The sequence below is a fragment of the Streptomyces sp. NPDC054770 genome (genome assembly GCF_053611985.1).
In genome coordinates, this window is the sequence record NZ_JBSHBL010000068.1 from 1 (window position 1) to 55,204 (window position 55,204).

At 72.6% G+C, this 55,204-nt stretch carries 44 protein-coding genes and 1 pseudogene; 30 read left to right on the forward strand and 15 right to left on the reverse strand.

The genetic code is table 11. The annotated features are described in order from the left end of the window. Together ACWGKQ_RS39630 and ACWGKQ_RS39635 are read right to left on the reverse strand one after the other, a co-directional pair. Positions 1–2,148, reverse strand: a 2,148-nt coding sequence (locus ACWGKQ_RS39630) for a M4 family metallopeptidase (RefSeq protein WP_453296904.1), incomplete at its 3' end; no start/stop codon positions are given. 262 nt (positions 2,149–2,410) lie between these two features. Further along, positions 2,411–2,899 carry an N-acetyltransferase family protein gene (locus tag ACWGKQ_RS39635; protein ID WP_453296905.1) on the reverse strand — a complete coding sequence of 163 codons (489 nt, stop codon included), beginning with the start codon at positions 2,897–2,899 and terminating at the stop codon, positions 2,411–2,413. 306 nt (positions 2,900–3,205) lie between these two features. Here ACWGKQ_RS39635 and ACWGKQ_RS39640 point away from each other — a divergent pair, with 306 nt between their 5' ends. Next, positions 3,206–3,856: an NADPH-dependent F420 reductase gene (locus ACWGKQ_RS39640; protein WP_453296906.1), complete on the forward strand. Its 651-nt coding sequence runs from the start codon at positions 3,206–3,208 to the stop codon at positions 3,854–3,856. Positions 3,857–3,959: 103 nt separating this feature from the next. After that, positions 3,960–4,958, forward strand: a complete 999-nt coding sequence (locus ACWGKQ_RS39645; RefSeq protein WP_453296907.1) for an MHYT domain-containing protein — start codon at positions 3,960–3,962, stop codon at positions 4,956–4,958. A 187-nt stretch (positions 4,959–5,145) separates the two neighbouring features. Here ACWGKQ_RS39645 and ACWGKQ_RS39650 read toward each other — a convergent pair whose 3' ends face one another. From ACWGKQ_RS39650 to ACWGKQ_RS39660, 3 genes are all read right to left on the reverse strand, one after another. Next, positions 5,146–6,786: a glycosyl hydrolase family 28 protein gene (locus ACWGKQ_RS39650; RefSeq protein ID WP_453296908.1), complete on the reverse strand. Its 1,641-nt coding sequence runs from the start codon at positions 6,784–6,786 to the stop codon at positions 5,146–5,148. A 53-nt stretch (positions 6,787–6,839) separates the two neighbouring features. Further along, entirely contained in the window at positions 6,840–9,467 is a 2,628-nt protein-coding gene (locus ACWGKQ_RS39655; RefSeq protein WP_453296909.1) for a glycoside hydrolase family 97 catalytic domain-containing protein, read from the reverse strand. Positions 9,468–9,645: 178 nt separating this feature from the next. Further along, complete coding sequence (locus ACWGKQ_RS39660; RefSeq protein ID WP_453296910.1) at positions 9,646–12,417, reverse strand: ricin-type beta-trefoil lectin domain protein; 2,772 nt, start codon at positions 12,415–12,417, stop codon at positions 9,646–9,648. 339 nt (positions 12,418–12,756) lie between these two features. Here ACWGKQ_RS39660 and ACWGKQ_RS39665 point away from each other — a divergent pair, with 339 nt between their 5' ends. After that, positions 12,757–13,962: a beta-1,3-glucanase family protein gene (locus ACWGKQ_RS39665; protein ID WP_453296911.1), complete on the forward strand. Its 1,206-nt coding sequence runs from the start codon at positions 12,757–12,759 to the stop codon at positions 13,960–13,962. A 467-nt stretch (positions 13,963–14,429) separates the two neighbouring features. Here ACWGKQ_RS39665 and ACWGKQ_RS39670 read toward each other — a convergent pair whose 3' ends face one another. Further along, complete coding sequence (locus tag ACWGKQ_RS39670) at positions 14,430–15,080, reverse strand: SDR family NAD(P)-dependent oxidoreductase (protein ID WP_453296912.1); 651 nt, start codon at positions 15,078–15,080, stop codon at positions 14,430–14,432. A 431-nt stretch (positions 15,081–15,511) separates the two neighbouring features. On the opposite strand from ACWGKQ_RS39670, the gene ACWGKQ_RS39675 reads away from it, so the two are divergent. The 11 genes from ACWGKQ_RS39675 (at position 15,512) to solA (ending at position 28,053) form a co-directional block, all read left to right on the forward strand. Then, positions 15,512–17,194: an ABC transporter substrate-binding protein gene (locus tag ACWGKQ_RS39675; RefSeq protein WP_453296913.1), complete on the forward strand. Its 1,683-nt coding sequence runs from the start codon at positions 15,512–15,514 to the stop codon at positions 17,192–17,194. Beyond that, positions 17,187–18,119, forward strand: a complete 933-nt coding sequence (locus ACWGKQ_RS39680) for an ABC transporter permease (protein ID WP_453296914.1) — start codon at positions 17,187–17,189, stop codon at positions 18,117–18,119. Before ACWGKQ_RS39675 ends, ACWGKQ_RS39680 begins: the two co-directional genes overlap by 8 nt. Next, on the forward strand, positions 18,116–19,192 hold the full coding sequence (locus ACWGKQ_RS39685; protein WP_453296915.1) for an ABC transporter permease: 1,077 nt from the start codon (positions 18,116–18,118) through the stop codon (positions 19,190–19,192). The genes ACWGKQ_RS39680 and ACWGKQ_RS39685 overlap by 4 nt, the downstream gene beginning before the upstream one ends. 5 nt (positions 19,193–19,197) lie before the next feature. After that, a complete protein-coding gene (locus tag ACWGKQ_RS39690) occupies positions 19,198–19,887 on the forward strand; it encodes an alpha/beta hydrolase (protein ID WP_453296916.1) in 690 nt (229 codons plus the stop codon). A gap of 68 nt (positions 19,888–19,955) precedes the next feature. Beyond that, positions 19,956–21,008 (forward strand): ABC transporter ATP-binding protein, encoded by a 1,053-nt coding sequence (locus ACWGKQ_RS39695; protein WP_453296917.1) that lies wholly within the window; start codon positions 19,956–19,958, stop codon positions 21,006–21,008. Beyond that, entirely contained in the window at positions 21,005–21,985 is a 981-nt protein-coding gene (locus ACWGKQ_RS39700; protein ID WP_453296918.1) for an ABC transporter ATP-binding protein, read from the forward strand. The genes ACWGKQ_RS39695 and ACWGKQ_RS39700 overlap by 4 nt, the downstream gene beginning before the upstream one ends. Further along, positions 21,982–22,746 carry an amidohydrolase family protein gene (locus ACWGKQ_RS39705; protein ID WP_453296919.1) on the forward strand — a complete coding sequence of 255 codons (765 nt, stop codon included), beginning with the start codon at positions 21,982–21,984 and terminating at the stop codon, positions 22,744–22,746. Before ACWGKQ_RS39700 ends, ACWGKQ_RS39705 begins: the two co-directional genes overlap by 4 nt. Continuing rightward, a complete protein-coding gene (locus ACWGKQ_RS39710; RefSeq protein WP_453296920.1) occupies positions 22,743–23,192 on the forward strand; it encodes a cytidine deaminase in 450 nt (149 codons plus the stop codon). Before ACWGKQ_RS39705 ends, ACWGKQ_RS39710 begins: the two co-directional genes overlap by 4 nt. Before the next feature lie 40 nt (positions 23,193–23,232). Next, complete coding sequence (locus tag ACWGKQ_RS39715; RefSeq protein WP_453296921.1) at positions 23,233–24,081, forward strand: creatininase family protein; 849 nt, start codon at positions 23,233–23,235, stop codon at positions 24,079–24,081. Between the two features lie 70 nt (positions 24,082–24,151). Beyond that, on the forward strand, positions 24,152–25,609 hold the full coding sequence (locus ACWGKQ_RS39720; protein ID WP_453296922.1) for an aldehyde dehydrogenase family protein: 1,458 nt from the start codon (positions 24,152–24,154) through the stop codon (positions 25,607–25,609). Further along, entirely contained in the window at positions 25,606–28,053 is a 2,448-nt protein-coding gene (gene solA, locus ACWGKQ_RS39725) for an N-methyl-L-tryptophan oxidase (RefSeq protein ID WP_453296923.1), read from the forward strand. The genes ACWGKQ_RS39720 and solA overlap by 4 nt, the downstream gene beginning before the upstream one ends. 29 nt (positions 28,054–28,082) lie before the next feature. On the opposite strand, the gene ACWGKQ_RS39730 is transcribed toward solA, so the two are convergent. Beyond that, complete coding sequence (locus tag ACWGKQ_RS39730) at positions 28,083–28,772, reverse strand: GntR family transcriptional regulator (RefSeq protein WP_453296924.1); 690 nt, start codon at positions 28,770–28,772, stop codon at positions 28,083–28,085. A gap of 134 nt (positions 28,773–28,906) precedes the next feature. Here ACWGKQ_RS39730 and ACWGKQ_RS39735 point away from each other — a divergent pair, with 134 nt between their 5' ends. The 9 genes and pseudogenes from ACWGKQ_RS39735 to ACWGKQ_RS39775 all read left to right on the forward strand — a co-directional run. Further along, positions 28,907–29,560, forward strand: coding sequence for a cyclase family protein (locus ACWGKQ_RS39735; RefSeq protein ID WP_453296925.1), 654 nt, complete (start codon positions 28,907–28,909; stop codon positions 29,558–29,560). Continuing rightward, the gene (locus tag ACWGKQ_RS39740) at positions 29,557–31,182 is read left to right on the forward strand and encodes a gamma-glutamyltransferase (RefSeq protein WP_453296926.1); all 1,626 of its coding nucleotides are present in this window, start codon (positions 29,557–29,559) and stop codon (positions 31,180–31,182) included. The genes ACWGKQ_RS39735 and ACWGKQ_RS39740 overlap by 4 nt, the downstream gene beginning before the upstream one ends. Further along, a complete protein-coding gene (locus ACWGKQ_RS39745; RefSeq protein WP_453296927.1) occupies positions 31,179–33,137 on the forward strand; it encodes a primary-amine oxidase in 1,959 nt (652 codons plus the stop codon). Before ACWGKQ_RS39740 ends, ACWGKQ_RS39745 begins: the two co-directional genes overlap by 4 nt. A gap of 870 nt (positions 33,138–34,007) precedes the next feature. Beyond that, a complete protein-coding gene (locus ACWGKQ_RS39750; protein WP_453296928.1) occupies positions 34,008–35,360 on the forward strand; it encodes a Rieske 2Fe-2S domain-containing protein in 1,353 nt (450 codons plus the stop codon). Positions 35,361–35,365: 5 nt separating this feature from the next. After that, complete coding sequence (locus ACWGKQ_RS39755; protein WP_453296929.1) at positions 35,366–36,811, forward strand: glutamine synthetase family protein; 1,446 nt, start codon at positions 35,366–35,368, stop codon at positions 36,809–36,811. Next, positions 36,801–37,772: a PDR/VanB family oxidoreductase gene (locus ACWGKQ_RS39760; protein WP_453296930.1), complete on the forward strand. Its 972-nt coding sequence runs from the start codon at positions 36,801–36,803 to the stop codon at positions 37,770–37,772. Before ACWGKQ_RS39755 ends, ACWGKQ_RS39760 begins: the two co-directional genes overlap by 11 nt. 23 nt (positions 37,773–37,795) lie before the next feature. Next, on the forward strand, positions 37,796–38,599 hold the full coding sequence (locus ACWGKQ_RS39765; RefSeq protein WP_453296931.1) for an N-acyl homoserine lactonase family protein: 804 nt from the start codon (positions 37,796–37,798) through the stop codon (positions 38,597–38,599). A gap of 477 nt (positions 38,600–39,076) precedes the next feature. Beyond that, entirely contained in the window at positions 39,077–39,748 is a 672-nt protein-coding gene (locus tag ACWGKQ_RS39770; protein WP_453296932.1) for a hypothetical protein, read from the forward strand. Positions 39,749–39,886: 138 nt separating this feature from the next. Continuing rightward, positions 39,887–40,194: pseudogene (locus ACWGKQ_RS39775) on the forward strand (MFS transporter); the annotation flags it as partial. Here ACWGKQ_RS39775 and ACWGKQ_RS39780 read toward each other — a convergent pair. Next, positions 40,113–40,949: a phosphorothioated DNA-binding restriction endonuclease gene (locus ACWGKQ_RS39780; RefSeq protein ID WP_453296933.1), complete on the reverse strand. Its 837-nt coding sequence runs from the start codon at positions 40,947–40,949 to the stop codon at positions 40,113–40,115. The pseudogene ACWGKQ_RS39775 and the gene ACWGKQ_RS39780 sit on opposite strands and share 82 nt — an antisense overlap. Positions 40,950–41,020: 71 nt before the next feature. Between ACWGKQ_RS39780 and ACWGKQ_RS39785 the strand changes: the two genes are divergently transcribed. Both ACWGKQ_RS39785 and ACWGKQ_RS39790 read left to right on the forward strand, forming a co-directional pair. Continuing rightward, positions 41,021–42,523, forward strand: a complete 1,503-nt coding sequence (locus ACWGKQ_RS39785) for a metallophosphoesterase family protein (protein WP_453296934.1) — start codon at positions 41,021–41,023, stop codon at positions 42,521–42,523. A 77-nt stretch (positions 42,524–42,600) separates the two neighbouring features. Beyond that, the gene (locus ACWGKQ_RS39790; protein ID WP_453296935.1) at positions 42,601–43,635 is read left to right on the forward strand and encodes an LLM class flavin-dependent oxidoreductase; all 1,035 of its coding nucleotides are present in this window, start codon (positions 42,601–42,603) and stop codon (positions 43,633–43,635) included. A gap of 1 nt (position 43,636) precedes the next feature. Here the strand turns inward: ACWGKQ_RS39790 and ACWGKQ_RS39795 are convergent, their stop codons facing one another. Further along, entirely contained in the window at positions 43,637–44,611 is a 975-nt protein-coding gene (locus tag ACWGKQ_RS39795; protein WP_453296936.1) for a TauD/TfdA dioxygenase family protein, read from the reverse strand. A 148-nt stretch (positions 44,612–44,759) separates the two neighbouring features. Here ACWGKQ_RS39795 and ACWGKQ_RS39800 point away from each other — a divergent pair, with 148 nt between their 5' ends. Next, entirely contained in the window at positions 44,760–45,590 is an 831-nt protein-coding gene (locus tag ACWGKQ_RS39800; protein ID WP_453296937.1) for an aldo/keto reductase, read from the forward strand. Positions 45,591–45,700: 110 nt separating this feature from the next. Further along, positions 45,701–46,135, forward strand: coding sequence for a cupin domain-containing protein (locus ACWGKQ_RS39805; RefSeq protein ID WP_453296938.1), 435 nt, complete (start codon positions 45,701–45,703; stop codon positions 46,133–46,135). 14 nt (positions 46,136–46,149) lie between these two features. Here the strand turns inward: ACWGKQ_RS39805 and ACWGKQ_RS39810 are convergent, their stop codons facing one another. The 6 genes from ACWGKQ_RS39810 to ACWGKQ_RS39835 all read right to left on the reverse strand — a co-directional run bounded on the left by ACWGKQ_RS39810 (position 46,150) and on the right by ACWGKQ_RS39835 (position 52,389). Then, complete coding sequence (locus ACWGKQ_RS39810; protein WP_453296939.1) at positions 46,150–48,510, reverse strand: SpoIIE family protein phosphatase; 2,361 nt, start codon at positions 48,508–48,510, stop codon at positions 46,150–46,152. 57 nt (positions 48,511–48,567) lie between these two features. Continuing rightward, complete coding sequence (locus ACWGKQ_RS39815) at positions 48,568–49,035, reverse strand: peroxiredoxin (protein WP_453296940.1); 468 nt, start codon at positions 49,033–49,035, stop codon at positions 48,568–48,570. Further along, positions 49,036–49,413, reverse strand: coding sequence for a DoxX family protein (locus ACWGKQ_RS39820; RefSeq protein ID WP_453296941.1), 378 nt, complete (start codon positions 49,411–49,413; stop codon positions 49,036–49,038). A gap of 131 nt (positions 49,414–49,544) precedes the next feature. After that, positions 49,545–50,081, reverse strand: a complete 537-nt coding sequence (locus ACWGKQ_RS39825; protein WP_453296942.1) for a MarR family winged helix-turn-helix transcriptional regulator — start codon at positions 50,079–50,081, stop codon at positions 49,545–49,547. A gap of 86 nt (positions 50,082–50,167) precedes the next feature. Continuing rightward, entirely contained in the window at positions 50,168–50,896 is a 729-nt protein-coding gene (locus tag ACWGKQ_RS39830) for a polysaccharide deacetylase family protein (RefSeq protein ID WP_453296943.1), read from the reverse strand. Next, on the reverse strand, positions 50,893–52,389 hold the full coding sequence (locus ACWGKQ_RS39835; protein ID WP_453296944.1) for a glycosyltransferase: 1,497 nt from the start codon (positions 52,387–52,389) through the stop codon (positions 50,893–50,895). The genes ACWGKQ_RS39830 and ACWGKQ_RS39835 overlap by 4 nt, the downstream gene beginning before the upstream one ends. 193 nt (positions 52,390–52,582) lie before the next feature. Here ACWGKQ_RS39835 and ACWGKQ_RS39840 point away from each other — a divergent pair, with 193 nt between their 5' ends. The 3 genes from ACWGKQ_RS39840 to ACWGKQ_RS39850 all read left to right on the forward strand — a co-directional run bounded on the left by ACWGKQ_RS39840 (position 52,583) and on the right by ACWGKQ_RS39850 (position 55,085). Then, positions 52,583–52,996 (forward strand): BlaI/MecI/CopY family transcriptional regulator, encoded by a 414-nt coding sequence (locus tag ACWGKQ_RS39840; protein ID WP_453296945.1) that lies wholly within the window; start codon positions 52,583–52,585, stop codon positions 52,994–52,996. Positions 52,997–53,000: 4 nt separating this feature from the next. Next, positions 53,001–54,011, forward strand: a complete 1,011-nt coding sequence (locus tag ACWGKQ_RS39845; RefSeq protein WP_453296946.1) for a M56 family metallopeptidase — start codon at positions 53,001–53,003, stop codon at positions 54,009–54,011. Positions 54,012–54,146: 135 nt separating this feature from the next. Next, positions 54,147–55,085, forward strand: a complete 939-nt coding sequence (locus tag ACWGKQ_RS39850; protein WP_453296947.1) for an alpha/beta hydrolase fold domain-containing protein — start codon at positions 54,147–54,149, stop codon at positions 55,083–55,085. Positions 55,086–55,204: the final 119 nt, after the last annotated feature.

Genomic DNA, 55,204 nt, shown 5'->3' on the forward strand with positions numbered 1-55,204 from the left:
GGTGGCGGTGCAGCCGGACGGGATCGTCACCGACTGGGACAGCGTGTCGGTGTGGGTCGACCCGTAGCCGTCGAGCCACGCCTTGTAGGAGCCGGTCCGGGCCGCCTCACCGCTGTCGGTGGTGATGACACCACTGGTCGCGGTCCAGGTGGTGTTGCCCGACTCGAAGCCGGGGTTGCCGAGCAGTTGCGTGGAGGTGCAACTGCCGCCGCCTCCGCTGGTGCTGACCGTCCAGGTGAAGGACGCGGTGCCGGAGGCGCCGGTGGAGTCGGTCACCGTGACGGTCGTACTGTACGTACCCGCCGTCGTGGGCGTCCCCGATATGACGCCGGTCGAGCTGTTGATCGACAGGCCGGTCGGCAGGCCGGTCGCCGCGTAGGTCAGCGAGCCGCTGTTGGTGCTGCTCGCCGAGACCTGCAGACTCACCGCGGTGCCGACGGTCGAGGACTGGCTGCCCGGGTTGGTGACCGTGACGCCCGAGGTGGGCACGGTGATGTGGCTGCCGACGTTGATGCCGGCGAACGCGTTGCCGACACCGGCGTACTGGGTGGAGCTGGTGCCGTACAGCGCCGCGGCCGCGTTCAGGGCGGCGGTGCGGGCGGCGGCGTAGTTGGTGCTGGACGTCATGTACGTCGTCAGCGCCTTGTACCAGATCTGGAGGGCCGCGGCCCGGCCGATGCCGGCGACGGCGACGCCGTCGGAGGTCGGGCTGTTGTAGGTGACGCCGTTGATGGTCTTGCTGCCGCTGCCCTCGGACAGCAGGTAGAACATGTGGTTCGCCGGGCCCGAGGAGTAGTGCACGTCGAGGTTGCCGACCCCGGAGTACCAACTGTCGGCCGACGCACCGTCCTTGTCCGGCTCGTCCATGTAACGCAGCGGCGAGCCGTCGCCGTTGATGTCGATCTTCTCGCCGATGAGGTAGTCACCGACGTCGGAGGAGTTGTTGGCGTAGAACTCCACGCCGGTGCCGAAGATATCGGAGGTCGCCTCGTTCAACCCGCCCGATTCGCCGGTGTAGTCGAGCCCGGCGGTGTTCGACGTGACGCCGTGGCTCATCTCGTGGCCCGCGACGTCGAGCGAGGTGAGGGCGTGGGTGCTGCTCGTGCCGTCGCCGTAGGTCATGCAGAAGCAGTCGTCGTCCCAGAAGGCGTTGACGTACGCCGTGCTGTAGTGGACGCGGCTGTAGGCGGCGACGCCGTCGTTCTTGATGCCGCTGCGGCCGAAGGTGTTCTTGTAGAAGTCCCAGGTCATCTGGGCGCCGTAGGCGGCGTCGGCGCCGGCGGTCTGGGTGTTGGAGCCGGATCCGGTGCCCCAGACGTCGTCGGTGTCGGTCATCAGGGTGCCGGTGCCCGACGTGCCGTTGTTGAGGCTGTACGTCTTGTGGCCGCCGCGCGTGGTGTCGTACAGCTGGTAGGTCGAACCCGACAGCGTGGTGTTCAGGGTGACCGTGCCGCTGTACTGGGTGTTGCCGGTGCCCGTCTGGACGGCCTGGTAGCGGTAGAGCTCCTTGCCGGTGGTGGCGTCCGTGACGACGTGCAGCTTGCTGGGCGTGCCGTCGTCCTGGAAGCCGCCGATCACGGTCTCCCAGGCGAGCTTCGGGGTGCCGCTGCCGGCCCAGATCACCTTGCGGGCGCTGTCGGCGACGGGCTTCTGCGCGTCGAGGGCCCTGGCCGCCTTGAGCGCCTTGGTCTGGGCGGCGGACTTGCCGTAGGCCGCGCTGACCGTGGGGACCGCGATGGTGTGCTTGTTGTTGAAGGTGGTGCTCACGGTTCCGGCCGCGAGGGAGGCGGGCGGGGTGTGCACGACCAGGTCGCCGCCGAGGACCGGCAGTCCGGCGTAGGTGCGCTCGTAACGGGTGTGCACGGTGCCGTCGTTGTCCTTGACGACGTCCTTGACGACCAGCTTCTCCTTGGCGCCGAGCCCGATGGTGCGGGCGGTCGCGGCGGTCTTCTGCTGGGCGGTCCTGAGCAGCGCGCTGTGCTGGGCGGGGGTGAGCTTGGCCTCGAGGCCGCCGGTGCGCACGGGGCTGGGGTGGGGGGTGGCGGGCTTGGCGTTCGCCGGAACCGACTGGATGCCGACGGCGAGGAAGGCCGCGGTGGAGACCAGGGCGGCTCCTACCGTGGCCCGTCTGTGGGGAAGGCGTCTCACTCGTACTCCTCCTGCTGCGGCCGCCGGGTCGCGGCCGGTGACAGACCGGGCAGACGGGGATGTGCTGTCCGGGACGAGCTGAGCTGTGCGGGAACCGGGATCCGGGGACCGGCGTTCGTGGTCCGTGATCCGGGGACACGCCATGGAGAAAGCGTGTGTGCGGCGAGGATTCCAGACTTGACCCGCGCATGTCATTCACGTCGAGGTCAGTCGAGGGTTTTCCCTATGCAGGCCGGGGCGAGCGGTCGAGACGGTCCGGCGCTCAGCTGGAGGGCATGCGCGGAGACGGCAGGGACGAGGACGGCAGGGACGAGGACAGCCGGCGGACCATGAACACGTCCACCGGGTCCTCGGTCTCGACCAGGAATCCGTGCCGCTCGTACAGCCGCCGGGCCGCGCTGCCCCGCAGGACGTTCAGCCGGACGGTGACGCCGTCGCGGTCGCACCGCTCCAGCAGCTCGCGCAGCACGGCCGAGCCGATGCCGCCGCCCTGGGCGTGCGGGGCGAGATAGAAGTGCTCCAGCCAGCGGGCGCCTTCGGCCGGCCGCAGCGCCGCACAGCCGGCGAAGGCACCGTCCACCTCGATCACCCAGGTGTGGGCCGCGTCGAACCCGTCCCGCAGCCGCTGCCGTACCCGCCGCGCGTCATAGCGCCCGAGCCGCTCCAGGTCGTCCCGCAGCACGACGGCACGCAGTTCGGCCACCGCCTCGATGTCCGCGTCCGACGCCGGCCGGGTCTTCCAGTCCGCCATGATCGCCACGCTACCCGCCACGACCGCCGCCCCCTCCCCCGGGCACCGCGAAGCACCGCCCCTCGCAAGGTCACCCACCACAGAGCCGCGCCGACCGCGACCGCGCACCGCCTCCACACCGAGGCGAGGCGACGAGGACCGATGCGCATCCCCTGCCACCTACCACCGGCTGCCACCTACCACCGGCCCGAACCATGCCATGCCCCGCCGTGCGGACCGATTTATCCTGGATTGGGCGGAGTGCGACGGCCTCGCGCCCCAGGACCGTCCGTCGGCCAGCTCCCACCCCACGGAAGGGGCTCACCCATGCGGGTCTTCATCGTCGGCACAGGCAACATGGCGGGCGGTATCGCCACCCGGGCCCTGGCGGGCGGGCACACGGTGCGGCTGATCGGCACGGATCCCGTCAAGGCCGCCACGCTCGCCGACGCCCTGGGCGAGCGGACGCCGGGGGCGGATGTGGCGCCCGCCGTGCCGGACGCGGTCGGGGCGGCGGACGTGGTGGTGCTGGCCATACCGTTCGACGCGGCCAAGCAGGTCGTGACCGAGTACGGGGACCAGCTCGCCGGGAAGACCGTCGTCGACATCTCGAACCCGGTGGACTTCTCGACCTTCGACTCGCTCACGGTGCCCGCGGACAGCTCCGGCGCCCAGCAGCTCGCCGAGGCCGCCGCGCCGGGCACACACGTGGTGAAGGCCTTCAACACCACGTTCGCGGGCTCATTGGTCGCGGGTGAGGTGGGCGGGCTGCCGCTGGACGTGTTCATCGCCGGCGACGACGCCGCGGCCCGCGACCAGGTGGCCGAACTGGTCTCCTCCGGCGGGCTCAACCCGGTGGTCGTCGGCGGCCTGCGCCACGCCCGGGAGCTGGAGGGCATCCAGCTGCTGCACATGGCCCTGCAGACACGGCCCGAGGGACACGGCTGGATGAGCGCCATCAAGATCGTCGCACCCTGAAGCGCCCCGGAGGCTCCCCGGAGGCGGCCGAAGTCCCGGCGCACGCCCCCGGCGCGTAGTACCTTCCCCCACAACAGCCGTGACTCTGGGGGGAGTTGCACACATGCACGGCACGACGGACGGTTTCCACTACGGCGCGGTGACTCCGGTCGCGGCCTATCTGATGGCCTGTCTGGGCGGGGCGCTGGGGCTGCGCTGCATCGTCAGGTCGCTCCACCACCACCGGGATTCGTGGCGGCCCGGCTGGCTCGCCCTGGGGGCGGCGTCGATCGGCTGCGGAATCTGGACGATGCACTTCATCGCGATGATCGGTTTCCATGTCCAGGAGACCACGATCCGCTACGACGTGGGGCTGACCCTGCTCAGTCTGGCGGTGGCGATCCTGGTCGTGGGCATCGGCGTCTTCGCGGTCGGCTACCGGGGCGCGACCGCGGGGACGCTCTGGACGGCGGGCGTCGTCACCGGGCTCGGTGTGGCCGCCATGCACTATCTGGGCATGGCGGCGCTCCGCCTTGACGGAACGATTCACTACGACCCGGTGACGGTCACCCTCTCCGTACTGATCGCGATCGCGGCGGCGACGGCGGCACTGTGGGCGGCCGTGTCGGTGCGGGGCTTCACGGCGAGCCTGGGCGCCAGTCTGGTGATGGGCCTGGCGGTGTCCGGCATGCACTACACCGCCATGGCCGCCGTGCGCGTCGACGTGCACCCGGCGTCCGCAACCTCCTGGTCGAGCGCGTCACCGACCTCACTGCTGCTCCCGATGCTGCTCGGCCCTGCCGTGTTCCTGCTGCTGGCCGGGGTGGTGGTGATGTTCGACCCGCTGCTGGTCCTGGGCGAAGGGGACTGGAACCGCCGGGGACCCGAGAAGACCGGTCCGCTGGCGCCGTCATCCCGGGCGGCACGCTCACGCCCACCGGGCCGGCGCGGCGGGCGTCCGCCCCGAGGCCGTTACGAGCGTCCGGCACCCGGCGGTACGGACCGGTACGGCTCGGCGGCGCACGCCGCGCCGTCGGCCACAAGCCACTACGGCACCCGGAACCGCCCGGCGCCCGCTCCGCAGGACCCGTACCGCGCCCCCTCGAACCCCTACGAGTGGTGACCGGTCCTGCCATGGTCGATTGGTGTCGCCGTCGCCGCCTGCTCTGAACTGCGACAGAGGCTTCGCTCGAGACAGCACTCGGCATCGCCCCCGCGGGTGCGGGGAGCGGACGCCGAACGCCGCCGCCGGTCCCAGCCCGCCTGCAGCCGGTGGCGACTGGGATATCGGTGCTCGAAAGGACAGGTGCCTACGGAGTGATCGTGACGGAGCCGTAGTCCGAGAGGTTGGTGAGGTTCATCGAGGCGAGCGTGGTGACGGCGGTGGTGCTGCCCGGCATCACGATGTCGCTCAGCGTGACCCCGGTGATGGGGGCGCCGGGCCGGCCGTTGATGCGCGCGGCCGTGGTGCCGGCGTTGCGGACCCTGACGTTGGAGATCGTGACGCCCGTGACCGGGCCGATGCCCTGGGTGTCACCGGTCATCAGGGCCAGCCATGTCCTGTTGTCGTCGTTGGTGAAGTCCAGCCGCTCGATGTCGATGTCGTCGAAGCGGATGTTCGTGGCACTCGCCGCTCCGTACTTGTGATGGACGCCGATGCCCACGGCGGCGTCGTAGACGACGACGTGCCGGAACGTGACGCCGTCCTGCGACTGGATGACGCCCTGGCCCACCTTGACCCCGTAGCAGTAGGTCCAGGAGACCAGGTCGTCGAAGGTGACGTTCTTCAGCGGGCGTGCGGTACCGGGGACGGACTTGTAGATGTCGGCGACGTCGCCCCAGGTCTTGGTGGAGAACGGGTCGTCGAGCCCGATGCCGATCGCGTGGGTGACGGTGACGTTCGTGGACTCGGTGACGTCGATCCCGTCGTTCTCGCCCATGTCGAACCTGTTGAAGAGCTTGATGTCGCGGAACGTCAGGTTCGAGGACCGCAACGGGATGACCGCCCAGCTGCTGGACTCCCGGAACGTGATGCCGTCGACCGTGAGTCCGTCGGTGTAGATGGGCATGAGGAGGTTCACGCCCAGGTTGCCGGGCTTGAGCGAGGCCGCTCCGTTGCCGTCGATGATCCCCCGGCCGTAGATCTTGATGTTCGACGACGAGTAGCGGGTGGAGATGAACCAGGTGAGGTCGCGCCCCTGGGAGTCCTTGTGCCCGTCCACCACGTAGTGGTCGGGCTCCCCGGTGTAGCGGAGCACCGCGCCGGGGGCGAGGTAGAGGGCGAGGTTGCTGCGCAGGTACAGGTTGCCCAGCGTGTAGACACCGGCGGGCACGTAGACGACGCCCTGCCCGCCGTTGGCGGAACCCCACGCGGCGGCGTCGTTCAGCGCGGTCTGGAAGGCCGTGGTGCTGTACGCGCCGGTGTTCGGCTGCACGTTGTACGGGGCGCTCCGCACGTTGAAGACGCCGGTGCCGGTGGACGACGGGCGGTCGGACTCCTGCGGGTCGGCCGCGATCACCAGGTTGGGGCGGCCGTCCAGTTTCACGATCAGGTAGTCGTCGTGCTGCACGGTGAAGGTCAGGGTCGAGCCGCTGACCGACCCGCTGATGTTCAGCTTCTGCGGACTGATGCCGTACGAGCCGATGCCAGTGTTGTTGGTCTTGGTCACCGCCATGGTGGCGGTGCCGGTACCGAGGGCGAACTGGGCGATGTCGTACCCCGGGTACTTGGTGACGGGGACGGACGTTCCGTTGACGGTGAGCGTGTAGTCCGTCGACGCCGGGTAGATCGACGCGACCGGGTACACCGCCACGCCCGCCGACGCGGCCTGGGCGGGACGGGGAAGTCCCACCAGGGCCGCGACGGCCAGCAGCAGAGCGGTCAGTCCGAGAGCCAGGCTGCGTGCGGCACGGCGCTCGGCTGCGCCGGTCGTCGTGAACGGTGATCTCATCCGGATTCCTTCGGGCTGGTGGCGTGCTGGAGACGGTGAAGGTGCACGGGCCGTCAACTCCTGGTCCACACCTGGTTGGTACCGCCGTTGCAGGTCCACAGCTGCAGTTGGGTGCCGTTGGCGGTGCCGCCGTCGACCGCGTCCAGGCAGGTGCCGGAGGCGAGGTTGACGATCGTGCCGTCGGAGCGGACCCGCCACTTCTGGCCGTAGGTGCCGTCGCAGTCCTGGATCTGGACGGCGGTGCCGTTGGCGGTGGCTCCTCCGGCCGCCGCCAGGCAGCGGTTGGCGAAGACGGTCAGTTCACCGCTCACCGTGGAGAACCAGGTCTGGTTGCCGCCGCCGTTGCAGTCCCACAGCGCGGGGCGGGTGCCGTTGGCCTGGTTGCCGCCGGGGAGGTCCAGGCAGCGGCCGGACTGCTTCTCCTTGTAGGCGCCGGTGGTGTTCGCGCGGTACCAGGTCTGGTTGGTGCCGCCGGTGCAGGTCCAGATCTGCAGCAGGGTGCCGGTGGTGGTGCCGCCCCCGGTGGCGTCCAGGCACTTGCCCGAGTCGGGGTTGACCACCGTACCGTCACTGTTGACGGTCCACCGCTGGGCCGCCGAGCCGTTGCAGTCGTAGATCTGCACCGCCGTACCGTCTGCCGTGGCGCCGCCCTTGACGTCCAGGCACTTCGCCCCGCCGTAGACCGTCAGCTGCCCGGTCGGGGAGGCGGTCCAGGTCTGGTTCGCGTCGCCGTGGCAGTCCCACAGGGCGACCTGCGTGCCGTTCGTCTGGCTCGCCCCCGGCACGTCCGCGCACAGACCGGACTGGCTGCCCTTCAGCGCGCCGGCCTGGCCCCGGGTGGAGCAGGTCGACATGCCGGACGTGTAGGGGCACAGGGCAGTCACGAAACCGCCGTTGGTGGCCTCCGGTACCGACAGGGTGTCGGAGCTGGTGACGACGCGGGTCTCGTGGGTCAGGCCGCCGGAGCCGTCGCGGACCGTCTCGGCCAGCCACTGCCCGGCGCCGAGGAAGGACAACGGGGTCTGGAAGGTCTTGGCGGACACGGCCGAGATGCCGCCGACGAACCAGCGCCCGCCGGCCCGACGGGCCAGGTACGCCTCCTTTCCGGGACTGCCCCCGAGCAGCCGGGTCTCGTCCCAGGTGGTGGGGAGCTGGTCGAGGATGCGCAGCGCCTCGGGGTGGGCCTCGTAGCTCTCGGGGCTGTCGGCGAAGTGCTGCCAGCCGGACTCGAAGACGACGGAGGTGGCCAGTTCGTGGGCGTCGGTGGTGTCACGGCCGGTCATGCTGAACACCACGGGGGTGAAGTCCATGCTGGAGATCACGTTCCGGGTGTAGGGCAGGATGGTGTCGAAGGCGGCGCGGTTGTGGAACTGTTCCGAGCCGTACACCGCCTCGGCGGCGACCACCTGGGGCCAGGTGCGCTGCATGCCGCGCGGCATGGCGGTGCCGTGGAAGTTGACCATGAGCTTCAGGTCCGCGGTCTGGGCGAGGACGGCGTCGTACCACTGCAGGGTCGGCTGGGTGTACTCGTCGATGAAGTCGATCTTCACCCCGGCCACTCCCCAGTTCTTGACCTGGGGCAGCCACTGGTCGCGCTGGGCGGCGGTGCGCAGGTCGGAGGAGTTGAACCAGAGGATGACCTGGACACCTCTGGCCTTGGCGTACGACACGATGTCCGGGATCCAGGAGGAGGACCAGCCCTCGTCGATGAGGACATAGCCCCAGCCCTGGCGCTGGGCGAAGTCGATGTACTGCTTCTGCCTGGCCTCGCTGGATGGGCTGCCGTGTTCGCTCAGCCAGGACCAGGCGACGGTGCCGGGCTTGATCCAGGAGGTGTCGGAGACCTTGGAGGGCGTGGCCAGGTCGTCGACGATCGTGGACTGGGTGACGCTCGCCAGGTCACCGATGGCCGCCGTGCGCCACGGCGTCGACAGCGGCAGCGTGGTGGTGATCCCGCTCGCCAACTGGGCGGTGTAGGTGGCGGATCCGGACGTGTGGGAGAGGTAGGAGGCGGCGTACCGGCCGTCGAGATCCGTCTCGGCCACCAGCGCGTAGGCGTCGCCGACCTGGAACAGCGCGGGCAGGTGGTAGGTGTTGGTCGGAGCGGCGGCCGCGGTGGTGGCGAACCACTGGCCCTGGTCCTCGCTGTCGGGCGGCACGAGCCAGGCGTTGGCGGAGGCCGGGACCGTCCACGACGACGCCTCACCCGTCACGGTCACCGAGCCGCTGCCCGGCAGCACGTAACGGTAGGCCACACCGGTGTCCGAGGCACGGACCACGACGTCGAGCCGGGCCCCGCCGCTGCCCGAGAAGGACAGGGTCGTCTCGGTGTATGCGGTCTGCCGGTTGCGCTGCTTGCCGGTGGTCATCGTGTACGACTCGGTGAACGTCCGGTCGCTGCGCTGCAGGAACGTCAGGTTCTTCGTCAGGTCGGCGGCGCTGGTGCGGATGCCTATCGGGGACGGCGACAACACGGTCTGGCCGCGGCTGGAGGCGGCGAAGGTGAGGGTGCCGTTGTCGAGCGTGACCTGTGCGGCGGTCGGGGAGCCCGCGGACGGGCCGGTGACGGTCCAGCCGGTGGCCGCGGCCGCGGCGTGCGCCGGGACGACCAGGAGGGCAAGGGGCAACAGCAGTGCCGCCAGGCAGGTTTGCAGCAGGCGTCTGAGCGGGGTGGTGGGCATGAGTCTCCCTCATTCGAGGTGAGTGGTGGTGACGACGAGTGGTGACCAGCGTGCAACGCGCGTCGGCGGCGCCGGGCCGTACGGCGGTGCCGAAGTGCCGGGCAGGCGACGCCGGGAGGAGGCCCGCCGGGCCGTGAGCACGAGTGGGGCGGCCACAGCCCGGCGGGGGCAGGGGAGGCTAGGACAGCCGCCAGATCTGGTTGGCGCCGCCGGTGCAGGTCCAGATCTCCAGCGCCGTGCTGTTGGCCGTGCCGTGCCCGACCGCGTCCAGGCACTTGCCGGATCCGACGTTGACCACGCTGCCGTCGGAACGCACCCGCCACTGCTGGCCGGCGCCCCCGTTGCAGTCCCAGATCTCCACCGGGCTGCCGTCGGCGGTGGCGCCGCCGGTGACCTCCAGGCACTTGGAGTCGTAGACGGTCAGCTGGTTGGTGGTGGAGGAGGTCCAGGTCTGGTTGGTGCCGCCGTTGCAGTCCCACAGGGCGGGCTTGGCGCCGTTGGTCTCGCTGAAGCCGGGGACGTCGACGCAGCGGCCGGACTCCTGCCCCTTGACCGACCCCGAGACCGCGCCGCGCTGCCAGCTCTGGTTCGAGCCGCCGGTGCAGGTCCAGAGCTCCAGCAGGGTGCCGGGGGCGGTGCCGCCTCCGGTGGCGTCCAGGCACGTGCCGGAGCCGGTGTTGACCACCGTGCCGTCGCTGTTCACGGTCCAGCGCTGGCCGTCGGTGCCAGTGCAGTCGCCGATCTGCACGGCGGTGCCGTCGGCCGTGGCGCCGCCCTTGGCCTCCAGGCACTTCGCGCCGTTGTAGACGGTGAGTTGGCCGGACGGCGTCAGGGTCCAGGACTGGTTGTCGCCGCCGTGGCAGTCCCAGAGCGCGACCTGTGTGCCGTTGGTCCGGCTCGCGCCGGGCACATCCGCGCACAGTCCGGACTGGCGGCCCTTGAGGATGCCGGCGTGGTTGCCGGGCGGGTTGGCGGTGACGGACAGGTTGTCGAAGTGGTCGGTCTGGTAGCCGACCACGCCGATGCCGATCTGGCCCGCCGCGAAGGAACTGTCGTTGGTGGTGCCGAGGGTGGCGCCGTCCGCGGTGGCGGTGATCTGGTCGCCGGAGAAGCCGAGGGCGAGCGTGTGCCACGCGTGTGTGCCCAGCGCCGTCCGGTTTCCGGAGAGCAGGGTGGTCAGGGTGCCGGCCGCCGAGCTCTTGACGATGGACCAGGCGCCGGTGTCGCTCACCCGCAGCAGGTAGGCGGCCTGGTGGCTCTGCGGACGGTTCTGGGTGCCCGCCCGGCCGAGGAGTTCGACGGTACCGGCCTGTTGCAGGTCGACGTCGGCCTTGACGGTGTAGTCGGTCCACGTCGGGTCGCCGAGCAGCGAGAAGGCGTCGGAGTCGTCCTGCCATTCGATCGGTTTGACCGGGGTCACCTGCTGCACGCACTGCCCGGTCCGGCCGTCGGCGCAGGGGCGCGCCTCGAACGAGCCCTGCATGTCGGACAGGTACGTGGCCTCGGTGCCCGTGGCATCGTTGTCGAACGTGTCGCTGTAGGGCAGCGCGAGGGCGTGGGCGGCGGGCGCGGTGGCGGTGCCCTTGCCCTGGCCGGTGGTCGTGGTGACCGTGTAGATCCAGCCGGGCTGAAGCGTCAGCGCGTACGAGCCGCCGGTCGGGGTGACGTCCTGGGTGTGCACGAAGTCGGTGGACGGGCTCGGGCTGTTCACCCGGGTCGCCCACACGTGCACCGCGCCGGTGGAAAGGCCGCCCTTCACCTGGACGTCGACCGTCTGCGCGGCGGTGGCGGTGGTGGTCTCCAGGACCGTGGAGTAGTCGGACCCGTTCGGAGACTTCAGCGTCACATAGGTGCCGTTGGACTCGCTGCCGCCGAGATAGCCGGAGGCGGAGTCGATGAACTTCCAGCCCGGTTGGGTGAACTGGGTGATCTGGGCGGTGGCCCAGGTGTTCTCGCCGATCGAGTAGTTCCCGGACCACGGCGAGGGCGCGGTGGCCAGGCCGACCGTGCTGTACGGCAGGTTGGAATAGATCGCCGCGACCAGTGGCCAGTTGAGGTAGGCGGTCATGCGCGCGTCCACGTATCCGCGCACGATGGAACGGATCAGCGCCGGGGCCCCGGCGTCCATGTCCAGTGAGCCGTTCTCGGACGCCCACAGCGGTTTGCCGTTGTTCTTCGCCGTGGTGGTGCTGGAACAGGTGTTGGCGTTGCCGCCGTCACCGCCCTGGCAGGGGTAGTGCGCTCCGATGACCGACACGGCGTTGTTGAACGAGGCGTTGCTCGCCATGTCGTCCGCGACGCTCCAGCCCGAGTCGTCGGCGACGATCTGCAGGCTGCCGTATCCGGCGTTGTCCAGCGCGGACCGCAACTGGACGTACCAGTCGGCGTCGTGGCCCCGCTCGTTCCAGCCGCCGAGGTAGCTGATGGTCAGGCCGTGCTGCTTTGCACAGCCCAGCCAGGAGATCAGGTAGTTGATCGTGTCGGTGGACCAGAACCCGCCGTTGATCCAGCCGGGAGCGGCCCAGGCCAGACCGTAGAACTTGATGTCCGGATTACGGGCCTTGGCCTGCTCGGCGAGCCAGAACTCGTAGCCGGCATCGCAGTTGATCTGCCCCTTGCTGTGCTCGATGGACGGCTCCGAGCCGTCGGTGGAGTTGGCGTCCCCACCGATCTCCAGCTTCAGCAACTGCAGGTTCGCGCCGTATCCCGGCTTGAACAGGTAGTCCAGGATCTGCGACCGCTGGGCGGGCGGATAGTCCCGCAGCAGCCGGGAGTTGCCCCCGCCACCGCTGATCGCACCGATTCCGTCGAACGTCCGGCCGCCTTGACCGCCGTCCACCGTGATCGTCGTGGCCGTCGCCGCGCGGGCCGGCGGCACACCGGCCACGAGCAGGGCGGCCACGAGAGCCGTGAGCCACAGGGGCAGGAGGCGTTTCAGGGTTCGCTGCACAGCGTCGTCCTTCTCCAGTGGGGGGTGAGGACTGCTTCGGAGAGCGCTCTCAAACGGGCGCGTTGTCGAGAACCGTGCGTGGATGTTTGGGCGTCATTGTGGAGTCCTGTTGAATTACCGTCAAGGTCTGTACCAAAGAACCTGTTTGGATCGAACGGAAAGCGCCAGGTCGGCCGGGCCGGGCCAGGTCGGCGACGCCGACCAACACTCATACGCAGTCACAGGGCTCAAAGCCTTGACGGGTGCATGATCGATAGCCAACACTCCCAAACAGGTCTACACCAATCAAGTACTCGTGCGTTGGGGGGACACGGGTTCCGTCCTGCCTAGGAGTACCTCTTGCTCTCACGACGCGCCTTTCTCGCCGCCGCGGCGACCGCACCCGTGGCCGCGCCGGCCGCATCCGTCCTGGTGCCGGGACTCGCCGCGGCCGCCGCGGCGTCCCTCCCGATCACCTTGCAGAACAACTCCGGCTCCAGCCCCGTCTACGCCTACATCTCCGGTGCGGACAGCAGCGGCTGGCCCGGCTTCGTCACCGCGGACGGGGTCTTCCACAGACTGTCCAACCCCGCCACGACACTGACGCCCGTGCCGGACTACGCCATAGCCCTGGGCGCGTCCGGCACCTCCACCACGCTCACCGTCACCGACTACCTGATCGGCGGCCGCGTCTGGTTCTCCGTCGGGAAGAAGATCCAATTCTTCGTCAACCCCGGCCCCGGGCTGGTGCAGCCCGGATTCACCAGCAACGATCCCAACTGGCTGACCGACTGGACGTTCTGCGAGTTCACGTACAACAGCACCAACCTGTACGCGAACATCAGCTATGTGGACCTGGTCGCCGCGCCCATCTCCATGCGGACCACCGGCAGTTCCGGCCAGCAGTCGGTCAGCCCGCTACCGGCAGGGGCACTGTCCTCCATCGCGTCGGGACTCGTCACCCAGTCCCAGACCGATGGCGCTCCCTGGAACTCCCTCGTGGTCACGGACAGCAGCGGCACCGTCCTGCGCGTCATGTCCCCCGTGCACTCCCCCACGGACTTCGGAAGCTACTGGAACTCCTATCTCGACCAGGTGTGGAGCCGCTTCTCCAGCACCACGCTCACCGTGGACACCCAGTCCCTCGGCACCTACACCGGCGAGGTCTCGGGCGGCACACTCGTCTTCACCGGCCTGAACACGAACGGCGTGCCCTTCACCCGCCCCAGCGCGAGCGACATCTTCAGCTGCAACAGCGGGCCGCTGTACAACTCCGGCGGCGACGCGCGGGGCGCCGTGGCCGCCCGGCTTGCCGCCGCACTCAACCGGAGCACCCTTCTGCTGGCCGGCGGGCAGAACCAGCCCGGCGGCGTCGCCTCGGCGCAGTACTACACCAACGCCGTGACCAACCACTACGCCCGGCTGGTCCACAAGTACGCGTCGATCGGCTACGCCTTCCCGTACGACGACGTCGGGCCCACCGGCAGCACACCCGTCGACGGACATCTCCAGGACTACGCACCGACATCCTGGACGGTCACCCTCGGCAGCAGTACCGGCGGTTAGCCTCGCGCTTTCGCGAGGTGACGGGCCGAGTGCCGGTCGACAGTGCCGGAGGGCGCTCCTGACCGGCTCCCGCCCCCGTGTCCGCGCCGAGGGCGGCGGTCGTTCGGCACTCTCCCGAGCCGGGGCCCGTGCCGCCGGCGGCGACGGACCGCAAGACCGGTCTGGATCAGGCTGTATCCGCCGTCCTTGCGCGAGGACGCAAGGACAGGGCGGTCCACGATCCGGGCAAGGCCCTGCTGGACGCGCCGTCAACGGCGTGCCGGGCCGGGCACCGTCGCGCCGGATCACGCCCCGGACGTGTGTCGCGATGCCTTCGAAACCGGCCACGCCGAGGTTCCCGGCAGCTCCGGTCTCCGCCGGCGACTGCGGTGAAGAAGCCTGTGACATTCGGGGGCACGACGCGGCGACCGGGCCCGCGGGAACACTCGGCGTCGTGTCCGCCTGAGTTCGGTCGTGCCCGCCTGAGTTCAGGGAATGCCACGCGCGGTGTTCGGAGCGGGCCACCAGGCCGCCTCTGCGACCGGGGTAGCCGGTGAGCCGGTGAGCCGGGGGACGGCGTCGGTGACCACGGACACCTCGTCCCTTTCGATCGCCTGGTACCACGAGATCCAGGTCTCGATCTGTTCCCCGCTCATGCCCAGTCGCCACCGCCGTGCGAAGGCCTCCTCGAAGGTCTCGGGTGCGAAGCGGTAGGGCCGGCCGGTGGCCGCGGCGATCCGGCTGACCGCTTCGCCGAGGGCCAGGGCCTCGGGCCCGGTGATCTCCAGGATCGCGCCGTCGCGTTCGGAACGGGGACGGCCGTCGAGGGCGACGGCCGTGATCACGTCCGCGATGTCCTCGTGGGTGACGAAGGCCGCCCGGCCGGTGCTCGCGGGGCCGCTCACGACGAACTCCCCGTCGGCGAGGGCGGCCGGCGTCGACGCGTAGAAGCCCGCCCGGAGCACCGCGTGCCGGATCCCGGACCCAGCCAGGAACTGTTCGGTCGCCCACTGGTCGCGGGCGTTGATGTAGGTGGCCACGGGCGAAGCGCCGACGAGGGACACGTACAGGACCCGGTCCACGCCGACCGCGATCGCGGCCTCGACCGCGGTGGCGTGTTCCTCCAGCCGGAGGGACACCTCTGGGTGCGTCCTTTGGCCGCACGACGGCGACAGCCCGGTAGTTCACCACTACGAACATGCCCCGGGCCGCCGGGACCCGCGAGGCGGCCGCCATCCTCATGGCGCGCCCTTCCACCAGCCGGCGGCGACGCGTCCGGGAAGCCGTCGCGCAAGCCTCGCTACGAGGTCGCCGCCGGCGCTACGGGGTGACCGCGCCCGACATCGCCTCGGCCGAGCCGGTGGGCGCGGTCCGCGCGGACGACGTGACCTCCGGCCGCACTGGGGGGCCGAGGGCGCCCGCCGTCGTATGCCACATGTTCTCCGGGGCCCGCTTCACACGGCTTTAACCCCAGGGACACGAGAGGGAATCGGGGGCCGCTGAGCATGTTTTTGGATCCAATCCAGCGCAGATTTAATCCATTCTCAGGATCGGTGCCCAAGGAGGCCCCATGCCGGACCACACATCTGGATCGCCCTCGACTGCCGCCGCCACCCCGTCGTCGGTGCCGGCGACCGGGTCGCGGGACGTCTCGCGCCGGACGATGCTCCGGGGGGCCGGACTGCTCGGCGTGGGCGTCGGGTTCGGGCTGCCCGCCCTGCTCACCGCGTGCGGCGCGGCGGCGCAGGACGGGGGCGGCAGCGGCAAAGGCGGCACGCTGACCCTGGCCATCGACGCCACCAGCGCGATCAGCGACCCGGCCTTCTACACGTCCCTGGGCGACTGGATGGCCGTCGACTGCATCTGCCGCGGCCTGACGTTCATCTCCTTCGAGACCAACGAGCCCACACCGGACCTCGCGAAGTCGTGGACCATATCCGATGACAGGCTCACCTACACCTTCACTCTGCGCGAGGGTGTGAAGTTCCACGACGGGACCGTGCTGACCTCCGCCGACGTGCTCGCCAGCCTCGGCCGCCAGTTCGACCCGGACGACAAGACGCTGCCCAAGGGCGCGACCCGGCCACTGGCGAGCATGGGCGCCAACGTCGCCTCGCTCACCGCGCCCGACGACATGACCGTGAAGATGGTCCTGAAGAAGCCCGACCGGACCGTGCTCGGCAGGCTTTCCGACATCGGCGGCCGGATCATCTCCAAGGCCGCGCTGGACAAGTACGGCGCCGACATCGGCAAGCACCTCGTGGGCACCGGTCCGTTCGCCTTCTCCACCGCCACGGCGGGGCAGTCCATCACGCTGGAGGCCTTCGACGGCTTCCGGCTGGGCAAACCCCCCATCGACCGCCTGGTGCTGCGCCAGGTCCAGGACCCGTCCACCATCGTCAGTTCGCTGCTCAGCGGCGACGTGTCCGCGACCCAGTTCGCCCCGTACTCCGCCGTATCCCAGCTGCGCAAGGACAGCGCGGTGAAGGTGTACGACACCCCGCAGAACGCCGACGCCATCATGATGATCGACGCCCGCCGGGTCCCCGAGCTGAAGGTGCGCAAGGCCATCAACCTGGCCATCAACCGCAAGGCCATCCTCCAGCAGGCCTTCTACGGCGTCGGCGCCGAACCCAGGGGCTACGCCATCCCGCCGGCCCAGAGCGGTTACGACACCGCGCTCGCCGACCTCAGCACCCAGGACACCGCGCAAGCCAAGCGGCTGGTCGAGGAGGCCGGGGCGAAGGGGCGCACCATCCGGCTGATGGCCGCCAGCGACTCCTGGCACCCCAAGGCCGCCCAGATCATCGCCCAGAACCTCACCGACATCGGCCTCAAGGTGGCCACCACCTCGGTGGACCCGGCGACCTACTTCAGCCGGCTCCTGGACGGGGAGGACGACTACCACGACCTGATGATCTGGGAGCGCAACACCTACGTGCCCGACCCCGACGACATGGTCGGCGCGATGGCGAGCCCCACCGGCATCTACGGCTCCAAGCTCTCCGGCATGGACACCCTGAAGGGCGCCGCCTCCCTCGCCGACGACCTCTACACGGCCAAGAACCTCACCGACACCAAGAAGCGCACCGCCGCCTACACGAGGATCCAGCGCCGGTGGGCCGAGGAGTACATGGTGCTGTCGATGCTGGCCTGCTTCAGCAACCTGGTCGTCAGCGGTGCGCACGTGAAGGGCATGAACACCGACGCCCTGGCCAACCACCGCTGTTACATGGAGAAGGCCAGTGTCTGAGGCCGGCGCCGCGGTCGACGCCGGGGCGGTGGAGGCGGCGGCCCCCGCCACCCCGGCCTCGCCGCCCCGGCCCGGGACGGCACGACGGATCCTGGGCGCGCTGCGGCGGCGCAGGGTGGCCCGCTCCTGGCCCGCGCTGCTCGCCTGGCTGCTGCTCGCCGCGACGGTCCTGGTCGCCCTGCTCGGTCCGCTGGTCGTGTCCGCCGACCCGTTGCGCCAGACCTCCTCGGCGCTGCTGGCGCCCGGGGCGCCGGGGCATCCGCTGGGCACCGACGACCTGGGCCGGGACGAGCTGGCCCGGCTGGTGCACGGAGCCCGCCCGCTGCTGCTGGTGTCCTTCGCGGCGACCGCGCTCGCGGCCGGGATCGGCACCCTGGTCGGGCTGGTCGCCGGGTACACGGGCGGCGCGGTGGAGCAGGCGCTGATGCGGCTGGTCGACCTGGCGCTGGCCTTCCCGTCGATCCTGCTGGTGATCCTGCTGGTGGCGGCCGCCGGACCGGGCACGGTCAGTCTGGTCCTCGGCATCGGCGTCTCGCTGGCGCCGGGTCTCGCCCGGCTGGCCCGCACCCTGACCGCACGCGAGGCCGCCAAGGACTACGTCGTGGCCTGCCGGCTCGGCGGCACCGGGGCGCCCCGCATCCTGCTGCGCGAGGTACTCCCCAACATCGGCGGACCGTTGCTCGCCCAGGTCGTCATGACGCTGTCGATCGCGGCCGGGTTCGCGGCCGGCCTCTCCTACCTCGGCCTGGGCATCCAGCCGCCGCAGCCGGACTGGGGCTACATGGTGCAGGCCGGGCAGGAGTTCCTGTACACCGCTCCCCGGCTGGTGGTGCTGCCGGCCGCCCTCACCCTGCTGTTCGTCGTGGCGTGCAACTTCGTCGGCGACGACCTGCGGGACGCCCTCGACCCGAGGGGGACGGCATGAGCGCGGGCACCGGAGTGCTGCCCCGGGTGCGCCTGTCCCGGCCGACGGGAGCGGTCTGGGTGTTCGTGCGCCGGCTTGCCGTGATCCCCGTCGTGCTGTTCGCGCTGGCCTCCCTGGTGTTCGTGGCGATACGGCTGCTGCCGGGCTCCCCGGCGGCCTCGCTCGCGGCGGGCGGCGGCAACACCTCGGCCGCGCAGTTCGACGCCAACGAGGAACGCGTCACCAAGGCCCTCGGACTCGACCAGCCGCTGCTCACCCAGTACGGCCACTTCCTCGACGACCTGGTCCATCTGCGCCTCGGCACCTCGTTCTACGGCTCCAACAGCGTCCTCGGCCTGCTCGGCGACGCGCTGCCCGCGACCGTGGAGCTCACCCTCGCGGCCATGACGGTCGCGGTGCTGCTCGGCGTCGTCACCGGAGTCGTCGCGGCACTGCGCCGGGGCAGCTGGATCGACACCTCGACCCGGGCCGTGGCGACCGTCAGCTTCTCGCTGCCCTGGTTCGCGCTCGGCGTGCTGGCCATCGTGGTGTTCGGCGTGTGGCTGCGCTGGCTTCCGGTCCTCGGCCGGCTGCCCAGCACCCTGGACTACCGGCCCACCACCGGCTTCGTCCTGCTCGACGCGATCCTCCAGGACCGGCCCGAACTGGTGTGGCCGTGGTTCCAGCACCTGATCCTGCCCGCGGTGACCCTCGCGCTGTCCATGGCCGGTTTCATCACCCGGATCGTGCGCGCCTCCGTGCTGGAGGTGCTCGGCGACGACTTCGTGCGCACCGCCCGGATGAAGGGCCTCGGCGAGGGCGCGGTGGTGCGCCGGCACGTGCTGCGCAACGCCTGGCTGCCCATCGTCACCGTCCTGGGGCTCCAGTTCGGGTCCCTGCTGGGCGGTTCGGTGGTCACCGAGACCGTCTTCTCCTACCCGGGCGTCGGACGCCTCCTCGTGCAGGGGGTGCTGCAGCGCGACTACCCGGTCGTGCAGGGCGCGGCCCTCGCGATCGCCCTGCTGTTCACCCTCGTCAACCACGCGGTCGACCTGCTCTACACGGTCCTCGACCCGCGCCTACGCAAAGGATGATCCCGATGGACATCGTGCTGGTCCACGGTGCCGGCGGACGGCCCACCACCTGGTCGGCGGTCCAGCCGCTGCTCACCGCCCACGGCCACCGGCTGTTCACGGTCACCAACCCGATGACCTCGCTCGCCGACGACATCGCCGAGACCACCGCCGCGCTCGCGGGCACCAGCGGCCCGGTGCTGCTCGCCGGGCACTCCTACGGCGGCGCGGTGATCACGAACGTGGGCCGCGACCCGCGCGTCGCGGGGCTGGTCTACATCGCCGCGTTCGGGCCGGACGAGGGCGAGACCGTCAACGGGATCGTCGAGCGCTACGAACCCGCGGAGATCTCCAAGTACATGCGGCGCGGCCCGAACGGCGAGTGGAAGTCCGAGCCGAGTCCCGGGTTCTGGGCGGAGATCGGCCCGGACCTGTCGGACGAGCAGCGGGCGGTCGTCGAGGCGGAGGGACGGAAGGCCGACAACCTGATCTTCACCCAGGCGACCGGAGTGCCGGCCTGGCGGTCGCTGCCCAGCTGGTACCTGGTCGCCGACGACGACCGCACCCTGCGCCCGGAGATCCAGAACTTCATGGCCGAGCGGATGAAGGCGACCGTCGAGCACGTGCCGGGCAGCCACTACACCACCCTGGTGTGGCCGGAGCGGGTCGCCGAGCTGATCCACCGGGCCGCGCTGGCCGTGGGCGGTGCCGTATGACCGCGCCGGAGGGCGTGCACGACGCGACCGAGTCGGGAGGCTTGCACGAAGCGACCGCGTCGGGAGGCTTGCACGAAGCGACCGCGTCGGGAGGTGTGCACGACGCGCCCTCTCCGGAGCCGGTGCTCGAAGTACGCGGCCTGAGTGTCGGGTTCGACGTACCGGCGGGCCGGCTGCCCGCCGTGGACGGGGTGGACCTGACGCTGCGCAGGGGCGAGATCCTCGCGCTGGTCGGCGAGTCCGGGTCGGGCAAGTCGGCGCTGTCGATGAGCCTGGTCGGCCTCAACCGCGGCCCCCGCACGCACGTCGGCGGATCCGTGTCCTTCCGGGGGCGGGAACTGGTGGGGGCGTCCGAGCGGGAGCTGCGCCGGGTGCGCGGCAAGGACGTGACGGTGGTCTTCCAGGACGCGCTGGCCGCGCTCAACCCACTGCACCGGGCGGGCGCTCAGGTCGCGGAGACGATCCGCGCCCATGGCGACGTCCCGCGCGCCACGGCCGCACGCCGCGCCGTGGAGCTGCTCGGCGAGGTCGGCATCGCGGGCCCGGCGCGGGCCGCGCGCGCCTATCCCCACCAGCTCTCCGGCGGCATGCGCCAGCGTGTGATGATCGCGATGGGGTTGGCCAACGACCCGGCCGTGCTGATCGCCGACGAGCCCACCACCGCGCTGGACGTGACCATCCAGGCCCAGGTGCTGGCGCTGCTGAAGCGGGTGCAGCGCGAGCACGGCACGTCCGTGCTGCTGATCACCCACGACCTGGGGGTGGTCGCGGAGGTCGCGGACCGGGTGGCGGTGATGTACGCGGGCCGGATCGTGGAACAGGGCACCCGCGACCAGGTGCTGTTCGACCCTCAGCACCCGTACACGATGGGCCTGCTCGGCTCGGTGCCCCCCCTGGACGGCCCGGTGCCCGAACGGCTGCCGGCCATCCCCGGCAGTCCGCCCGCCGGTGTCGAGCGGCCGTCCGGCTGCGGCTTCCGGCCGCGCTGCGCGTTCGCCCACGACGGTTGCGACAGCCGCCCGGAGTTGCGGCGGCGCCACGGCGGCCCGGCCCACCTGGACGCCTGTGTGCTGCCCGCAAAGGACCGAGTACGGGCGCGCGCGGCGGGAGCCGCCGTATGAGCGAGGTCCTGATGAGCGCCCGCGGACTGCGGGTCGACTACGCGGGCCGGGACGGCGGCCGGGTGCGGGCACTGCGGGACGTCGACCTGGACATCGCCGAGGGCGAGACGCTGGGCCTGGTCGGCGAGTCGGGGTGTGGCAAGTCCACGCTCGGGCGGGCGCTGCTGCGCGTGGTGGAACCGTCGGCGGGCCGGATCGACTTCCTCGGCACCGATCTCACCCGCCTGCGCGGCCGGCGCCTGAAGCGGACCCGGGCCGAGCTCCAGATGGTGTTCCAGGACCCGTTCGGCTCGCTGAACCCGCGCCGCACGGTCGCCGACATCGTCGCCGAACCGCTGCTGCGCTCCCGGGGCGCGAGCCGCGCCGACGCGGAACGTAAAGTGGCCGAGCTCCTCGACCTGGTCGGTCTGGGGGCCGAGGCCGGCGGCCGCAAGCCGCACGAGTTCTCCGGCGGCCAGCGCCAGCGCATCGGCATCGCCCGGGCCCTGTCCTCGTCGCCGCGGTTCGTGGTGGCCGACGAGGCGGTCTCCGCGCTGGACGTGTCCATCCAGGCCCAGGTGCTGAACCTGCTGTCGGACCTGGTGCGCGACCGGGGTCTGACGATGCTGTTCATCTCCCACGACCTAGGTGTGGTGCGGCACATCGCCGACCGGGTGGCTGTGATGTATCTCGGCGAGATCATCGAGACCGCTCCCCGGGACGCCTTCTTCTCCGGCCCCGCCCATCCGTACAGCAGCGCGCTGCTGGCCAGCGTGCCGGAGCTGCGGCCCGGCCCTCCCGTCGAGCGGCAGCCCCTGGAGGGCGAGCTGCCCGACCCCGCGGACCCGCCGGAGGGGTGTCTGTTCCGGACCCGCTGCCCGTTCGCCACCGACCTCTGCCGCACCCGGCACCCGGAACTGCGTGAGATGTCGCCGGGCCGCCGCGTGCGCTGCCATCTGCCCCTCGGCCCCGTGCCCGTGAGTGAGGACCCGCATTGATCATCGACGCCTACAACACCACGCAGGACGTGCGCGGCCGTTCCGACTACCTGACCGGCGCGCGCAAGGGCGAGGCGCCGCCGCCGTACAAGCCCTTCGAGCCGCGCCGCATCCTCGACCGGATGGACGCCGCCGGGGTGGACATGGCGATGGTGTGCTCGCTCGCGCAGCGCATCGAGAACGACTTCATCGCCTCGCTGGTGGCCGCGCACCCCGACCGGTTCTTCGGCTTCGGCCAGGTGCTGCCGCAGGCGGACGACGCGATCGAGGAGATCGACCGGATCGCCGATGCCGGACTGGTGGGGCTGAAGCTGCATCCGAGCCTGCACGGCTACCACGTGGCCGACCACGGACTGCTCGACCCGGTGTTCGAGGCCTGTGCAAGGCGCGGGCTGCTGGTGCTCGTCAATGCCCTCGACGACGCCTTCTGCGCGCCGCTGGCCATCGAGGAGATCGCCCGGGACCACCCCGGGGTGCCGACGATCATCGCGCACATGGGGGCGGTGTGGAACGTACCGGAGGCGATCATCGTGGCCGAACGGCAACCGCACATCTACCTGGAGACGTCCGCGACGCTGATGAGCGATGTGAAGCGGGCCTACGCGCGGCTCGGCCCCCGGCAGATCCTGATGGGCAGCGAGTGGCCCGGCTCGGACTTCGACCTGGAGCGCATGAAGATCGCCAAGGCGGTCGAGGACGAGAAGGACCGGGCGCTGGTCGAGGGCGGCAACATGGCCCGCCTGCTGGGGCTCGGCGCATGACCCCCGCACCCGTGGCCGTCCCGCCGGAGATGAGCGAGCAGGACGCCGAACTCCTTTCGGTGGCCCAGGCGTTGCTGGACCGGGTGTGGCAGCCGGACCGGCACGAGGTGGCCACCGCCCTGCGCACCGCGGACGGCCGGATCCACACCGGCGTCCACGTCGAGGGCTCCTGCCGGCGCAGTTCGATCTGCGCTGAGGGAGTCGCCCTCGGCACCGCGCGCGGCGCCCTCGCGCCCGGTGCGCCACTGGCGGTGGCCTCGGTGGTGTCCGTGCAGATCAAGCCCGCCGGACGGTTCCGGATCATCGCGCCGTGCGGGGTGTGCCGCGAACTCATCAGCGACTACTGCCCGGACGCCGTCGTGTGGCTCACCACCGTCGACGGCGACCGACCCGTCCCGGCCCGCGCCCTGGACCTGCTCCCGGAGAAGAGCCGGCGCCGCTGGTGACCCCGAACGACAGCACCGCACCCCCGAGGAAAGGAGAGACATGCCGTCCGTCATCACAGGGCCCAACGGCCTGAGCGTCCCCACCGGCCTTGACGTGCCCGCACTCGCCGCGCAACTCGGCGGCAGCGGAGCGCCGTTGCCGTGGGAGGAGCTGACCTGGCAGGAGGCCGGGACCACGGTCGCCGGAAGCGACGCGGTGATCATCCCGGTGGGCGCCACCGAACAGCACGGCCCTCATCTGCCGCTGGCCGTGGACACCCGGATATGTGAGGCGGTCGCCCTGGGCGTGTCCGCGCTGACGGGCGTACCGGTGCTGCCGTCGCTGGCCTTCGGCGTGTCCGCCTCGCACGGCGGCTTCGCGGGGACGGTGGCGCTGCGCCCCGAGACGCTGATCGCCGTCGTGGAGGACGTCATCGACTCCCTGTACGCCAGCGGTGTACGGCAGTTCGTCCTGCTCAACGGCCACATCTGGAACAACGGCGCGCTGGACGTGTCCGCCGAGAAACTGAGGGTGCGTCACCGGGACGCACGCGTGCGGGCGTTGGGGTACGTGACGATGTACCCGGGGCCCGAGGTCGACGGCCATGTCACATACGGGCGGGCGCTGATGCACGCCAACTACTTCGAGACCTCGGTGATGCTGCACCTGGCCCCCGAGCTGGTGCGGATGGAGCGGGCCACCTCGCACGTAGACGTCGACTCCTTCTGGGACTACCGCATGGACCAGGTCAGCGAGACCGGTGTGTGGGGCAGGGACGTCACCGAGGCCAACGCGGCCCACGGGCGAGCGGAGTTCGACCGCTGTGTGCTCACCACCGCCCGCGCGGTCTCGGCGGCCGTGCGCGAGCCCTGGCCCAGCGCGGCGCACCGGCCCGGCGATCCCGCCTGAGCCGTCCCGCCGGAGCCATCCCGCCCGAGGAACCGCGCCGCCCGTCCCACGAACGACAAGGAGAACCCCCTTGGACCCCAGCATCACCCTGCCCAGGCTGCCCGAGTGCGAGCCCATGCTCATCGGCGGCACCTGGACCACGGGCGCCTCTGCCCTGCGCATCCCGGTCCTCGACCCGGCCACCCGCGAGCCGCTGACCACGATCGCCCAGGCGGACGCGACGGACGTGGCCGCGGCGGTGGCCGCCGCCTCGGCCGCGCACCGCGACGGCCGCTGGCGCGCGCTGCCGCCCCGTGACCGGCGGGACGTCCTGCTGCGGCTCGCGGACCTGGTGGAGCGGGACGCCGAGGCGCTGGCGGTCCTGGACACCCTGGACAACGGCAAGGCGATCGAGCGGGCCCGCGGTGACGTGGAGCTGGGCCTCCAGGCGATCCGGCACTTCGCGGGCGCCCCGGCCCGGCTGACCGGCACGGTGCATCCCGCCGGGCCCGGCCGGCATGTGTACAGCGTGCGGGAACCGGTGGGCGTGGTGGCCGCCGTACTCCCCTGGAACTTCCCCTTCATGATCGCGGCCTGGAAGCTCGCCCCGGCCCTGGCGGCCGGCTGCACGGTGGTCGTCAAGCCCGCCGAGCAGACCCCGCTGACCGCGCTGCGGCTGGCCGCGCTGTGCCTGGAGGCCGGTGTGCCGGAGGGCGTCGTCAACGTGGTGACCGGCGACGGACGCACCGGGGCGGAACTGGTCGCGCATCCAGGTGTGGCCAAGGTGTCGTTCACCGGGTCCACCGACGTCGGGCGGCTGATCATGGCCGCGGCGGCGCCGTCCGTCAAGCGGCTCACGCTCGAACTGGGCGGCAAGTCCGCGAACATGGTGTTCGCCGACGCCGACCTCGACGCCGCCGTACCGGCCTCCGTCCGGGCCGTGTTCGGGCACTCCGGACAGATGTGCACGGCGGGCAGCCGACTGCTCGTGCAGCGCACGGTGATCGAGGAGTTCCTGGACCGGATGCTGCCGGTCGTGGAGGCGCTGCGGATCGGCCCCGGTCTCTCGGGCGGGATCAACATCGGGCCGCTCGTCTCCCAGGAGCAGTTCGACCGGGTCACGGGCTACCTGGACCTCGGCCGCGCCGAGGGTGCCAAGGCCGTCACGGGCGGCGAACCCCTGCCGGGGCCCGGCTGGTTCGTGCGGCCCACGGTGTTCACCGACGTCACGCCGGACATGCGGATCGCCCGGGAGGAGATCTTCGGACCGGTCGCCGCGGTGCTGCCGTTCGACACCGAGGAGGAGGCGATCGCGCTCGCCAACGACAGCGACTACGGGCTCGCTGCGGGCGTGTGGACCACCGACCTCGGCCGCGCGCACCGCACCGCGGCGGCGCTCCAGGTGGGCACCGTGTGGGTGAACACCTACAACGAGTTCGACCCCGCCATGGCGTTCGGCGGCAGCAAGCAGTCCGGTCTGGGCAGGGACCTCGGCGACGCGGCGGTCGACGGGTTCACCGAGCCCAAGAGCATCACGATGGCGCTGTGAACACCCCCGTGACGGCGATGCCGCCGGCCCCCGCCGGTTTCGACCTGACCGCCGAGCGGGCCCGCACCCCCGGCTGCGCGACCGGTCACCACTTCAACGCGGCCGGCGCCGCGCTCCTCGCCTCGGACACGGTCGAGGCGGTCATCGCCCAGCTGCGCGCCGAGAGCCTGCACGGCGGCTACGAGGCCGCCAAGCTGGCCGCCGACGACCTGGCGGCCGTCTACACCCGTACCGCCGGCCTGCTCGGTGTCGACGCGGACGAGATCGCCCTGGTCGAGAGCGCCACCGCCGGCTGGCAGCGCATCGTGTCGGCGCTGCGGCTGCGCCCCGGGGACCGGGTGCTCGCCGCCCGCTCCAGCTATGTGAGCAGCGCCCTGCACCTGCTGGCCGCCGAGCGCGACACAGGAGTACGGGTGGAGGTGCTGCCCAGCGGGCCCGACGGCGCGACCGATCTGGCGGCCCTGGAGCGGGCGCTGCGTACCGGTCCCGCCGCGCTGGTGACCGCGGCGCACGTGCCGACCTCGTCGGGACTGGTCGAACCGGCCGCCGGCATCGGCGCGCTGGCCGCCGAGCACGGGGTGCCGTTCCTGCTCGACGCCACCCAGTCGCTGGGCCAGCTGCCCGTCGACATGACCGCCCTCGGCTGCGATCTGCTGATCGGCACCGGCCGCAAGTTCCTGCGCGGTCCGCGCGGTACGGGCCTGCTGGCGGTGCGCCGGCCGCTCCTCGAACGGCTCGCCCCGCAGGCACCGGATGTGCGCGGGGCCCGCTGGACGGCCGAGCGCAGCTGGGAACTGGCCCCCGACGCACGGCGGTTCGAACTGTGGGAGGCAGCCCACGCACTGCGGCTCGGCCTGGGCTCGGCGCTGGCCGACCTGCACGCGCTCGGCCCCACGACCGTCTTCGGCCGGCTGTCCGTCCTCGCCGCGCGGCTGCGCGAGCAGCTCGGCGCGGTCCCCGGCGTCCGGCTCACCGACCCGCCGGCGGCGGGCGGGGCGATCGTCACCTTCGTGGTGGAGGGGCTCGACGCGAGCGAGGTCCAGCGGCGCCTCGCGCTGCGGCGGGTGTACCTGATCGCCGTACCGGCCGACCACGGCCGCTGGGACATGGAGCCGCGCGGACTGGCCAAGGTGGTACGGGCGTCGGTGCACGTGTACACCGACGACGGCGACCTGGACGCCCTGGTCGAGGCGGTCGCGGAGATCGCGGCGGAGGCGCGCGGAACGGGCCGTGCGACCCCGGCGGCAGGTGCCGGTGCCACAGCAGCCACGGGGGCTACGGCGGCAACCTCCCGGCCCCCGGCCGGCCTCCCGCGCGCACGTGGCACCCGGACGTCCGCGGTCGCCCGCCGTGACGCCGTGGTGGTCGGGCTCGGCGTGCACGGCGGCGCGGCCCTGCGGCAGCTCGCCGAACGGGGGCTGGACGTCCTCGGGATCGAACGGTTCCCGGCGGGGCACGACCACGGCTCCTCGCACGGCGCCACCCGGATGATCCGCCGGGCCTATCCGCACTCCGACTGGGACGGCCTGGTCGACACCGCCTACCGGGCCTGGGCCGAGCTGGAACAGGCCGCGGGGACCCGGCTGGTGGACGTCACCGGCGGGCTGTACGCGGCGCCCGGGGAGCGGCCCGATCCGCTGCGCGGTCCGGGCTGCCGCACCGTGGACCGCGCGGAGGCGGCCCGGATCTTCCCGGGACTGCGGCTGCCCGAGGGGTTCACCGCGGTCCACGACCCGGCCGCCGGGATCATCGATGCCCGCGTGGCCCTGCGCGCCCAGCTCGCCCTCGCGGAACGGGCCGGAGCCACGATCGCCGACCGCACACAGGTCACGGGCTGGCGGGCGGACGGAGACGGGGTCGTGGTCCGGACGGCGGACGGGGAGGTACGGGCCCGTCGGCTGGTGCTGTGCGCCGGGCCGTGGACGCCGCACCTGGTGCCGTCGCTGACCCCGCACCTGACGGTGACCCGGATCGTGAACGCGTACTTCGCCGCCGATCCCGAGGGACCGCTCGGGCCCGGCGGGCTGGGCAGCTTCTCGGTCGACCTGCCGGAAGGACTGCTCTACGGCTTTCCGGCCGCCAGCGGCCGGGGGCTGAAGGCCGGTCTCGACTCGGGTCCCGCATGGGATCCGGAGTCGGCCAGACCCGCCGCGACCGACGCCGAACTCGGCCGGCTGACAAAGGCGGTGAAGCGGGTGCTGCCCGGTGCGGGCCCGGTCACGGAGAGCCTGACGTGCCTGTACACGATGACACCGGACCGGCGGTTCCTGGTCGGCGAGGTGCCCGGTGTGCCGCAGGCGCTGCTGGCCTCGGCCTGTTCCGGACACGGCTTCAAGTTCGGCCCGGCGATCGGGGCGGCCCTGGCCGACCTGGTCTGCGAACTCCCGCGCCCGGACCTGGACTTCCTCTCCCCCGCACGGCTGGTTCCCGGCGGTGCCCGGTGACGGCCGCCACCGGGACGGCCGGGGGCGGGTCAGCCGTGGAACACGGTCTGGGAGCGTCGCTCGTACCAGGCGGTGAGGTGTTCGCCGGCGCTGATGACGTGCTCGCGCATGGCCTCCTGCGCCCGGTCCTCGTCCCGGTCGGTCAACGCGGCCACGACGGCGTCGTGCTGACGGACGTTCAGCTGACGGTGGCGTTCGTCTCCGGTCAGGGCCAACGAGGACACGTTGCGCGGGAAGCTCTCGTTGATCCGGTCGATCATCCGGCGCAGCCAGGGATTGTCCGCCGCCTGGCAGACCACGGTGTGGAAGCAGTCGTTGGCCTGGGTGGTGTCCGGGGTGCCCGCGGCGCCGGCGCCCGCCGCCGCGCGCAGCACGTCGTTGTGACGGCGCAGCTCGGCGAGCTGGCTGTCGGTGATCCTCGCCGCCGCGCGCCGGGCGGCCAGGGCCTCCAGCTCCGCGCGCACCTCGTAGGCCTGCCGCACCTCCCACGGCGCCGGCACCCGCACCACCGCGCCGCGGTGCGGCTGCATCTCGATCAGCCCGCCGTTCTGCAACTGGCGCAGCGCCTCGCGCACCGGGGTGCGGCTGACCCCGAACTCGGCCGCCAGCGCCGCCTGGCGCAGCGGTTTCCCGATCGGGAGCTCTCCGTCCATGATCCGCGCGCGGATACGGGCAGCGATGTCGTCGACGAGGGCGCCTTCGTCGGTCTGGGGCGTCATCGGAGTGGGTCTCACCCTTCTCGGGGGCTGACGGGGGCCGCGCGGTGGTGGAGCAGTCTGCCACGCCGCCGCCGTCCACTGTTCATCAACATTGGATCCATTTACAGACTATCCGCATCCAATAGGAGCGTGTCATGCACCTCGATGTGACCAAGGCCATCGATGTCTCGGTGCCGATCCACCCCGGCATGCTGCACTGGGGCCGGCGGCCCGAGATGGAGGTCGTCGAGTCGCGGACGGCGGGCGATCCGTCCAACGTCAGCCGCTGGCGCATCGGCGCGCACACGGGGACGCACATCGACGCCCCGGCCCACTTCATCGACGGCGGCAAAACCGTGGACCGGCTGGACCTGTCGGCCCTCAACGGCACGGCCCGGGTGCTGGACCTCACCCACGTCGAGGAGCAGATCACCGCCGCCGACCTCGACGCGGCCGGGCTCGGCAGCGAGGAACGGGTGCTGCTGCGCACCAGCAACTCGGCGGGGGTGCTGCGCAGTCCGTGGAAGGCCCGGCAGTGGGTCGGACTGGCCCCGGACGGCGCCGAGCGGCTGATCGAGGCCGGGGTGCGCACGGCGGGCATCGACTACCTCAGCATCGAGGCGGTCGCCTACACCACACACTGGGAGACGCACCAACTGCTGTGCGGTGCGGACGTGTTGATCCTTGAAGTCGTCGACCTGCTGCATGCCCCGGCCGGGGTCTACGACATGCTGTCGTTGCCCCTGCCCCTCCAGGGCGCCGAGGCGGCCCCCTCCCGCACCCTGCTGCTGCCGCGGGACGCCGCGTGAGCCGGACCGACGCACTGGCCCTGGCCGCCCCGCACCCCGCGGCGCTCGCCGCGGCCCGGCGGGCGGCCGGGCGCGGCGGGAACGCCGTGGACGCGGCGCTGGCCGCCGCGGCCGCGCTGACCGTCGTCTACCCGCACCAGTGCTCCCTCGGCGGCGACCTGATCGCCCTGGTCCACGCTCCGGACGGCACCGTGCGCGCGCTGCTGTCCGTCGGGGCGGCCGCGGCGGGTACCGACGCCGAGGCACTGCGCTCGGCGGACTCCCGGATGCCGGCCCAGGGTCCGCACACCGTCACCGTGCCGGGCGCGGTGGCGGGCTGGGCGGCGCTCGCCGAGGCGTACGGCACGCCGGGCGCGCTCGCCGTCGCGCTGCGGGACGCCGCCGCGCTCGCCCGGTCGGGGGCGACCGTCTCGGCCGGGCTGGCACGCGCGGTACGGGACAACGAGACGCGGATCAAAGCCGATCCGGGCCTGTCCGCGCTGCTGACCGGCCCGGACGGCCGACCGCTGGTGGAAGGCGACCCGCTGCCCCAGCCCCGGTTGGCGGCCGTGCTCGACGAACTCGCCGACGACCCCTGGTCGTTCTACCGCGGCACCGTCGCCGAGGCACTCGCCGCCGGACTGCGCGACCTCGGCAGCCCGCTCACGGCCGACGACCTCGCGGCGCACCGGGCCGAGTTCGCGGAGCCGGTGGAAGTCGAGCCCGTGGGCACCGACGCGGTGAGCGTCGGGGCGGGCACCGAGCCCGTGGGCGTCCGTTGGTGGGCCGCGCCCCCGCCCAGTCAGGGCGCTGTCCTGCCCGCCCTGCTCTCCGCGGCGGCCGGCGCGCGAGGCCGCTCCGCGGCGGAGCGCACCCGGCTGCTGGCCGCCCGCTGTCAGGACGCCTCGGCCGCCCGGGACCGGCTGCTCGGCGATCCGCGCGGACAGCGGCTCGACCTCGACGGGCTGCGCGACCCGGCGCCGCTGGCCGGCACTTTCCCGCCACGGCCGCCGTTCCGGCCGTCCGGTGACACCGTCGCGGTGACGGCCGTGGACTCCTCCGGGCTCGCGGTCTCCCTCATCCAGAGCGTCTACCAGACCTTCGGCTCCGGACTGTGCGACCCGGGCACCGGGATCGTGCTGCACAACCGGGGGTCGGCCTTCAGTCTGCTCCCCGGGCATCCCGGCCTGCTGCGCCCGGGTGCGCGCCCGCCGCACACGCTGTGTCCGGTGATCGGCCGCTCCCCCGCGCTGCTGCTGGCGGCGGGCTGCCAGGGCGGCCGGGCCCAGCCGCAGATCCTCGCCCAGACCCTCCCCCGGCTGGCCGACCCGGACGCCGACCCGGCGGCCGTACTCGCGGACCCGCGCTGGGTGATCGGTGCCCGGGACATCGGCTTCGAGGAGCAGACGCTGCTCGCCGAGCCCGACTCGGTTCCGTCGGCAACGCCCGCCGTGTCACCGGGAGTTCCCGTGGTCACCGCCCCGGGTCCGAGCGATCTGGCCGGCCATGTCCAGGTAGTCCGGCTCACCCACGACGGCCGCCTGGACGCCGCCTCCGACCCCCGAGCCGACGGCGGCACGGTCCACCTGGCACCCGGCACCCCAGGCACCACCCGCACCACCCCGGAAGGAACCCCCGTATGAGCACCCTCGCGCCCCGTCCCGCGTCCGCCGCCGCACCCCACCCGCTGGATCCCCTGACCGCCGCCGAACTGGCCGTCGCCGTCAAGGTGCTGAAGGACGACCCCCGGGTCACCGAGGACACGCGGTTCTGGGGTGTGGCCCTGGACGAGGACCACGCGCGCACCGCCCGGCCCGGCGACGCCCGGCGCGCCCGCGCGGTGGTCATCTGCCCCTCGGCGCACGTCGGCTACGAAGTCGACCTGGAACTCGGCGAGAAGCCGCAGTCCATGGCCTGGCGCGAGCTGGACGTGCGCAGCCCCGGCTGTTCGTCGGAGGAGGCCCGGCAGGCCGCCGCCGCGTGCCGGGCGGACCCGCGGTTCCGGGAGGCGCTGGCGCTGCGCGGCATCCACGACGTGTCGCTGGTGATGGTCGACCCGGAGTCGATCGGCGGCTTCGAGCCGCCCGAGCACCCGGGCCGCAGGCTGACCTGGGGCAGTGTGTGGCACCGCGAGTCGGAGGACGACAACGGCTACGCGCGGCCCGTGCAGGGCGTGGTGCCGATCATCGACATGGAGTCGATGGAGGTGCTGTACATCGAGGACCACGGGGTGGTGCCGCTGTCGGAGGAGTCCGGGGTGTTCGCCGCCGGGACCGTGCCCGAGCGGGTGGGTCTGAAGCCGTTGGAGGTGGTCCAGCCCGAGGGGCCGAGCTTCACCGTCACCGGGCAGCGGGTGGACTGGCAGGGCTGGTCGGTACGGGTCGGCTTCAGCCACCGCGAGGGCCTGGTGCTGCACGACCTGCGCTTCGACGCGGGCGGCAGGGGGCCGCGCCAGGTGATCCGCCGGGCCTCGGTCAACGAGATGTACGTGCCGTACTTCGACACCGCCTCCACCCAGTACCGCAAGAACTTCTTCGACTGGGGCGAGTACGGTGCCGGGCCGCTCACCAACTCCCTCGCCCTGGGCTGCGACTGCCTCGGCGTCATCCACTACTTCGACGCGGCGGTCCTCGGCGGCGACGGCGTGCCCCGGGTCATCCCCAACGCGGTGTGCATGCACGAGGAGGACGACGGCATCCTCTGGAAGCATCACGACGGACGCACCGGCCGCACGGAGGTGCGCCGCTCCCGCCGCCTGATCATCTCGGCGTTCGCCACGGTCGCCAACTACGACTACGGCTTCTACTGGTCCCTGTACCAGGACGGCTCGGTCATGCTGGAGATCAAGATGACCGGCATCCTCTCCGCGACCGGTGTCACGGAGGACGAGGAGACGCCGTACGCCCGGCGGGTCGCCCCGAACGTGGCGGTCACCAACCACCAGCACTTCTTCGCCGTACGGCTGGACATGGCGGTGGACGGGACGGCGAACCGGCTGGTCGAGGTGACGGCCGAGCACGAGAGCGACCCGGCGCTCGACCCGTACGGCAACGCGGCACGGACCGTGCTCCGGCCGGTCCTCAGCGAGGCGGAGGGCGGGCGTTCCACGGATCCCGGACGGGCCCTGCACTGGCGGGTGGAGAGCACCGAGGCGCGCAACCGGATGGGGGAGCCGACCGCGTACCGGGTGCACGTGGAGAACACGGCGGTGCTGCCGGTGCGTCCGGACAGCGTGTGCGCGCGGCGGGCGCCGTTCGTGGCGAAGCAGCTGTGGGCCACGGAGTACGACCCGGCGCGGCGGTTCGTGGCCGGCGAGTACCCCAACCAGGCCGAGCCCGGCGCGGACGGGGTGCACCGCTGGCTGGAGGAGGACCGTTCGCTGGACGGCACGGAGCTGGTGCTGTGGGCGACGGTCGGCTCGCACCACTTCCCGCGTCCCGAGGAGTGGCCGGTGATGCCGGTGGCCCGGGCGAGGCTGCGCCTGGAACCGGACGGCTTCTTCGACCGCAACCCCGCGCTGGACGTTCCCGCACCGGTCTCCTGCCACCCGCCGGCCACCACGGCGGAGGCGGACGGCGGACACTGCTGCGCCGGATGACCACCGTCCACGGCCCGCCCAGAGCCCCGGTACGCCGGTCGCTCGCCGCGCTCGCGGTCCTGGTGGTGACGGGGGCCACCGTACTCACCGCCGGTGCCGCCTCGGGGCACGGCGGCCACGCGGTACACACCGCCGCGGTGGACACCGGGTACGGCCCGGCGGACCTGGCGGACCTGGCGGACCCGACGGTCGCCGTCTGTCTGCTGGGTGCGGTCCTCTCGGTCACCCTGGCGCTGGCGTGGCCCGCCCTCCGGGTCGTCCTGGTGCCCGGGGCGCGGCGGCTGACCGGCCGGAGCGTCCTCATCGCCGTGGCGGCCGCAGCCGTGCTCGCCATCCCCTCGCTGCTGGTGCGGGCGCCGGGCGGGGTGGACGCGCACGTCTGGGCGATGCTCCGCTTCGAGTCGCTGGCGGTGCTGGGGCCATGGCTGTTGGCGCACGCCGTCGGCGCGACCGGGCCGCCGTCCTCGCGGGAGCGCGGCGGGGCCCGCCTGGGGGCGGTGGTCTGGACGGTGTCGGCGTACGCCTGGCATCTGCCGCCCCTGCACGGGCTCGACGGGCCGGGGATCGAGCTCGCCCGGTCGTTCTGCTGGGTGACGGCGGGCGTGCTGCTCTGCCGTCACCCGGTTGCCCCGTGCGGGCCGTTCCTCGCCGCGCACCTGGCCGTGCTGCCACTGACCGCGGTGATGGCGGCCACCGGACGGGGCGCGGCGGGCCTGGTGATGGCGGCCGCCGACGCGGCCATGGCGGTGTGCGTGCTCAACGCCCGCCACCGGAGAGGCTGTTACACCCACGTAAATATTGGATCCAATTATTGGCGTCCTGGATCCCTCCATCGCTACGGTCTCCGTGACCAGGACAGAAAGGCGTCAGATGCGCGAGGAAGAGAACGTACGGCTCACCAGGACCGGCCCGGGCACGCCCGCCGGGACCTGGATGCGCCGCTACTGGCAGCCCGTCGCCCTGAGCGAGGAACTCGACGGCGTACGGCCCCTGGTGGCCCCGAAGGTGCTGGGGCAGGACCTCGTCCTGTTCCGGGACGGGGACGGTGAACTGGGTCTGGTCGACCGGGGCTGTCCGCACCGCGGAGCCGATCTGGCGCTGGGCCGGCTGGAGGACGGCGGGCTGCGCTGCTGCTTCCACGGCTGGCTCTTCGGCCGGGACGGCGCCTGTCTGGACACCCCGGCCGAACCGGCCGGCGGCGGCCTCGCCGCCCGCGTCCGGCTGGGCAGCTACCCGGTGCGCGAGATCAACGGCGTGATCTGGGGCTACCTCGGCCCCGGCGAACCACCCGAACTGCCCGCGCTGGACTGCTTCGAGGCACCCGCCGGGCACACGTTCGCCTGGAAGGGCCTGCTGGAGTGCAACTGGCTCCAGGCCCTGGAGGTGGGTATCGATCCCGCACACGCCTCGTACCTGCACCGCTTCTTCCAGGACGAGGACCCCTCCGACAGCTACGGCAAGCAGTTCCGGGCCGCCTCCCAGGGCACCGACCTGCCGATGACGAAGATCCTGCGGGAGTACGGCCGTCCCGGCATCGACGCCGTCCGCACCCCCTACGGCATCCGGATCACGGCGCTCCGCACCCTCGACGGCACCGACACCGAGGGCCGCCCGATGGACGGCAGCCGCACCCACGTCCGGGTCACCCACCAGGTCTTCCCGCACGGCTTCCACATCCCGCTGGACGCGGAGACCGCGATCACCCAGTGGCACGTGCCGATCGACGACACCTCCTGTTACTGGTACGCCCAGTTCACCAGCGTCGGCGGTCCGGTCGACCGGGCGGAGATGCGCCGGCAGCGGGTCGACGCGGTCACCCTGCCCGACTACCGCCCGCGCTTCGGCCGTTCCAACGGCTACGGCTACGACCCCGCCGAGCAGCTGACCACGACGTACACCGGGCTCGGCACCGACATCAACGTGCACGACCAGTGGGCGGTGGAGGGCCAGGGCGCGATCCAGGACCGCACCCGCGAGCACCTGGGCCGCTCCGACAAGGCGATCGTGATGTACCGGCGCATGCTGGGCGAGGCGATATCCGCCGTCGAGCGCGGCGAGGACCCGCCGCTGGTGCTGCCCGCGGAGCGCGCGGCAGAGCTGCGCGGTCCGGTCACCCTCGACGGCATCGGGCCGACCGAGGGCTGGGCCGAGCACTGGGCCGCCGTGACCGCGAAGCAGCGGGCCGACAGCGGCTGGGCGCAGGCGGCCGGAACGGACGGCTGACCGCGGTGGACTTCGTCGAACGTCACGCGGAGTGGACGGCCGAGCAGTCGGCCGCCGCCGACGAGATCCGCGCCCGCGCCGAGAGCGGCGGGCTGAAGGTGGTGCGGTTCGTCTTCGCCGACCAGCACGGGCTGCTGCGCGGCAAGACCGTCACCGCATCCGAGGTACCCGCCGTCCTGCGCGAGGGCACCGGCATCGCCTCGTCCCTGCTGGCCAAGGACACCTCGGGCCGTACCGTGTTCCCGCTGTTCACCCGGGAGACCCCGCTCGGGCTGCCCGAACTGCGCGGCGCGGCCGACATGGTGATGGTGCCCGACCCGCTCACCTTCCGGATGCTGCCGTGGTCGCCCGGCACCGGCTGGCTGCTGTGCGACCTGCGGTTCACCTCCGGCGCCCCGGTCCCGCTGTGCACGCGCGGGCTGCTGCGCTCGGTGCTGGAGCAGACCGACGGGCTGACCTACCGCACGGGCCTGGAGGTGGAGTTCCACCTGTTCCGGCTGGACGACCCCAGGCTGGGCGCGGCCGACCTGGGCCAGCCGGGCGCGGCACCCGAGGTGGGCATGCTCAACCACGGCTACCAGTACCTGAGCGAGTTGCGCTACGACGAACTCGACCCGGTGCTCGACGTGCTGCGCGGCACTCTGGAGGAGCTGGGGCTGCCGCTGCGCACCCTGGAGGTCGAGTTCGGGCCGAGCCAGGTCGAGCTGACCCTGCGGCCCGCCGACGGACTGGGCACGGCGGACGCGATGGTGCTGCTGCGCAGCGCCGTCAAGCAGGTCGCCGCCCGGCACGGCCACCACGCGACCTTCATGTGCCGGCCCCATCTGCCCGGGGTGTTCTCCAGCGGCTGGCACCTGCACCAGAGCATGGTGCGCGGCGACGCGGGCGTCTTCGCCCCGGAGCCCGGAGCCGAGGCCGGGGGTATGGCCGGCGGGCCGGGGCTGTCGCCGTACGGCGGTGCCTTCCTGGGCGGCCTGCTGCGCCATGCCCGGGCCACCAGTGCCCTGTCGACGCCCACCCTCAACGGGTTCAAGCGATTCCGGTCGCTGTCGCTGGCGCCCGACCGCGCGGTGTGGGGGCGTGACAACCGGGGCGCGATGGTGCGGGTCCTGGGCGACGGCCCGTCGTCCACCCGGCTGGAGAACCGCATCGGGGAACCGGCCGCCAACCCCTACCTCTACCTCGCCTCCCAGCTCGCGGCCGGTCTGGACGGCGTGGCGCGCGGCCTGGACCCGGGTCCGGCCGCCGACGAGCCGTACGCGACCCGGGCGGAGCCGCTGCCGCGGTCCCTCGGCGAGGCGCTCGACGCGCTGGAGGCCGACCGGGAGCTGACCGACCGGCTGGGCAAGGACTTCGTGGCCTACTACACGAGCGTCAAGCGGGCCGAGATCGCCCGCTTCGACCAGGAGGTCACCGACTGGGAACAGCGGGAGTACTTCCGTGTCTTCTGACCTGCCCGCACCGGCCTCCGCGCGTCTTCTGGTCCGCCAGGTCCGCTGGATCGCCGAGGAGGTCGTCGAACTGCGGCTGACCCGGCGGGACGGCCTGCCGCTGCCCCCGTGGGAGCCCGGCGCCCATGTGGAGCTGACCCTGCCCTCCGGTCTGCGCCGCGCCTACTCGCTGTGCGGGGATCCACGGGAGCACGCCGGCTGGACGGTCGCCGTGCAGCGCGCACCGGACAGCCGGGGCGGTTCCCGGGAACTCCACGAGACGGCGCTCGTCGGCCGGGAGCTGACGGTCGACGGCCCGGTCAACCGGTTCCCGCTGCTCCCCGCCCCCGGGTACCTCCTGCTGGCCGGCGGCATCGGCGTCACCCCGCTGCTGCCCATGGCCCGGGCGCTGGCCGCCGGCGGTCTGCCCTGGCGTCTCGTCCTGGGCGCCCGGGACCGCTCCCGCCTCGTCTACGCCGAGGAGCTGACCGCGCTCGGCGGTGACCGGGTCCGGCTGGTCCCCCAGGACGAGGCGGGCCTGCCCGACCTCGCCGCGGAACTCTCCGCCGCCCCGCCCGGCCACGCCGTGTACGCGTGCGGTCCCGCGGCCATGCTGGACGCGGTGTCCGAGCTGTGCCGCGCGGCCCTGCCGACGCGTGAGCTGCACATCGAGCGGTTCGGCCCGGCCGTCGAAGCCGACGGGGAAGCGGAGCCGAGCCGGTTCGAGGTCGTGCTGCGCCGGTCGGGTCTGCGGCTGGCGGTGCCGGCGGACCGGTCGGTGCTGGAGGTCGTGCGGGACCTCGTGCCGGACGTGCCCTACTCCTGCGAGGAGGGCTACTGCGGCAGCTGCGAGACACCCGTCCTGGCCGGAACCCCGGACCACCGTGACTCGGTGATCGGGCCCGGGGAGCGGGCGGCCGCCACGACGATGATGATCTGCGTCAGCCGCGCCGCCTCAAAGATCCTCGAACTGGACCTCTGAATCACGACAACGGACGGAGCAACATGACCCGACGCGGTGTACGGCGCGTCCTGCCCCTCCTCCTCGGCTGGGAGGACCTGCCCAGATCGGTGTCGGTGCACGGCGCGCCGTACGGGGAACGGGTGCGGGAGCCCGTGCCGGGGGTGCTGCTGGAGACCGCGGAGGGATGGCTGCTGCTGGACACCGGCTTCAACACGGCCCTGCTGCGCGACCCCGCACTGCGCCGACGGTACTACCCCTCCCCCTCCTACCAGCCGGAACTCCCCGGCCCCGGCGAGCCCCTGCCGGCGGCGCTGGCCGCCGTCGGCGTGGCGCTGGAGGAGATCACGGCCGTCGCCGTCAGCCATCTGCACGCCGACCACGCCGGCGGTCTCAAGCACTTCGCGGGCCGGGTACCGGTGCACATCCAGCGCGCCGAGCTTGAGTTCGGGCTGTCGGGACGGCCCGAGGTGGAACGCGAGACGATCTTCCGGGTGGACTTCGACGACCCCCGCATCGACTGGCGGCTCGCCGACGGCGACCAGGAGATCGCACCCGGCGTCACGGCCGTCCTGACCGCGGGGCACACCCCCGGCCATCAGAGTTTCGTGGTGGCCCTCGCCGACGGCGGCGGGTACGTGTTCACCTGTGACGCGGCCGACCTGACGGAGAACCTGAACGAGGAGCGCCCCGCAGGGACGTCGATCGGCGTACCCCCGGAGGCGACCCTGGCACCGATCCGGCATCTCAAACGACTGGCGGCGGACAAGGGCTACGAGCTGGTACCGGGCCACGATCCGGTCGTCTGGCCGGAGCTGATCCGGCGGCTGACGGGCGGTCCGGTCTGACCGGCAGGACCCCTCGTGGCGATATCCGCGCCTGGTGCACCACATACAGCACGCTCGCCCGTGAACCGGCGGTGTACGAAGCGGCCGTACGGCAGCGGGTGGCCCAGGAGAGCAGCGCGCTGCGCATCGTCGCCCTGGGCGGCACGCTCGCCCTGGGCCACCCGTGGGCGAGGTCGTCCTCGGCGAGGGCATGCAGGGGCAGACCGTCCGGAGCGGTTGTCGCGCTGATCTCCTTCGGGCTTCGACACCTCGGAGATCAGCCGGTGGCCGTTCGTCCCTGTGGGCACTACCCCGATGCCGGAGCAACCCCCCGGACCAGGTCGAACCCGTACACCACTCATCCGGACGCAGCCCAAGGCCCCCTCTCTTCCACTCTCTGTCAACCACCCCTTGAGGACAAGACTGCAATTTTTGCGGTCAAACCCAGACACTTGTTCTGCGCGGTGAACTGCGCCGCTCTCCAAGGGGAGGACATTCATGTCAGACATCTGGGACCCGCACGGCAGCCTGCACCGCATGCTGTGGATCGGCGGCGCACAGTGGTCCGGGAAGACCACCGTGGCCGAAGTCATCGCTGAACAGCATGGTCTGACGGCATATCACTACGACTACCACGATGCCCGCGGCCATCAGGATCGCCGGATCGCGCGTCGGGTCGCTCTGGGCGAGCCGGTGGCGGACCCGGCCCCCGACCAGATGTGGTTGGACCGGAGCCCGGAGGAGATGGCTGCCGAGACACTGGCCGGCTTCCCGATCCGCTTCGAGTGGGCGTTGGACGACCTGCGCGCACTGTTCACCAGCCGGCCGGCGATCGCCGAGGGCTGGGGGCTGCGCCCGGAGCTGGTCGCTCCGCTGCTCGACTCACCCCGGCGGATGGTCGTCCTCGTCCCTACCGAGGACTTCCGGCAACAGCAACTCCGCACTTTCCCACGCGCGGGCGCCCTCAAGGTACCTGTCAGCGACCCGGCCCGTGCCCAGGCCAACCGCATCGCCCGTGACCGTCTGGTCGCTGAGGACGCGGCACAAAACGCCCGCCGGCACGGCATCCGCGTCATCGAGGTCGACGGCACGCTCGACGCGGCTGCGGTGGCGGCAGCGGTGGCCGAGCAGTTCGCCCCCTACCTGGGCACGTCGGCGGCAGCTGCGTAACCGGCCGACGCCGGCATCGGAAGTCAGCCCGTCCGACGCGATACTGACGCAGCGGGTTGCCCGTGGCCCCGACAGGCTGGGCACGGCTCACTCGCTGCGCCCACTCACCCTGCACCTGCTCTCGGGCGGCGCGGCTGCTGGGTCTACCGGCATCGCACGCCGGCGTCCATCGCTCCGACCTCACACGCGATGCTTCTCTTCAACAGCATGGTGAGCACGGTCTTCGTGGTCTCCGCCCTGCATGAGCTCAGGATCGGGGAATTCGGTCTGGGGTCACCTACGCCTTCGCGAGTGTCGGCGCGGTATTTGGCGGTGCGCTCCTGGTGTCCCTGGCCATCGGCGTCGAAAGCCCGGTGGAGAGAGGTTACCGGCAGGCGGTGACACCCGGCCGCCGGCTGCACGGGCGGATGAACGCGACCTTCCGGTCGACATGGTCGCGGGCGGCGGGACTGCGGCCGACGAAGCGCTGCGAGACGAGGATGCGGTGCCCGTCGCCTATGCCGAGGACGCCCTTGTCGAACAGCTTGTGGTGCAGCGAGCACAGGCACAGTCCGTTGTCGACGTCGTCCGGGCCGTCGTACGCCCACCAGCGCACGTGTGCGGCCTCCAGCCCGACGGGCACGGTGCCGAGCATGCCACCGTAGCCGCAGAAGGCGCACTGGTACTCGTAGGCGGTCAGCACCAACTCCCGCATCCGCCGGTCCCGTCGGCGCTGTCCGGGCGCCGCCGGCGTGTCCGCCGTCTCCGCCAGTTCCAGTTCCAGGCCCAGCACCTCGCACAGGTCCTGGTGCAGGGACGGCGGGAAGTGCAGATCCAGCAGCACCCTCGCCATACGGCCCAGCAGCGACGGCTCCCGCTGCAGCGCCGCCCGCAGGTCCGGGGCCAGCCGCCCGGCGGCGCCACTGGCCCGCAGTTCCCGGACTCCGGTGCCCGGGCTGCCGGCGCCGCGGTCGGTCCGCACCTCCCAGACCTGGTCGCTGGCCAGATGGTGGAAGGGATAGGCGGGCGTGGAGCCGTGCGCCGGACCGTACTCCGCCAGCAGTTGCTTCACATCGGCCTCCACCGCGGTGTAGCGCAGCTCGCCCTCGGCATCCGCCTGGAACCGGGCCAGCGCGTACAGCAGCAGCAACGGCTTGTGCGGCGCCCGCACCCCGTCCCGGCTCCACTGCCTCAGACTCGCGGCGCGCTCCAGCCAATCCATGGCCTTGATCGTAGTGGCGCCGCGCCAACCCCCACGTCACGGCCGCCCGTTGATCGTTGTACGGTTCCCGCGTGTCTGACTCCTCACGCGAAACCGCAGCAGGCGCCGGCTGGGGCGAGGCCGAGCGCGGCGCCTACCGTCGGCTGATGCCGGACCATGTCGAGAAGCTGTTCTGGTTCAACCCGAGGACCATGTGGGCCGCCCGCAACGGGGTGCTGGCGTCCTGGTTCGGCGACCCGACCGGCCGTACCCGCAGCCGTTGGGTGGCCCAGCAGGCGGCAGCCGGGGCCCCCGCCGACAAGGTCGTCCGGCGTCCTGAGGCGGACCGGTTCTCGTTCATGGTGATCGGTGACACCGGCGAGGGCGACGCCTCCCAGTACGCCGTCGTCCCGGGCTTTCTGAAGGCCGGTCAGGACACCGACTTCGCGGTGATCGCGAGCGACGTGATCTATCCGGTCGGCGCCGCCGACGACTACGGCACCAAGTTCTTCCGCCCGTACCAGGACTATCCGGCGCCGATATACGCGATACCCGGCAACCACGACTGGTACGAGGACCTCGGCGCGTTCATGCGCGTCTTCTGCGACGACGCCCCGCCGCTGCCGGCCGAGCCGAGGCCGCGCCCGCTCACCCGCGCCTGGTGGCGTGCCCTGCTGTGGCACCGGCCCAGCCCGGCGGACGAGCAACTCCTCGCGGAGGTACGGAAGTTGCGCTCCGCGCAGCAGCAGACGGCCGTCCAGCCGGGACCCTACTGGGCCCTCGACGCCGGGCCGGTGCGGATCGTCGGCATCGACACCGGCCTGCTCGGCACGATCGACGCCGAACAGGGCGCCTGGCTGCGCGAGGTGTCCCGGGGACCGCGCCCGAAGATCCTCGTCACCGGCTCCCCGCTGTACGTGGACGGCGAGCACCACCCGTGCCCGATCGAGGGCGGCGGCACGGTCGACGACATCGTCCGCGACTCGGCCCACCACTATGTGGCGGCGATCGGCGGCGACATCCACAACTACCAGCGCTACCCCGTCGACGTGGACGGCCGCACCGTCCAGTACGTGGTCGCGGGCGGTGGCGGTGCCTTCATGCACGCCACCCACACCATCCCGCCGGTGTCGATCGCGAACGTCACCGAGGACGACTTCCGCTGCTACCCGCTGCGTGGCGACTCCCTCGCCTTCTACAGCCGGGTGTACGGGCGCCGGCTGCGGCTGCCCCGCTTCTTCACCCTCACCGAGGCGGAGGCGACCGCCGTGATCGCCGAGCGTCTCGGCATCAGGCCGGGCCGCACGCCCGCCCCGGACACCCGGGTCACCCGCCGCACCCGCCTGGTCGCGACTCTGCTGGGCGCCGGCAGCCGCCCGGACCGCGGCCCCCGCTTCCGGCTGCCCGTGAAGAAGATCTACACCCAGCTGTTCTCCCCCGGCTCGCCCACCTACAGCCCGCCCTTCTTCAAGTGCTTCCTGCGCCTCGACGTCAGCCCCGAGGCGGTCCGGCTGCGCTGCTTCGCCGCCACCGGGAACCGCCCGCAGGAGCTGGACCCGCCGGTCGAGGACGAGATCACCATCCCCCTGACCTGACCCGGAGCTGATCACACTCCCGCAATGTTCGGGTGTCACAATCGGGGCAGAACTGACGTACGACCGCTGGAGGACCCGTGCCGTCCACCCCCCGCCCGCTGCGCAGACTGGGCTTCCTCACCATCGGCCTGTTCGACGGCGCGGATCCGGGCCGGGGGCACGAGTCCACGCTGGAGATCATCGAGCTGGGCGAGCGGCTGGGCTTCGACAGCGCCTGGGTGCGCCACCGGCACCTCCAGTACGGCATATCGTCGCCGGTCGCCGTCCTCGCGGCGGCCTCGCAGCGCACCAGCCGGATCGAGCTCGGCACCGCGGTGATCCCGCTGGGCTGGGAGAACCCGCTGCGGCTGGCCGAGGACCTGGCGACCGTGGACATCCTGTCCGGCGGCCGCCTCAACCCCGGCGTGAGCGTGGGCCCGCCCATGCATTTCGAGCAGGTCAAGGAGGCCCTCTACCCGGACACGGCCGATGTCGAGGACTTCAGCCACGAGCGGGTGCGGCGGCTCCTTGACCTCGTCCGGGGCAAGCCGGCCACCGACTTCAGCGGGGTCGAGGGCATCGAGGTGTTCTCCGACATCGTCCAGCCGCACTCCGCCGGGCTGGGGCAGCGGCTCTGGTACGGCGGCGGCAGCCTGAGCTCGGCGCGCTGGGCGGGCGAGCACGGCATGAACTTCCTGACCAGCAGTGTCGTACGGGCCGGGGACCCGGCGGACGCGCACGACTTCGCGGAGATCCAGCTCTCGCACATCCGCGAGTTCCGTGCCCATCACCCGGCCGGCGAGGCGGCCCGGGTCTCCCAGGGCCTGGTCGTCATCCCCACCGACTCCGCCACGCCCGGACAGCGCGCCAAGTACGAGGCGTACGCGGCCAGGCGGCTGCCCCGTACGACGACTCCGCAGGGTCCGGCGCGGCTGCTGTTCGCGCCGGACATCGTCGGCACCTCGGCGGAGATCGTCGAACGGCTGCACGCGCACGCCGGGTTCCGCGAGGTCGACGAGGTGGCGTTCGCCCTGCCGTTCACGTTCGAGCACGAGGACTACGTCCAGATCCTCACGGACATGGCGACCCGGCTCGGCCCGGCGCTCGGCTGGCGCCCGGAGGCCGCCGCCTGAGTCACCAGCGGCGCGGCTCCGTGCCGGTCACCGGCTCCGACGGCCTGCCGTCCACTCCGACCGGCACCTCGCCGTGCAGCATCACCCGGTGCATGACGCGGGGGAAGCCCAGGTGCGCGTTGTCGCCGGGCGCGAGGTGGATGGTGGCGCGGTTGTCCCAGAAGGCGACGCTGCCGGGCTCCCAGCGGAAGCGGACCGTGTACTCGGGCCGTACCGCCTGTTCGAGGAGCATCTCCAGCAGAGCGGCGCTCTCCGGGCGGGAGACGCCGGCGATCTGCTCGACGTAGTAGCCGTTGACGTACAGCACCCGCTCCCCGCTCTCCGGGTGGACGCGCACCAACGGGTGCACCGAGGCCACCTGATGGTCGAGGAGGTGGCGCAGATATGTGTCATCACCGGGGCGGGGCTGGTAGCCGACGCCGAGGCGGTGCTCGGCGCGCAGGCCGTCCACGAAGTCGCGTACGGGCGCGGAGAGCCCGGCGTAGGCGGCCGCCAGGTTGGCCCAGGTGGTGTCGCCGCCGTACGGCGGTACGGTCTCGGCGCGCAGGATGGTCGCGGCGGGCGGGTCGATCCGCGCCCCGTGGTCGCAGTGCCAGCCGCGCAGCAGGGTGTGCCGCCGCCGCTGGAGCCACTCCTCGTGCTCCATCCCGAACCGGCCGCCCAGCTCCAGCCGGTCGGCGGTGGTCTCCACCTCGGGGAAGCCGGCGGGTGAGGCGCTGCCGCGCCGGCCGAGCACGACCGGTTCGCCGAACCGGCGGGCGAAGGCGATGTGCCCGGCGTGGTCCAGGCGCTGGTCCCGGAAGAAGACGACCTTCCAGCGCAGTACCGCCTCCCGGATCAGCGCGACCACCGCGGCGTCGAGTTCCCCGGTGAGGTCGACGCCGGTGATCTCGGCCCCGATGTGCCCGGCGACGGGTCTCACCTCGGCCTCGGCGGCGCCCTTCGCCCGTCCTGCCGTACCCCGGTCCGTCGTCATGCGTGCTCCGAGTGGTCGTCGGTACCCGTCCAGGGAAGATCGTGACAGCCCGGCGCGCACCGCGGAAGGGAGCACCCGGGGTCGGGTTGATCATCACCCGCCGGTCGGCGAGGGTGGGGGCACGACGCAGTCGAGGGAAGGTCACATCGTGGTGAGCATTCCGGCGTACCCGCTCAACGACGGGACGACGATCCCCGCCACCGGCCTGGGCACCTGGCCGATGGACGACACGCAGGCCGAACAGGCCGTTCGCCAGGCGCTGGAGCTGGGTTACCGGCTCGTGGACACGGCGGTGAACTACCGCAACGAGTCCGGGGTCGGCCGGGGTGTCGCGAGCAGCGGCGTGCCCCGCGAGGAGGTGTCGGTGACGACGAAGCTGCCGGGCCGCGACCACGGCTACGAGGAGACCCTCGCCTCCTTCGAGGGGTCCCGGCGGCGGCTGGGCCTGGAGTACGTGGACCTGTATCTGATCCACTGGCCCAACCCCCGGGTCGGCAGGTACGTCGAATCCTGGAAGGCGATGATCAGACTGCGCGACGAGGGGCTCGTGCGCTCGATCGGCGTATCGAACTTCACCGAGGAGCACCTGGCCCGGCTGGAGAAGGAGACCGGGGTGCTGCCCGCCGTGAACCAGGTGGAGTTGCATCCGCTGTTCCCGCAGGACGGGCTGCGGGCCCTCCACGCCGAGAAGGGCATCGTCACCGAGAGCTGGAGTCCGCTGGGCCGGGATGTCCGGCTGCTCGACGACCCGGCGGTCGTCGCCGTCGCGGAGGCGCACGGGGTGACGCCCGGTCAGGTGGTGCTGCGCTGGCACGTCCAGCTCGGTGCCCTGCCCATTCCGAAGTCGGCGGACGCCGGGCGGCAGCGCGCCAACCTGGACCTGTTCGGTTTCGACCTCGACGCCGCGCAGATGGCGGCGGTCTCCGAGCGGACCCACCGGCGACTGGGCGGCGACCCGGACAGCCACGAGGAGTTCTGAGCCTGCTGCCGGATCGAGCCGCTGCCGGTTTGGGCCGTTCCCGCCCCGGCCGGCCCTGTGGGGGCCTATCTTCGCGACGGTACTCGATCTTCGCTTCAGGAGGCCCCCACATGCGTACCGCGCTCCGTACCGCCCTGGCCGGGGCGGTGGCCGCAGGCACTCTGCTGACCTGCGGCACCGCCCATGCCACCCCCGCCGGGCCCGGCGTGACCGGCAGGGTGATCAGCCAGACCACCATCGGCGACACGGACTACGTCCTGCGGGAGATCACCGTCCCGCCCGGCCAGACCACCGGCTGGCACTACCACGACGGCCCGGTCTACGGGTACGTCCAGAAGGGCACCCTCAGCCACTTCCACTCCGACTGCGAGGAGGACGGCGTCTACAAGCGGGGCGGCACGGTGTACGAGTCGGGCGGCCCGAGCGATGTGCACCTGGGCGCCAACCTGGGTGACACCGACCTGGTCCTGGACGTGCTGTACATCCTGCCGCACGGCTCGCCGTACTCGGAGTCGGTGCCGAACCCGGGCTGCGACTTCGAGTAGGCCGGTGGCAGCGGTCACTCGTCGGTGACCGGCAACGGGCCTTCGGGCAGCGGCTGTTCGGCCCAGATGGTCTTGCCGCTGCCCGTCTGCCGGCTGCCCCAGCGCTGGGTGAGCTGGGCGACCAGGAGCAGGCCGCGGCCGCCCTCGTCGTAGGCGTGCGCCCGGCGCAGGTGGGGTGAGGTCGAACTGCCGTCGGCGACCTCGCAGATGAGCGCGCGGTCGCGGATCAGGCGCAGCTGGATGGGCGGTTCGCCGTAGCGGATCGCGTTGGTGACGAGTTCGCTGACGACGAGTTCGGTGACGAAGGCGGCCTCGTCCAGGCCCCAGGCGGCGAGCCGTTCGGTGGCCGCCTGCCGGAAGTGCGCCACCTGGGCCGGGTCGGGCGGCACGTCCCAGGTGGCCACCCGGTCGGCGCCGAGGGCGCGGGTGCGGACCAGCAGCAGGGCGACGTCGTCGGAGGGCTGTTCCGGCATGACGGCCTTGAGCACGTTGTCGCTGAGGGCCTCCAGGGAGTCGGCGGGTGTGCTCAGGGCACGGCACATCTCCTCGGTGGCACGGTCCACGTCCCGGTCGCGGTCCTCGACCAGGCCGTCCGTGTACAGGGCGACGACGGCTCCCTCGGGCAGTTCGAGCTCCGTCGCCTCGAAGGGCAGACCGCCGACGCCGAGCGGCGGACCCGCGGTCATCGGGATCAGCTCGGCCGCACCGCCCGGCAGCACCACCGCGGGCGCCAGGTGCCCGGCGGCGGCGAGGCTGAGCCGCCGTGAGACCGGGTCGTAGACGGCGTACAGGCAGGTGGCGCCCAGCTCGGCGACCTCCTCGCCCGGGCCGTCCGCGGCGAGGTGGGTCACCAGGTCGTCGAGGTGGGTGAGCAGTTCGTCGGGGGGCAGGTCCACGTCCGCGAGGGTGCGTACGGCCGTCCGCAGGCGGCCCATGGTGGCGGAGGAGCGGATGCCGTGGCCGACGACGTCGCCGACGACCAGGCCGACCCGGCTGCCGGAGAGCGGGATCACGTCGAACCAGTCGCCGCCGATGCCGGCCAGCGATCCGCTGGGCAGATAGCGGTGGGCGACCTCGACGGCGGCCTGGCCGGGCATGCCGCTGGGCAGCAGGCTGTGCTGGAGGGCGAGAGCGGTGGAGCGCTCGCGGGCGAAGCGGCGGGCGTTGTCGATGCAGACGGCGGCGCGGCTGGCGAGTTCCTCGGCGAAGACGGTGTCGGCGAAGACGTAGTCGTCGGGGTGGCGCATGCGTACGCCCACGACGACACCGAGCAGGGTGCCCCGGGCCTGCAGGGGTACGGCGATCATGGAGTGGACGCCCTGGCGGTGGGCACGGCTCTCGGGGGCGAGGCGGTTGCGCTCATCGACCCAGCGGTGGAACTCGGGCTCGCCGGCCTGGCCGACCACCGCCCGCCGCTCCCGCAGCGCCCGGGCTGGCGGTGACATCGCCGGGTGGGCCTCGGTCTGGCCCAGCCGTACGACGGCCTCGGGGGTGCCCTCGGTCACGGAGCCGTGCGCGACGCGGCGCAGCGCGATGTCGCCCTCCGCCGCGGTGGGCAGTTCCTCGGCGCCGAGGACCCAGTCGAGGAGGTCGACGCTGGCGAAGTCGGCGTACCGGGGGACCAGGAGTTCGACGAGTTCCTCGGCGGTGCGCACCACGTCCAGGGTGGTGCCGATGGAGGTGGCCGCCTCGTTGAGGAGCGCGAGCCGGAGCCGGGACAAATACTGCTCGGTGCTGTCGAAGGCGGCCAGGGCGACGGCGGTCAGCTCGCCGACGGGGTCGCGCAGGGGCCACATCTCGATGCTCCAGGCGTGCTCCCGGTTCAGGGCCGGGGCGCCGGTGAAACTCTCGTAGCGGACGGGCCGGCCGGTCTCGACGACCTGGCGCAGATGGCGCAGGAAGCCCTCGCTGTGCGGGGCCTCCTCGACGGTGTCGGGGAAGTAGCGGCCGAGCAGGGCCTCTTCGGGGACGCCCATGACGTGGCAGGCGGCGGCGTTGGAGCGGAGGTAGTGCTGGCGGACGTCGAAGACCGACATGGGCATGGAGGCCTGCTGGAAGGCCTGGCCGGCCAGGGTGGGCTCGGCCTGCCGGGGCGGGTCGACGGTGAGCACGTAGCCGGTGGTCCGCCCGTCGGGGCCGAGGACCGGGCAGGCGGTCAGGGCGGCCTCCAGGCGGCGGCCGTCGGCGTGCCGCAGCGCGACGGTCCCGGAGCGGGCGGCCAGCACCCGGGCGGGGACCGCCTCGGCGAGAAGGCCGGCGGCGGGCCTGCCCACGACGTCCTCGGCCCGGTGTCCGGTGAGCGCCCGCGCACCCTCGCTCCACCCCGTCACCCTGCCCAGGGCATCGATGACCGCCGTGGCAGCGACACGCTCCATACGCCCCAGGATGGGACCTGTGCCCGGGTGCATCAAGCGCGGGCGCGGAGCGTCCGCTCAGCTCTGGTGGGCGCGCAGGGCGGCCAGTGCCCGGTCGGCGTGGGTGTTCATGCGCAGTTCGCTGCGGACGACCTCCAGGACGGTGCGGTCCTGGGCGATCACGAAGGTGGCCCGCTTGGTCGGGGCGAGCGAGAAGCCCCGCTTCACGCCGAACCGCTCCCGGACGGCGCCGTCCGCGTCGGAGAGCAGCGGGATGCCGAGCGTGTGCTTGCCGGAGAACTCCTGCTGGCGTTCCACGCTGTCCCCGCTGATCCCGACGGGCCGGGCGCCGACGGCCGCGAACTCGGCGGCGAGGTCCCGGAAGTGGCAGGCCTCGGCGGTGCAGCCGGCCGACAGGGCGGCGGGATAGAAGAACAGCACGACCGGCCCGTCGGCCAGCAGTTCCGTGAGGGTCCGGGTCGTACCGGTCTCGTCCGGCAGCGCGAAGTCCTCGGCCTTGCTTCCCACCTCGACGGTTGCCGCCATCTATCGGCCCTCCACGTCACGTGCGACCCCGCGCGCCCACAGCACCAGGGGGATCTGGAGCGGCAGCCGGGCGAGGGCCGCGGTCCTGAGCGGCTCGGGCCGCTTCTGCCAGTCGACGGCCATCTGCACGTTGGCCGGGAACACGCCCACGAAGAAGGCGGTGGCCGCCCGGGCCGCCACCGCGCGGGTGCGGGGCAGGGCGATCCCCGCCGCCAGCGCCAGCTCCACGGCCCCGCTGCCGTACGTCCATGCGCGCGGCGAACCGGGCAGCGCCCCGGGGATCGTCGCGTCGAACGACTTCGGTGCCGCGAAGTGCGCGACGCCGGCCGCGGCCAGCAGTCCCGCGAGCAGCAGGGGTGAACGTTCGGACCGGCTCACGAAGCCTCCTCTGACGACCTGCCGCCGGATATTACCGGGCGGTACCGCCCGGCTCGCCGCCGGGTCCTCCTGCGGGTAGTACGTGCGACGGCCCCCTGGCCCGCCGGGCGATGCATGCGCGCCTACCGGCCTCACACGACCCGGGAGGCCGGAGGCACCGCCTCGGCCGGCTCCTGGCCGGGCTCGTCCTCGACCGCGTACGCCAGGAAGTCGTCGACCATGCGGTGGAAGAGCGTGGCCAGCTGCCGCAGCTCCGCGGGCTCCCAGTCGTTCAGGGCCAGCTGCATGCCGCGCGCCCCGGCGTCCCGGACCCGTTCGACGGCCGCCCGGCCGGCGTCGGTGAGCTCGATCCGCTGGGCGCGCCGGTCGTCGGGGTCGGGGACCCGGGTGACGTGGCCCGACCGCTGGAGCTGCTGCACCGTGCGGGTCACGTGGGACGCCTCGACACCGAGCCGCTGTGCCAGCTCCCCCGGCCGCAGCGGCTCGGAGTCGGCGACCTGGCGCAGCAGGGCCACCGCGGCCCGGTCCAGCGGGACGCCGGCGAGGGCCATCAGCCGCTCGTGCTGCCGGGCCCGGGTGCTCAGGTAGGTGATGCGCGTCAGGGCGCGCTCGATCTCCATGACCTCCGGGGTGGCGGCCGGGACGTCTGACAGCGGTGATGTGGACATACCGGCCAGTTTACCATATCGTTGCGTAACTTAAGTAAATTACTGCGCGGGTTTACCCGGAGTGCTGCGCGCAGATTACGCGCCGGTCATCGGATTCCGTGGTCCCGCAACGGCCCGACGGTGAGCCCCCGCTGCTCACAGGTGTCCAGGAGACGCGGCAGCGCGCCCAGAGCTGAACGCCAGGCGCCCGGGGCCGAGGTGCAGTCGGAGTCGTGCAGCAGGATCGTGCCGCCGCCGTCCAGGTCCCGGGTGACCGTGCGGTGGACGGAGTCCGGGGTGGCGCGGGCGGTCCAGTCCTCGCCCCAGCAGGTCCACAGCACCGGGGTGAGACCGAGCCGGCGGGCGGCCAGGTGGGCCGCGGTGGACATCACGCCGTACGGCGGCCGGAACAGCTGCGGCGCCTGTCCGGTGAGCGCGCCGACGGTGTCCCGGGCCCGGGCGAAGTCGTCGTGGGTGGCTTGGGGGCCGCGCAGCAGGAGCGGTCGGTGCAGCCAGCCGTGGATCCCTATCTCGTGCCCGGCCGCGGCGATCTCCCGGACCAGGCCGGGCGAGCGGCGGGCCTGGCGGCCGAGCAGGAAGAAGGTGGCCCGCACCTTCCGCTCGGCCAGCGCGCGCAGGAAGAACGGGGTCGACAGCGGGTCCGGGCCGTCGTCGAAGGTGAGGGCGACGTGGTCCGCCCGGCCCCGGCCGGCGAGCCGGGGCATGACGCGGTTGCGCAGCGGGCCGAACGTCGAGATCACGGGCGCCGCGTGCAGGGCGAGCGCCGGGAGGGCGGTGAGGGCGGCCGCGCGGAGAAGGGGTGCGGGGGAGGTCACGAGTGGGGCCCTTCTTTCGGGCGGGCGGTGTGCGGGACCGCACCTGGGCCGTGCGCGTCGTCGAGGTCCAGGGTGTGGCCGATGGCGTGGATGACACCCGGACCGCTGCCGGTGGTGGCGACCGCGGTGCCGACCGCACCGGCCCAGAGCGCGCAGGCCGCGGCCACACTGGCGGCCAGCCGCCGGACGGCCGGGCGGGGCCCGCGCGGTACGGGAGCGCCGCCGGCCGCGCCGGCGACCGGGCCCGGCGGGCCCGCCACGGGCGACTGGGGCGACGTCGGGCCGAGGCCGCCGAGCGGGTACGGCGTCGCAGTGGTGGTACGACAGGCCCGGGCTATCTCGTCCGCGGGGCCCGCTCCGGGGGCGGCGAACAGGGCGCGGCCCGCCTCGCGCTGCAGCAGGCCGCGCGGGCCCTCCGCCAAGTCGACGAGCACGTCCTTGAGCCGGTCCGGGTCGCGGATCCAGGCGGCGACCCCGGCCGCGTCGAGGGCCGCCGCGTTGGTGAGCCCGTGGCCCGGTATGCAGCGGTAGCTGGCGACGGGCAGTCCGGCGGCGAAGGCCTCCAGCGAGGTCAGGCCGCCGGCGTTCTGCACCAGCACGTCGGCCGCGTGCATCAGCCCCGGCATGTCGTCGACCCAGCCGTAGGTGTGCTCGATGCCGTCGGCGCGCAGCTGCTCGGCCAGCGCCTCGTTGCGTCCGCAGACGACGACCGGTACGGCCGCGCCGCAGTCGCGCAGTTCCAGGGCCACCTGCCGGACCGGACCGACCCCCCAGGAACCGGCGACCAGCAGCGCCAGCGGAGCGGTGGCGGGCAGCCCGAACCGGGCCCGGGCGGCTCGGCGCCGCTCGGCGTCGGCGGGGCAGAAGCGCGGGTCGGCCACCGGCCCGCTCACCCGGACGTCCCCGGCGCCGAGAGCGCGGGCCTGCGCCGCGGGCACGGCATGGGCGGCCAGGTGCACGTCGACGCCCTCGGCCACCCACAGCGGATGCACCGAGAAGTCGGTGAGGTAGGTGAACACCGGTGCGCCGAGGCGGCCGGCCAGCCGCAGTCTGCCCAGCACGCGGCTGGCGCCCGGGTAGGTGGAGACGACGGCGCCGGTGTCGTCGGGGAGGGCGTCGAGCATGCGGTTCTCGGCGGTGCGCAGCAGCGCGCGGGCCAGCGGGCCGCCGCCGCCGGCGCGTTCGGTGCTGGTGTAGACGCGCTGGTAGATCCAGGGCGCCCGGACGAGCATCCGGTGGTAGCCGTCGCGGACGGCCCGGCCGAGCCGGGCGGGCAGCAGGTCGAGCAGGTCGTACCGGTCGACCGTGACACCTGCCGCCGTCAGCCGGCGTTCCAGTTCGCGCGCCGCGCCGTCGTGGCCCGCGCCGATGCTCGCGGAGACGATCACGACGCGCTCGGCGGGCGTCTCGGGCCGGGGTGCGCGGACGGGCCGGGGGCGCAGGGCGGCGGCCGCCAGGGCACGCAGATGCACCGTACTTCCGAGGTGGGGCATGGGTGGGTTCCTCCGCAGAGACTCCGCAGGTAGCGGAGAGCGGCGAAACTCTACAACATGTAGTAGGTAATCTCGTACAACTTGTAGTAGGTCGCTTCGGTGCAGCTCACAGGCGACCGAAAGGTGGTTCTACATGCCGTAGTAGCCCTCCGGTAGGCTGCGACCTCAAGCGCTTGCTGAGGGACGGTGAACGGTGCGCGACGGCAGGAACGACGAGACCGGCGAGGCCTCCGGCCGGCGGGCACGCGGTGAGCTGGAGAGCGGTGTGCTGGCCGCCCTCTGGGCCGCCGCCGGGCCGCTGACCGCCCGGCAGGTCCAGGAACGGCTGCCGGGGGACCTCGCCTACACGACGGTGCTGACGATCCTGTCCCGGCTCCACGACAAGGGCACGCTGGTACGGCACCGGGCGGGCCGCGGCTACGCGTACGCACCCGTGCGGGACGAGGCGTCCGACACCGCCCAGCGCATGCACACCCTGCTGGAGCGCGGTTCCGACCGGGAGGCCGTGCTCACCCGGTTCGTCTCCGAACTCTCCGAGCAGGACGAGCAGTTGCTGCACCGCCTGCTCGGCGAGCACGACGGCCACCCCGCCGACGAAGGACCGTGAGCCGATGACCGTCAGCGTCTACGTCCCCTTCCTGGTCACCGTGGTGCTCGCGGTGCTCGCGCCCCGGCTGGCCCGGCCGTTCGCGCCGCGCCCGGCGGCGTGGGCGCTGGCCGGCGGCGCACTGGTGACGGCGCTCGGCTGGCTGGGCTCGCTGGCGCTGCTGGCGTTCACCGGGCTCGCGCAGATCCCCGAGGTCGCCGAGGCGGGCCGCTGGTCGGTGACGGCGGTGCGCGCGGACGACCCCGTGTACCTCACCGTGTCCGCGATCGCGACGGTCGCCCTGCTCGCCTCCCTCACCGGCCTCGCGGTCGCCGCCGCACGCCAGGTACGGCATCTGCTGTGGGCGCGCCGGGAGTGCGCACGGCTGCCCGGGGACCTGGAGCTGGCCGTGCTCGACGACGCGTCGCCGCACGCCTTCGCGCTGCCGGGGGCGCCGGGCCGGATCGTGGTCTCGCACGGGATGCTGCGCTGTCTCGGCGACGCCGAGCGGGAGGCGCTGCTCGCGCACGAGCGGGCCCATCTGCGCGCCCGCCACCATCTCTTCCAGACCGCCTGGCGGCTCACCGCGGCCACCTGCCCCCTGCTGCGGCCGCTCGCCGACACCGGCGGTTTCATGCTGGAGCGCTGGGCCGACGAGGAGGCCGCGGCACGCCTCGGGGACCGTACGGTCGTGGCGCGCGCGGTGGGCCGGGCGGCCCTCGCCTCGGCCAAGGCCCCGGGCCGCGCCACGCTCGCGGCGACCGGGGGCGCGGTGCCCCAACGCGTCCGGGCGCTGCTCGCCCCGCCGCCACCGCGCCGCGCGCTGCCGCTGGTCGCGGGCGCCGCGCTGCTGGCGCTGTCCTGCACGAGCCTCGCCGAGGCCGCGTCCGACAGCGAGCACATGATCGACGGCGCCCAGTTCGTCGCATGCGTGACCGCCCACAAGGCCACCGGGATACCGGTAGCGCCGCCCGCACACGGCCCCTGCGGCCACCCGCCCGACGACCACGACGGGCCGGGCCGGCACCCGCACTGATCCGGCGCGGGGCTTGACACCGCGATCGGAGCGGGGGTTATCGTCACCCGACGATCACCAGGATTCCTGATGGTCGGTCCGTCGCTCGGCCGGCAGCTGCGACCCGCAGCACATGCCCCTCCCGATCGGAGCCGTATGTCCCTCCTGGCCCGCCCTTCGGTCGCCGTGCTCGCCGCGAAGACCATGCAGCGGCTGACGCTGCTCGCGAGCAGGCGCCCGAGCGGTCCGGGCTCCGACGCCGCCTCGCACGCCCGGTTCCCCGAACTCCCCCGCACGGTGCGGGCGTTGACCATCCCGACGGCCGTCGCGCCGGCCCGCGCCACGGTGTACCTGCCGGCGACCACGGATCCCGCTCCCCCGGTGCACGTGAACTTCCACGGCGGCGGCTACGTCATGTCGCTGACCGAACTCGACGACCCGCTCTGCCGGTTCCTCGCCGCCGAGGCCGGGGTGGCCGTGGTCAACGTCGACTACGTCGTCGCCCCGCAGCATCCCTTCCCGGCTCCGCCGCGCCAGGCTTACGAGGTGGTCCGCTGGGTCGCCGAACACGCGGCCGAACAGGGCTGGGACGGCGCCCGGCTGACCGTCGGCGGACAGAGCGCGGGCGGCGGGCTCGCGGCGGCGGTGGCCCGGCAGGCGCTGGCCGAGGGCGGCCCCTCGATCGCCCTCCAGGTCCTGCACTATCCCCCGCTGGACCTGGCGACGGCCGCGAGCGACAAGCGGGCCGCCGTCGCCAGGCCGGTGCTGCGGCCCTGGATGGCCGAGGTGTTCGACACGGCGTACGTCCCGGAGCCGAAGCGGCGTGCCGACCCGTTGGTCTCCCCCGCGCACCCGTCCGACACCGCCGATCTGACGGGGATCGCCCCGGCGCTGGTGATCACGGCCGAGTTCGACCTGCTGAGGGCGGAGGGTGAGCGGTATGCCTCGCGGCTGGGGGCCGTGGGGGCGCTGGTGGAGCACCACGAGGTGGCCGGGGTGGATCACGGGTATGACGGCAAGGACGATGTGAGGGCGCGGGAGGTCTATGCGCTCATCGCGCGTCATGTGCGGGAGGTTCAGGGCCGGGGCGCCTGAGAGCTCGGGGTGTGCGGCAAGTGGGCGGCCGACCGTTGTCGGTGGCTTGTCGCGCAGTTCCCCGCGCCCCTGACGTGGCGCACTGCCACGGCCCTTCTTTTAGGGGCGCGGGGAACTGC

Coding starts and splice junctions, on each gene's coding strand:
- ACWGKQ_RS39685 (WP_453296915.1), top strand. CDS start 18,116: ATGAGCGCGGGCACCGGAGTGCTGCCCCGGGTGCGCCTGTCCCGGCCG.
- ACWGKQ_RS39765 (WP_453296931.1), top strand. CDS start 37,796: ATGACCCGACGCGGTGTACGGCGCGTCCTGCCCCTCCTCCTCGGCTGG.
- ACWGKQ_RS39825 (WP_453296942.1), bottom strand. CDS start 50,081: ATGTCCACATCACCGCTGTCAGACGTCCCGGCCGCCACCCCGGAGGTC.
- ACWGKQ_RS39745 (WP_453296927.1), top strand. CDS start 31,179: ATGAGCACCCTCGCGCCCCGTCCCGCGTCCGCCGCCGCACCCCACCCG.
- ACWGKQ_RS39715 (WP_453296921.1), top strand. CDS start 23,233: ATGCCGTCCGTCATCACAGGGCCCAACGGCCTGAGCGTCCCCACCGGC.
- ACWGKQ_RS39645 (WP_453296907.1), top strand. CDS start 3,960: ATGCACGGCACGACGGACGGTTTCCACTACGGCGCGGTGACTCCGGTC.
- ACWGKQ_RS39810 (WP_453296939.1), bottom strand. CDS start 48,510: ATGGAGCGTGTCGCTGCCACGGCGGTCATCGATGCCCTGGGCAGGGTG.
- ACWGKQ_RS39780 (WP_453296933.1), bottom strand. CDS start 40,949: ATGGATTGGCTGGAGCGCGCCGCGAGTCTGAGGCAGTGGAGCCGGGAC.
- ACWGKQ_RS39710 (WP_453296920.1), top strand. CDS start 22,743: ATGACCCCCGCACCCGTGGCCGTCCCGCCGGAGATGAGCGAGCAGGAC.
- ACWGKQ_RS39845 (WP_453296946.1), top strand. CDS start 53,001: ATGACCGTCAGCGTCTACGTCCCCTTCCTGGTCACCGTGGTGCTCGCG.
- ACWGKQ_RS39805 (WP_453296938.1), top strand. CDS start 45,701: ATGCGTACCGCGCTCCGTACCGCCCTGGCCGGGGCGGTGGCCGCAGGC.
- ACWGKQ_RS39815 (WP_453296940.1), bottom strand. CDS start 49,035: ATGGCGGCAACCGTCGAGGTGGGAAGCAAGGCCGAGGACTTCGCGCTG.
- ACWGKQ_RS39700 (WP_453296918.1), top strand. CDS start 21,005: ATGAGCGAGGTCCTGATGAGCGCCCGCGGACTGCGGGTCGACTACGCG.
- ACWGKQ_RS39850 (WP_453296947.1), top strand. CDS start 54,147: ATGTCCCTCCTGGCCCGCCCTTCGGTCGCCGTGCTCGCCGCGAAGACC.
- ACWGKQ_RS39655 (WP_453296909.1), bottom strand. CDS start 9,467: ATGCCCACCACCCCGCTCAGACGCCTGCTGCAAACCTGCCTGGCGGCA.
- ACWGKQ_RS39640 (WP_453296906.1), top strand. CDS start 3,206: ATGCGGGTCTTCATCGTCGGCACAGGCAACATGGCGGGCGGTATCGCC.
- ACWGKQ_RS39675 (WP_453296913.1), top strand. CDS start 15,512: ATGCCGGACCACACATCTGGATCGCCCTCGACTGCCGCCGCCACCCCG.
- ACWGKQ_RS39730 (WP_453296924.1), bottom strand. CDS start 28,772: ATGACGCCCCAGACCGACGAAGGCGCCCTCGTCGACGACATCGCTGCC.
- ACWGKQ_RS39750 (WP_453296928.1), top strand. CDS start 34,008: ATGCGCGAGGAAGAGAACGTACGGCTCACCAGGACCGGCCCGGGCACG.
- ACWGKQ_RS39650 (WP_453296908.1), bottom strand. CDS start 6,786: ATGAGATCACCGTTCACGACGACCGGCGCAGCCGAGCGCCGTGCCGCA.
- ACWGKQ_RS39795 (WP_453296936.1), bottom strand. CDS start 44,611: ATGACGACGGACCGGGGTACGGCAGGACGGGCGAAGGGCGCCGCCGAG.
- ACWGKQ_RS39835 (WP_453296944.1), bottom strand. CDS start 52,389: ATGCCCCACCTCGGAAGTACGGTGCATCTGCGTGCCCTGGCGGCCGCC.
- ACWGKQ_RS39635 (WP_453296905.1), bottom strand. CDS start 2,899: ATGGCGGACTGGAAGACCCGGCCGGCGTCGGACGCGGACATCGAGGCG.
- ACWGKQ_RS39735 (WP_453296925.1), top strand. CDS start 28,907: ATGCACCTCGATGTGACCAAGGCCATCGATGTCTCGGTGCCGATCCAC.
- ACWGKQ_RS39770 (WP_453296932.1), top strand. CDS start 39,077: ATGTCAGACATCTGGGACCCGCACGGCAGCCTGCACCGCATGCTGTGG.
- ACWGKQ_RS39690 (WP_453296916.1), top strand. CDS start 19,198: ATGGACATCGTGCTGGTCCACGGTGCCGGCGGACGGCCCACCACCTGG.